General features: G+C 61.9%; 47 protein-coding genes. 21 read left to right on the top strand and 26 right to left on the bottom strand.

The features are described 5' to 3' along the window. The 3 genes from purL to xerD form a co-directional block, all read right to left on the bottom strand. A partial coding sequence (purL, locus tag QWB57_RS06620; RefSeq protein ID WP_288968870.1) for a phosphoribosylformylglycinamidine synthase occupies positions 1-2,690 on the bottom strand: 2,690 nt, incomplete at its 3' end. 68 nt (positions 2,691-2,758) lie between these two features. After that, positions 2,759-3,565: a DsbC family protein gene (locus QWB57_RS06615; RefSeq protein ID WP_223625694.1), complete on the bottom strand. Its 807-nt coding sequence runs from the start codon at positions 3,563-3,565 to the stop codon at positions 2,759-2,761. Positions 3,566-3,668: 103 nt separating this feature from the next. Then, positions 3,669-4,616: a site-specific tyrosine recombinase XerD gene (xerD, locus tag QWB57_RS06610; protein ID WP_223625691.1), complete on the bottom strand. Its 948-nt coding sequence runs from the start codon at positions 4,614-4,616 to the stop codon at positions 3,669-3,671. Between the two features lie 44 nt (positions 4,617-4,660). Here xerD and QWB57_RS06605 point away from each other — a divergent pair, with 44 nt between their 5' ends. Further along, entirely contained in the window at positions 4,661-5,092 is a 432-nt protein-coding gene (locus QWB57_RS06605; protein ID WP_223625688.1) for an RDD family protein, read from the top strand. Positions 5,093-5,095: 3 nt separating this feature from the next. On the opposite strand, the gene lptG is transcribed toward QWB57_RS06605, so the two are convergent. Both lptG and lptF read right to left on the bottom strand, forming a co-directional pair. Next, positions 5,096-6,193, bottom strand: a complete 1,098-nt coding sequence (lptG, locus tag QWB57_RS06600; RefSeq protein WP_223625684.1) for an LPS export ABC transporter permease LptG — start codon at positions 6,191-6,193, stop codon at positions 5,096-5,098. Continuing rightward, positions 6,190-7,269: an LPS export ABC transporter permease LptF gene (lptF, locus tag QWB57_RS06595; protein ID WP_223625680.1), complete on the bottom strand. Its 1,080-nt coding sequence runs from the start codon at positions 7,267-7,269 to the stop codon at positions 6,190-6,192. The genes lptG and lptF overlap by 4 nt, the downstream gene beginning before the upstream one ends. Positions 7,270-7,423: 154 nt before the next feature. Between lptF and QWB57_RS06590 the strand changes: the two genes are divergently transcribed. From QWB57_RS06590 to QWB57_RS06575, 4 genes are all read left to right on the top strand, one after another. Next, positions 7,424-8,908 (top strand): leucyl aminopeptidase, encoded by a 1,485-nt coding sequence (locus tag QWB57_RS06590; protein ID WP_223625676.1) that lies wholly within the window; start codon positions 7,424-7,426, stop codon positions 8,906-8,908. Further along, on the top strand, positions 8,908-9,333 hold the full coding sequence (locus tag QWB57_RS06585; protein ID WP_223625673.1) for a DNA polymerase III subunit chi: 426 nt from the start codon (positions 8,908-8,910) through the stop codon (positions 9,331-9,333). The genes QWB57_RS06590 and QWB57_RS06585 overlap by 1 nt, the downstream gene beginning before the upstream one ends. Positions 9,334-9,340: 7 nt before the next feature. Then, positions 9,341-12,169, top strand: coding sequence for a valine--tRNA ligase (locus QWB57_RS06580; RefSeq protein WP_288968866.1), 2,829 nt, complete (start codon positions 9,341-9,343; stop codon positions 12,167-12,169). A gap of 72 nt (positions 12,170-12,241) precedes the next feature. Next, the gene (locus QWB57_RS06575) at positions 12,242-13,576 is read left to right on the top strand and encodes a diguanylate cyclase (RefSeq protein ID WP_223625666.1); all 1,335 of its coding nucleotides are present in this window, start codon (positions 12,242-12,244) and stop codon (positions 13,574-13,576) included. Positions 13,577-13,610: 34 nt separating this feature from the next. Here the strand turns inward: QWB57_RS06575 and rimI are convergent, their stop codons facing one another. Genes rimI through pssA form a run of 3 tightly spaced genes read right to left on the bottom strand, consistent with a single transcriptional unit; the run spans position 13,611 to position 15,150 of the window. Further along, positions 13,611-14,096: a ribosomal protein S18-alanine N-acetyltransferase gene (gene rimI / locus QWB57_RS06570; RefSeq protein WP_223625662.1), complete on the bottom strand. Its 486-nt coding sequence runs from the start codon at positions 14,094-14,096 to the stop codon at positions 13,611-13,613. After that, positions 14,093-14,371 (bottom strand): hypothetical protein, encoded by a 279-nt coding sequence (locus QWB57_RS06565; RefSeq protein ID WP_223625658.1) that lies wholly within the window; start codon positions 14,369-14,371, stop codon positions 14,093-14,095. Before QWB57_RS06565 ends, rimI begins: the two co-directional genes overlap by 4 nt. After that, positions 14,368-15,150, bottom strand: coding sequence for a CDP-diacylglycerol--serine O-phosphatidyltransferase (gene pssA, locus QWB57_RS06560; protein ID WP_223625655.1), 783 nt, complete (start codon positions 15,148-15,150; stop codon positions 14,368-14,370). The genes QWB57_RS06565 and pssA overlap by 4 nt, the downstream gene beginning before the upstream one ends. A 73-nt stretch (positions 15,151-15,223) precedes the next feature. On the opposite strand from pssA, the gene QWB57_RS06555 reads away from it, so the two are divergent. The 4 genes from QWB57_RS06555 (at position 15,224) to QWB57_RS06540 (ending at position 18,164) form a co-directional block, all read left to right on the top strand. After that, positions 15,224-15,613, top strand: coding sequence for a DUF4124 domain-containing protein (locus QWB57_RS06555; RefSeq protein ID WP_223625652.1), 390 nt, complete (start codon positions 15,224-15,226; stop codon positions 15,611-15,613). After that, entirely contained in the window at positions 15,610-15,882 is a 273-nt protein-coding gene (locus QWB57_RS06550; RefSeq protein WP_223625649.1) for a DUF4124 domain-containing protein, read from the top strand. Before QWB57_RS06555 ends, QWB57_RS06550 begins: the two co-directional genes overlap by 4 nt. Positions 15,883-15,952: 70 nt before the next feature. After that, the gene (locus QWB57_RS06545) at positions 15,953-17,662 is read left to right on the top strand and encodes a proline--tRNA ligase (protein ID WP_288968865.1); all 1,710 of its coding nucleotides are present in this window, start codon (positions 15,953-15,955) and stop codon (positions 17,660-17,662) included. A 124-nt stretch (positions 17,663-17,786) separates the two neighbouring features. After that, positions 17,787-18,164, top strand: a complete 378-nt coding sequence (locus tag QWB57_RS06540) for an H-NS histone family protein (protein WP_223625639.1) — start codon at positions 17,787-17,789, stop codon at positions 18,162-18,164. A gap of 74 nt (positions 18,165-18,238) precedes the next feature. Here the strand turns inward: QWB57_RS06540 and QWB57_RS06535 are convergent, their stop codons facing one another. After that, positions 18,239-19,501, bottom strand: a complete 1,263-nt coding sequence (locus QWB57_RS06535) for a threonine/serine exporter family protein (RefSeq protein ID WP_223625635.1) — start codon at positions 19,499-19,501, stop codon at positions 18,239-18,241. Between the two features lie 69 nt (positions 19,502-19,570). Between QWB57_RS06535 and QWB57_RS06530 the strand changes: the two genes are divergently transcribed. The 7 genes from QWB57_RS06530 to QWB57_RS06500 all read left to right on the top strand — a co-directional run bounded on the left by QWB57_RS06530 (position 19,571) and on the right by QWB57_RS06500 (position 28,385). Then, a complete protein-coding gene (locus QWB57_RS06530; RefSeq protein WP_223625632.1) occupies positions 19,571-20,692 on the top strand; it encodes an ABC transporter permease in 1,122 nt (373 codons plus the stop codon). 2 nt (positions 20,693-20,694) lie between these two features. After that, positions 20,695-21,510: an ATP-binding cassette domain-containing protein gene (locus QWB57_RS06525; RefSeq protein ID WP_223625629.1), complete on the top strand. Its 816-nt coding sequence runs from the start codon at positions 20,695-20,697 to the stop codon at positions 21,508-21,510. Then, a complete protein-coding gene (locus QWB57_RS06520; RefSeq protein WP_223625625.1) occupies positions 21,510-22,436 on the top strand; it encodes an MlaD family protein in 927 nt (308 codons plus the stop codon). The genes QWB57_RS06525 and QWB57_RS06520 overlap by 1 nt, the downstream gene beginning before the upstream one ends. Next, positions 22,433-23,083, top strand: coding sequence for an ABC-type transport auxiliary lipoprotein family protein (locus tag QWB57_RS06515; protein WP_223625621.1), 651 nt, complete (start codon positions 22,433-22,435; stop codon positions 23,081-23,083). The genes QWB57_RS06520 and QWB57_RS06515 overlap by 4 nt, the downstream gene beginning before the upstream one ends. A 76-nt stretch (positions 23,084-23,159) precedes the next feature. Next, a complete protein-coding gene (locus QWB57_RS06510) occupies positions 23,160-24,782 on the top strand; it encodes an electron transfer flavoprotein-ubiquinone oxidoreductase (protein ID WP_288968861.1) in 1,623 nt (540 codons plus the stop codon). A 276-nt stretch (positions 24,783-25,058) separates the two neighbouring features. After that, complete coding sequence (locus tag QWB57_RS06505; RefSeq protein WP_288968860.1) at positions 25,059-27,134, top strand: lytic transglycosylase domain-containing protein; 2,076 nt, start codon at positions 25,059-25,061, stop codon at positions 27,132-27,134. 6 nt (positions 27,135-27,140) lie between these two features. After that, on the top strand, positions 27,141-28,385 hold the full coding sequence (locus QWB57_RS06500) for a multifunctional CCA addition/repair protein (RefSeq protein WP_288968859.1): 1,245 nt from the start codon (positions 27,141-27,143) through the stop codon (positions 28,383-28,385). Here the strand turns inward: QWB57_RS06500 and QWB57_RS06495 are convergent. The 7 genes from QWB57_RS06495 to tsaD all read right to left on the bottom strand — a co-directional run bounded on the left by QWB57_RS06495 (position 28,375) and on the right by tsaD (position 33,738). Beyond that, entirely contained in the window at positions 28,375-29,424 is a 1,050-nt protein-coding gene (locus QWB57_RS06495; RefSeq protein ID WP_288968857.1) for a heparan-alpha-glucosaminide N-acetyltransferase domain-containing protein, read from the bottom strand. The two genes, QWB57_RS06500 and QWB57_RS06495, sit on opposite strands and share 11 nt — an antisense overlap. A 15-nt stretch (positions 29,425-29,439) precedes the next feature. Further along, entirely contained in the window at positions 29,440-29,862 is a 423-nt protein-coding gene (locus tag QWB57_RS06490; RefSeq protein WP_288968855.1) for a VanZ family protein, read from the bottom strand. Beyond that, positions 29,859-31,043: an SAM-dependent methyltransferase gene (locus QWB57_RS06485; RefSeq protein ID WP_288968854.1), complete on the bottom strand. Its 1,185-nt coding sequence runs from the start codon at positions 31,041-31,043 to the stop codon at positions 29,859-29,861. The genes QWB57_RS06490 and QWB57_RS06485 overlap by 4 nt, the downstream gene beginning before the upstream one ends. Continuing rightward, positions 31,040-31,534, bottom strand: a complete 495-nt coding sequence (locus tag QWB57_RS06480) for a 6-carboxytetrahydropterin synthase (RefSeq protein ID WP_223625597.1) — start codon at positions 31,532-31,534, stop codon at positions 31,040-31,042. Before QWB57_RS06480 ends, QWB57_RS06485 begins: the two co-directional genes overlap by 4 nt. Then, positions 31,531-32,235, bottom strand: coding sequence for an SDR family oxidoreductase (locus QWB57_RS06475; protein ID WP_223625594.1), 705 nt, complete (start codon positions 32,233-32,235; stop codon positions 31,531-31,533). The genes QWB57_RS06480 and QWB57_RS06475 overlap by 4 nt, the downstream gene beginning before the upstream one ends. Further along, positions 32,232-32,591 carry a dihydroneopterin aldolase gene (folB, locus tag QWB57_RS06470; RefSeq protein WP_223625591.1) on the bottom strand — a complete coding sequence of 120 codons (360 nt, stop codon included), beginning with the start codon at positions 32,589-32,591 and terminating at the stop codon, positions 32,232-32,234. The genes QWB57_RS06475 and folB overlap by 4 nt, the downstream gene beginning before the upstream one ends. A 121-nt stretch (positions 32,592-32,712) precedes the next feature. Then, the gene (gene tsaD / locus QWB57_RS06465; protein ID WP_223625588.1) at positions 32,713-33,738 is read right to left on the bottom strand and encodes a tRNA (adenosine(37)-N6)-threonylcarbamoyltransferase complex transferase subunit TsaD; all 1,026 of its coding nucleotides are present in this window, start codon (positions 33,736-33,738) and stop codon (positions 32,713-32,715) included. Between the two features lie 89 nt (positions 33,739-33,827). Here tsaD and rpsU point away from each other — a divergent pair, with 89 nt between their 5' ends. The 4 genes from rpsU to dnaG all read left to right on the top strand — a co-directional run bounded on the left by rpsU (position 33,828) and on the right by dnaG (position 36,831). Continuing rightward, positions 33,828-34,043, top strand: coding sequence for a 30S ribosomal protein S21 (gene rpsU, locus QWB57_RS06460; protein ID WP_115647413.1), 216 nt, complete (start codon positions 33,828-33,830; stop codon positions 34,041-34,043). An 88-nt stretch (positions 34,044-34,131) separates the two neighbouring features. Next, positions 34,132-34,575 (top strand): GatB/YqeY domain-containing protein, encoded by a 444-nt coding sequence (locus QWB57_RS06455; RefSeq protein WP_288968849.1) that lies wholly within the window; start codon positions 34,132-34,134, stop codon positions 34,573-34,575. Between the two features lie 15 nt (positions 34,576-34,590). Further along, the gene (locus QWB57_RS06450; protein ID WP_288968848.1) at positions 34,591-35,088 is read left to right on the top strand and encodes a GNAT family N-acetyltransferase; all 498 of its coding nucleotides are present in this window, start codon (positions 34,591-34,593) and stop codon (positions 35,086-35,088) included. Between the two features lie 18 nt (positions 35,089-35,106). Further along, entirely contained in the window at positions 35,107-36,831 is a 1,725-nt protein-coding gene (dnaG, locus tag QWB57_RS06445) for a DNA primase (protein ID WP_288968847.1), read from the top strand. A gap of 3 nt (positions 36,832-36,834) precedes the next feature. Here the strand turns inward: dnaG and ada are convergent, their stop codons facing one another. From ada to QWB57_RS06415, 6 genes are read right to left on the bottom strand one after another with little or no spacing between them, the layout of a single operon-like run. Next, on the bottom strand, positions 36,835-37,698 hold the full coding sequence (gene ada / locus QWB57_RS06440) for a bifunctional DNA-binding transcriptional regulator/O6-methylguanine-DNA methyltransferase Ada (protein ID WP_288968845.1): 864 nt from the start codon (positions 37,696-37,698) through the stop codon (positions 36,835-36,837). 49 nt (positions 37,699-37,747) lie between these two features. Continuing rightward, positions 37,748-38,392, bottom strand: a complete 645-nt coding sequence (gene alkB / locus QWB57_RS06435) for a DNA oxidative demethylase AlkB (RefSeq protein WP_288968843.1) — start codon at positions 38,390-38,392, stop codon at positions 37,748-37,750. After that, positions 38,389-39,318: a heme o synthase gene (gene cyoE, locus QWB57_RS06430; RefSeq protein WP_223625565.1), complete on the bottom strand. Its 930-nt coding sequence runs from the start codon at positions 39,316-39,318 to the stop codon at positions 38,389-38,391. Before cyoE ends, alkB begins: the two co-directional genes overlap by 4 nt. Positions 39,319-39,320: 2 nt before the next feature. Further along, entirely contained in the window at positions 39,321-40,469 is a 1,149-nt protein-coding gene (locus QWB57_RS06425) for a COX15/CtaA family protein (RefSeq protein WP_223625561.1), read from the bottom strand. 31 nt (positions 40,470-40,500) lie between these two features. Beyond that, complete coding sequence (locus QWB57_RS06420; protein ID WP_288968840.1) at positions 40,501-41,088, bottom strand: hypothetical protein; 588 nt, start codon at positions 41,086-41,088, stop codon at positions 40,501-40,503. Continuing rightward, positions 41,085-41,840: an SURF1 family protein gene (locus QWB57_RS06415; RefSeq protein ID WP_288968838.1), complete on the bottom strand. Its 756-nt coding sequence runs from the start codon at positions 41,838-41,840 to the stop codon at positions 41,085-41,087. The genes QWB57_RS06420 and QWB57_RS06415 overlap by 4 nt, the downstream gene beginning before the upstream one ends. Before the next feature lie 63 nt (positions 41,841-41,903). On the opposite strand from QWB57_RS06415, the gene QWB57_RS06410 reads away from it, so the two are divergent. Further along, positions 41,904-42,131 carry a twin transmembrane helix small protein gene (locus QWB57_RS06410; protein WP_223625553.1) on the top strand — a complete coding sequence of 76 codons (228 nt, stop codon included), beginning with the start codon at positions 41,904-41,906 and terminating at the stop codon, positions 42,129-42,131. A gap of 86 nt (positions 42,132-42,217) precedes the next feature. Here QWB57_RS06410 and QWB57_RS06405 read toward each other — a convergent pair whose 3' ends face one another. From QWB57_RS06405 to QWB57_RS06390, 4 genes are all read right to left on the bottom strand, one after another. Continuing rightward, a complete protein-coding gene (locus tag QWB57_RS06405) occupies positions 42,218-43,108 on the bottom strand; it encodes a cytochrome c oxidase subunit 3 (protein WP_223625550.1) in 891 nt (296 codons plus the stop codon). Between the two features lie 27 nt (positions 43,109-43,135). Next, on the bottom strand, positions 43,136-43,711 hold the full coding sequence (locus QWB57_RS06400) for a cytochrome c oxidase assembly protein (RefSeq protein WP_223625547.1): 576 nt from the start codon (positions 43,709-43,711) through the stop codon (positions 43,136-43,138). Positions 43,712-43,713: 2 nt separating this feature from the next. Further along, complete coding sequence (locus QWB57_RS06395) at positions 43,714-43,878, bottom strand: hypothetical protein (protein ID WP_288968836.1); 165 nt, start codon at positions 43,876-43,878, stop codon at positions 43,714-43,716. Next, positions 43,865-44,515: cbb3-type cytochrome c oxidase subunit I (locus QWB57_RS06390; protein ID WP_288968834.1), on the bottom strand; the 651-nt coding region annotated here is incomplete at its 5' end. The genes QWB57_RS06395 and QWB57_RS06390, both read right to left, overlap by 14 nt.

Here is a 44,515-nt window from a genome sequence, read left to right as displayed (position 1 = left end):
GCCATTTCGCACAACGCGGCAAACACGCCGCCGTCGGAGCGGTCGTGATAGGCCAGCAACAGGCCCGCCTCACGCGCATCGCGCACCAACTCGAACAAGCCGCGCAGACGTTGCGGGTCATCCAGATCCGGCACATCGCCACCAAACGCGGGCAGCGCGCCGCCATCGACCTTCGGATACACCTGCGCCAGGATCGAACCGCCCATGCGCTGGCGGCCGCCGCCCAAGCCAATCAACCACAATTCGGAGTCCACCTCGCGCTGCAACAGCGGGGTGAGCTGGCCGCGCACATCCAGCACCGGCGCGAACGCCGACACCACCAGCGAGACCGGCGAGACCGATTTCTGGGTTGTGCCATCGGCCTGATACTGCGCCTGCATCGAGAGCGAATCCTTGCCGACCGGAATACTCAATTCCAGCTCCGGACATAGCTCCATGCCCACCGCTTTGACCGCATCGAACAGCCGCGCATCTTCCCCCGCATGGCCGGCGGCGGCCATCCAGTTGGCCGACAATTTGATGCGGCTGAAGGTCTCCACGGGTGCGGCCATCACATTGGTAATCGCCTCGCCTACCGCCATGCGTGCGGAGGCAGCGGCATCCAGCAACGCCAACGGCGTGCGCTCGCCCATCGCCATCGCTTCGCCGGTATAGCCTTCAAACCCCGACAAGGTGATGGCGCAATCGGCCACCGGCATTTGCCACGGCCCCACCATTTGGTCGCGGGCAGTCAAACCGCCGACCGTGCGGTCGCCGATGGTGATCAGGAAGGATTTGGAGGCCACCGCCGGGTGCGCCAACACGCGCAGCCCGGCCTCGTGTAGATCCAGAGTATCGGTGTCGGTTTCCGGCCATTTGGGCGGCGCCGGATGCGCGGTGTCGCGGTGCATTTTCGGCGCTTTGCCAAACAGCACATCCATCGGCAGGTCGATGGCCGGCGGCTGGCCGGCATACCCCACGCGCAGATGTTGTTCTGCCGTGGCCACACCCACCACCGAAAACGGGCAGCGTTCGCGCAGGCACAGGGCTTCGAACTCGGCCACCCGTGATGGTGCGATGCCCAGCACGTAGCGTTCCTGCGATTCGTTGCACCACAACTGCATCGGTGACAGCGACGGGTCGTCTTTCGGAATCTTGCCCAAGTCGATCACGCCGCCCACACCGGAGTCGTGCAGCAGTTCGGGAATGGCGTTGGATAGTCCACCCGCACCCACGTCGTGGGCACTCAGGATAGGGTTGTCTGCCCCCAGCGCCACGCAGCAGTCGATGACTTCCTGTGCGCGCCGTTCCATTTCCGGGTTGTCGCGCTGCACCGAGGCAAAATCGAGGTCTTCCGCCGAATCACCCGAGGCCACCGACGATGCCGCGCCGCCGCCCAGCCCGATCAACATCGCCGGCCCCCCCAGCACAATCACCGCATCGCCGGGGGAGAGCCGCAGCTTTTCCACCTGCGTGCGATCCATCGCGCCCAGACCACCGGCCAACATGATGGGTTTGTCATAGGCGCGGGTCAGGCCGTCGGCCTCGAACAGTTCAAAACTGCGGAAATAGCCGGTGAGATTGGGCCGGCCGAATTCGTTGTTGAACGCGGCGGCACCCAACGGCCCGTCGCGCATGATTTCAAACGCGCTGGCCATGCGCGGGTTGAGGCTGCGCTGGCCTTCCCACGGCTGTGGCAGCGTCGGAATGCGCAGATGCGACACCGAGAACCCGCACATCCCCGCCTTGGGCCGGCCACCGCGGCCGGTGGCCCCTTCGTCACGGATTTCGCCGCCGGCGCCCGTGGATGCGCCGGGGAACGGCGCAATCGCGGTGGGGTGGTTATGGGTTTCCACCTTGATACAAAACGCGGACTCGGTCACCGGCTCGCTGCGGTATTGGCGGGTGTGCGGGTCTGGCCGCCAGCGCGAGGCCAGATAGCCTTCCACCACCGCCGCGTTGTCGCTATATGCCGACAGCGTGTGCTGCGGCGTGCTGGCGTGGGTGTGCTTGATCATCTTGAACAGCGATAGCGGCTGCTCACGGCCATCAATTGTCCACGACGCATTGAAAATCTTATGCCGGCAGTGCTCGGAATTGGCCTGCGCGAACATCATCAATTCCACATCGTGCGGGTCGCGCCCCAGTGCGCCGTAGCGCGCACGCAGGTAGTCGATTTCATCCTCGGCCAGGGCCAGCCCCAGCCGCTTGTTGGCCGCCTCCAACTGCGCCAGCGGGATCACCTCCACGACGCCCGCCGGTTGCGCCGGGAACAGCGCTGCACCGGCCTCACGCGAGTCCAGCAGCGATTGCGTCATCGGGTCATGCAGCAGCTTGGCCAAGGCCGCCTGCGTGGCGGCATCGGCCGGCCAGCCGACCACGTCCAGGCGGGTGCCACGTTCTACCCGCCTGATCGGCAAGCCGGCACCCCGCAGCAGCTCGGTGGCCTTGCTGGCCCACGGCGACAACGTGCCCAGACGCGGCACCACAAAGCGGCTGACGCTACCGGCTTCGGCCGGTGCGTAGCCATTTTCAGCTTGCAGGATACGGCACAGCGCGGTGACATCGGGCTGGCTGCCGGGCTCGGGATCGATCCAGTAGCCATGCCATGCGCCGATCAGGCGCAGGCCGGGGGCGCAGGTTTGCAGACGGGTTTGCAAGCGGTCGCGACGAAACGGCGACAGGGCGGGTGCGCCCTCGAGGACGATCATGTCCGATACAACCGTAGGAACGGGCCGGCCATTGTAGCCGAGCCCGAGACCTCAAGCCGGAGCCGGCCTCAGCTGGCGTCCGGATTCTTGTCCAGTGCGTCCAATCGCTGCAACAGGGCATCGGGTGGGAGATAACCGCCCAGCAGCCTGCCATCATCGGTCAGGATCATGGGCGTGCCTTCCAGGCCCATCCGCTGACCGGCGCGGTATTCGCGATCCACCGGAGTACTGGCACACGGGCCTTGCGCGACCGGGCGATCGTTCTTGGCATCGGTCAGTGCTTTCTTGCGATCCGCTGCGCACCACACCGCCACCATCTTCTGGTAGTCCGGGCTGCCCAAACCGGCGCGCGGGAAGGCCAGGTATTCCACCCGGATCCCCAGCTTGTTGTATTGCGCGATATCGGTGTGGAACTTGCGGCAATAGCCACACTCCACATCGGTCAGCACCACCACGGTGTGCTTGGTCGTGCCGGTTGGGGCAAACACGATGCGGTCGGCTTGCGGCAAGGTCGCCAGCACCTGTTTGCGCACTTTGGCCATCGCCACCTCGCCCATGTCCTTGCGATTGACGATGTCCAGCAGACCGCCCTGGAACAGGTATTTGCCGTCATCGCTGACATACACCACCTGGCCGGTGGCGATGACCTCGCGGAAGCCGGGAATGGGGGCCGGGCTGATTGATTCCACCTGAATCTTGGGATTGATCCGAGTCAGTGCCTCGCGCACGCGAGCCTCTGGTGTGCCTGCGGCGAAGGAAGGCTCCTTCAGCGGTGCAGCCTCGGTACCGGGCGACACTTTTTGCGGGGCCTCCGCGGGTTGCGCGCAGGCAGACAAACTGAAACCGAACAAGGTGGCAAGCAACAGACGCTTCATCACAACTCCGAATAAGCCAACACCGCTTCGACCGTGGAAGCGGACACAAGTTCGCTAGTGTCGCATGGATGCAGCATCCGATCGGCAAGCGCCAGCAGCGCGTTCAGCCACGCGGGTGGTGGCGGGCATGCAAGCTCTGCAAACGCTCGCGCGCGACCAGGGTGTAGATCTGGGTGGTTGACAATGCGCTATGCCCCAACAGCATTTGCAAGGCGCGCAAGTCAGCGCCGTGGTTGAGCAAATGGGTGGCAAAACTGTGGCGCAAGCCGTGCGGGCTGACCTGCGCAGGGGCAACACCCGCCAGCACCGCATAGCGCTTGACCAAGACCCAGAACGCTTGCCGGCTCAACGCATCACCGCCGGGGGTGACAAACAACGCGGTGACCGCGCCGGGGTTGCGCGCCGCCGTCAACAACATTGGGCGCGCCGCTTTCAGATACTGGCTTAGCCAATGGCCGGATTCTTCGCCCAACGGCACCAGCCGCTCTTTGTTGCCCTTGCCGCGCACCCGTAACACACCCTGCCGCAGATTGACCGCCGTGCCGGGAAGCCCCACCAATTCGCTGACCCGCAAGCCGCAGGCGTACATCAGCTCCAACATGGCGCGGTCACGCAAGCCATTGGCCGTGCTGGTTTCTGGTGCTTCCAGTAGTGCCGCAATCTGGGTTTCAGACAGAGCCTTGGGCAGCAGTCGTGGCAGCGTGGGCGATTGCAGCAACGCGCTGGGATCTTCGCTGCGCAAGCCACCGCGCACGGCATGCGCATAGAACGCATGCAGGCACGACAACAAGCGGGCCGTGCTGCGTGGGCTGTAGCCTTGCTGCGTGCGTTGCGCCAGATGCGCAAACAGGGTTTCCCGCGACAGCAGCAGCACGCCCGGATGCTGCCGCGCCAACGCCTGCAAATCGCTGCGATAGGCCGCCAGCGTGGCCTGCGCCAAGCCATACTCGGCCCAGATCGCATCCAGGAAACGCTCAATCGCCACACCATCGGCATCTGCCAAGGGCGGCAGGTTGCGAATGAATTGACGACGGTCAGCGGGGGTTGGCATGGGGCCAAGGTTAGAGCAAGCGGGTGCGCCTGTATCCTGTGCGGATGACCTCACCGCAACGCTTCCCTACCCGCATCGGCTGGCGACTGCTCGCCCTGCTCTACGATTTTTTCCCGGTGCTGGCACTGTGGTTTATCGCGGCGGGCATCTTCACCTTGGCGCATGGCGATGCGGTGCGCGGCGGTTGGCTAGGTTGGCTGGAATTTGTGGTGCTGTGGCTGATTGCCGGTTTGTATGCGGTGCTCAGCTGGCGGCGCGGCGGGCAGACCATCGGGATGCGGGCATGGCGACTGCGCGTGAGCGATGTCGCCGGCCAGCCGGCACACACGCGAGCACTCTGGCTACGCTTTGCGATCGGTAGTGTGTCGTTGTTGGCGCTCGGATTGGGGGTCTGGTGGGCGTGGCTGGATCGCGAGGGTTTGACTCTGCACGATCGCTTCAGCAACACCCGCATGACCCGTTTGCCCAAAGCTTGAGCTTCAACTGCTGCGCCGGCGGAACATCAGATAGGAAATGCCCAGCATCAACAGCGGCGGCATGGCGTAGGCGATGCGGTAATCGAAATGGTAGATGCCGGCCAGCCTGGAAAAAATCATCTGGGCAACCCAGAACCCCAGCGCAAACACAATGCCGATAAACACGCGCTTGCCGTAACCACCACTGCGCAGCGAGCCAAATGCAAACGGCATTGCTGCCAGACACAGTGCCAGCACGTTGAACGGATAGAACCAGCGGCTCCAGTACACGTTCTCGAAATCACTCGAATCCAGACCGTTGCGCTTGCGATAGTCAATGCTGGTGCTCAGATCACTGCTGGCCATATTGCCAGGCTTGGTCACGCCGGATGCCAAGGCCGATTCATCCAATTTTGAGTTCCAATGTTCTTCAATCACCTTGCTGCGCTGCACAGTCTTGGCATCGAAGCGCGTGCGTTCAATGCCGCGCAACAACCACTGGCCGGCGCGATGTTCGGCAATTTCAACATTGGAAATCGAGCGCAGGCGGCCATCGGCGGCGAATTCGAACAGCCGCACACCGCGCAACTCCAGCCAGCGCTCGCTGCCACGTTGCTTCTGTTCGCCAGTGCGCGCATTGAGGAACATATCGCCTTCGCGCGCCCACAGCCCGCTGTATTTGGACACCACCATGTCACTGTGACGCACCGAGCGAATCATCTGCGCACGTTCGTCGCCCCACGGTGCCAAGGTTTCGCCATTGACCACCATGAGTGCCGTCAGCAGCAGCAGCGAAAACGCTACCGACACACTCAAGCGCTTGCGTGATAGGCCCAGCGCGCGCAGCACAGTGAGCTCGGAGGTGGCCGCCAATTGCCCCAGCCCCAGCAACACGCCAATCACGGCGGCGGTGGGAAACAAGGTGTAGGCGCGACTGGGGATGGTCAAGCCGGTGGCGGCAATCGCGTGATTGATGGTGTACGCACCTTTGCCGACATCGCTCATCTCACCAGCGAGTGCCTGTACTACATCCAAACCCAATACAACGCCCCACACCAGCAACACGCTGGTGACGACCGAGCGCGCGATATAGCTGTCATGCAGGCGTGGCCAATGTTTCATCGCCGCCACCATGCGCGCGCTACGCGACCATCCCGCATGTACAGCCACATCCCCAGACCCAGCATCGGCAGCAACAACCACCACAATCCTGCCGTCGTGGGCAGGCGGCCTTCCGCAATCCATTTGGTGCCCAGCATCATCAGGAAGATGCCGACCAGATAAGCCAGAAATGCCAACAACACCGAGCCATAACGTGCCTGCCGTGGCGAGCTGCGACCCAGCGGAATGGCCATCAGCGCAAATGCCAGTGCCAATAGTGGCGGCGCGATGCGCCAATGTAATTCGGCGCGTGCCGGGGCCGCCGGGTTACGCAGCAGCACGGGGGTAAGCTGGTATTCCGGGGTTTCCAAATTGCGCGGATCATCCGGTGCTGGAAGTTGCAGTTCGTTGCGTGCATAGCGCATCAAGCGATAGTCCAGATCGGCACCACTCGCTGGACCCTCCACCCGAAACCCATCCAGCAACGCCAGCACGCGCTCGCCGTGGTCGCGATACATCTCCCCGGTCTGCGCGGTGGCCACGTCCATGCGGTCGCCACGTTCGCGATAAATGAATACCCGCGCAATCTTGGTGCCATCGTTGGACATCGTGCCCACATAGGCCACCCCGCCATTGGCCATCGGGGTAAACCGACCCGGCTCCAGCCCGGCCACCAGCAAATTCTTGTTGGCTTCGATCACCATCCCGCGCGCCAGACGGTTGGCCCATGGGCCCAATTGCAATGAACACAGCCCCACCAACACCACCACCGGCAACGCCACCAATAGCAATGGCCGCAGTAGCCGACGCGGACCAATCCCGATGGCATGCAGCACATACATTTCCGAATCGCGGTACAGCCGCCCGGTAGCCAACAGCAAGCCCAATAACAACGCCAGCGGCAAAATCAGCGGCAAATAACTAAGCAAGCGCAGGCCCAATTGCGATAACAACAACGCCGGCGGCAGCTTGCCGCGTGCCATTTCACCGACCAGATCGGCAAACACGCCCCCCATGCTGACCATGCCCAGGATCACCAACGACGCCACGATGGCGCGGGTGAATTCAGCGGCGAGGTAGCGGTCCAGCTTCGGCATCGGGCCTGCTTGCTTTAGAATTAGGGGTTGATTGCGGTCACGGCCTGCGCCAAGCGCAGCCGCGTATTGTAAGCCACGTCCGCCTGCATGCCCGAAGGTCCCTGCCTGCAAGCGCCTGCAGATCCGCTGCACTTTTGCCTGGATACCTTGTTCGATGAGTCTCGAATTCCACCTGAACCAGACTTCCCCCACCACTGCCACCGTAGATTGCGTCGTGGTAGGCGTGTTCGCCGATGGCACCCTGGCGCCTGCCGCCAGCGTGCTGGACAGCGCCAGTGCCGGGCGCCTGCAAAGCCTGGTTGCACGCGGCGATGTGTCCGGCAAGACCGGCAAAACCACCCTGCTGCACGACCTGCCCGGCATCGCCGCACCGCGCGTGCTGGTCATTGGCTTGGGCGACGCCGGCAAGTTTGGCGTGCCGCAGTACCTGAAGGCCGTTGCCGATGCGGTGCGCACGCTGAAGACCGGCCCGGTCGGCTCCGTACTGTTCACTCTGAGCGACGTAGCCGTGCAGGATCGCGATGCGGCATGGAACATCCGCCAAGCCGTGATCGCCGCCGACCACACCGGCTACCGCTACACCGCCACGTTGGGTGCGAAAAACAGCAAGCGCGAAGAAAAGGGACTGGTGCGGTTCGAAATCAGCGGCAGCGACACCACTGCGCTGGCGCAAGGCATCGCGATTGCGCAAGGCGTCCAGTTCACCCGCGAAGTGGGCAACCTGCCGCCGAATATCTGCAACCCGGCGTATCTGGCCCAGCAGGCGCAAGACTTCGCCGCGCAGCACACGGGTGTCGACTGCGAGGTACTGGACGATGCCGCGATGGAAGCGCTGGGCATGGGCTCGCTGCTGGCGGTGGCACGCGGCAGCGCGCAGCGGCCGCGCCTGATCGTGCTGAAGTGGAGCCAGGGCGGCGATGCCAAACCCTATGTGCTGGTCGGCAAGGGCATCACCTTCGATACCGGTGGCGTCAACCTGAAAACGCAGGGCGGCATCGAGGAAATGAAGTACGACATGTGCGGTGCCGGCAGCGTGCTGGGCACCTTCGTGGCGGCGGTCAAGATGCAACTTCCGGTCAATCTGGTGTGCATTGCCGCTGCGGTGGAAAACGCCATCGACGGCGATGCCTATCGTCCGTCCGATGTGATCACGTCGATGTCCGGCAAGACCATCGAAGTGGGCAACACCGATGCCGAAGGCCGCCTGATTTTGTGCGACGCGCTGACCTATGCGCAGCGGTTTGAGCCGGCCGCGCTGGTGGATGTGGCCACCCTCACCGGTGCCTGCATGGTGGCGCTGGGCAAATACGCCACCGGCGTGATGACCAAGCGCAGCCACGACCTTGCGCGCGAATTGCTGGATGCCGGCGAAATGGTATTCGACCGCGGCTGGCAGTTGCCGCTGTGGGACGAATACCAACCGATGCTGGATTCCGCATTTGCCGATGTCTACAACATCGGCGGCCGCTGGGCTGGTGCAATTACCGCCGGCTGTTTCCTGTCGCGCTTCACCGACGGCCAGCGCTGGGTGCATCTGGATATCGCAGGTTCCGCCAGCGACGACGGCAAGCTGGGCATGGCCACCGGCCGCCCGGTGGGCATGTTGTCGCAGTGGTTACTGGATCGTTCGGCGGCGTAATGCCCAAAGCCCACTTCTACCTGATCGACAAGCCGCGCTTTCGCGAGCAGCCCTTGCTGCTGGTCTGCGAACTGGCGAAGAAAGCCTACGCCGCCAACGTACCCACGCTGATTCTGGCGCGCGATCCGGCGCAGGCCGAAGCACTCGACGACCTGTTGTGGGCGTTCGATCCCGACGAATACCTGCCGCACCAAATTGCCGGCATGGATGCCGATGAAGACGAAGCGCCGGTGTTGATTGCATCACCCGACACCGATGTGCCGCTGCGCCCATTGCTGATCAACTTGCGCGATGCCGCCCCGCAAGGTGCTTTCGAGCGCGTGCTGGAAGTGGTGCCAGCCGACCCCGCCGCCCGCGAGCCGCTGCGTGCGCGCTGGAAGCATTACCAAACGCTCGGTTTCGAGCTCAAAAAATTCGACATGTGATGCTGCCATGACCACCCTCGATTCCGGCTTCAACCCGCAATCCTTCGAAACCCGTCTGTACGCGCAATGGGAAAGCAGCGGCGCGTTTGCGCCCACCGGAAACGGTCCGGCCTACACCATTTTGCTGCCGCCGCCGAATGTCACCGGCACCTTACACATGGGGCACGCGTTCCAGCACACGCTGATGGATGCATTGGTGCGCTATCACCGCATGCGCGGCTATCGCACCTTGTGGCAGATGGGCACCGACCACGCCGGCATCGCCACCGAAATGGTGGTGGGCCGCAACCTCGCCATCGAGGGCAAGGGCGAGACCCGCGACTCGCTGGGCCGCGACAAGTTCATCGAAAAGGTCTGGGAGTGGAAGCAGCACAGCGGCGATACCATCGAGCGGCAGATGCGCCGGCTGGGCGCCAGCGGCGACTGGTCACGCAGTGTGTTCACGATGGACCCGATGCCATCGAAGGCCATCATCGAAGCCTTCGTGCGGCTGCATGAAGAAGGCCTGATCTATCGCGGCCAGCGCCTGGTCAATTGGGATCCGGTGCTGAAAACCGCGATTTCGGACCTCGAAGTGGTCAGCGAGGAGGAACACGGCGCGCTGTGGTCGCTGCGCTATCCACTGGCCGATGGCGCGTCTTACGAGCATGTGGAAGTCGATGCCGACGGCGTGGAAACCCTGCGCGAAACCCGCAACTATTTGGTGGTGGCCACCACCCGCCCGGAAACCATGCTCGGCGATACCGCCGCGATGGTGCACCCGGAAGACCCGCGCTACCTCGCGCTGCACGGCAAGTGTGTGGACTTGCCGCTGACCGGCCGGCGCATCCCGATCATCACCGACGACTATGTGGATCGCGCCTTTGGCACCGGCGTGGTGAAGGTGACCCCGGCACATGATTTCAATGACTACGCGGTGGGTCAGCGGCACAACCTGCCACTGATCAATATCTTCAGCAGTACCGCAAAGATCATTGAAGATCGCGATGACATCCCCGCACAGTACCGCGGCCTGGACCGCTTCGATGCACGCAAAGCCATCATCGCCGACCTCGACGCCGCCGGCCTGTTGGTGGAAATCAAACCGCACAAATTGATGGTGCCGCGCGGCGACCGCAGCGGGCAGGTGATCGAGCCTTACCTCACTGATCAGTGGTTCGTGAAAATGGACACGCTGGGCCAGCGCGGGCTGGAACTCGTCGAAAACGGCTCAGTCAAATTCGTGCCACCGAACTGGGTCAACACCTATCGGCACTGGATGGAAAACATCCAGGACTGGTGCATCAGCCGCCAGCTCTGGTGGGGCCACCGTATCCCGGCGTGGTTTGATGACGCCGGCAAAATCTACGTGGGCCGCGATGAAGCCGAGGTGCGCGCCAAGCACGGCCTGGGCGATGTGCCACTACGGCAGGATTCCGACGTGCTGGAAACCTGGTTCTCCTCGGCCATGTTCCCGTTTTCCACGCAGGGTTGGCCGGAGGAGGCCGCGATGGCCGAGCGCGGCTTTGCGCACACCATCCCGTCCAGCGTACTGGTGACGGGCTTTGACATCATCTTCTTCTGGGTGGCGCGGATGGTGATGATGACCGACCACTTCACCGGCATGGTGCCGTTCCACGACGTGTACATGACTGGTCTGGTGCGCGACAAGAACGGCCAGAAAATGTCGAAGTCGAAGGGCAACGTGCTCGATCCGTTGGACATCATCGACGGCATCAGCATCGATGATCTGGTTGCCAAACGCACCTACGGCCTGATGCAGCCGAAAATGGCGGAAAAGATCGAAAAAGAGACCCGCAAGGATTACCCGAACGGCATCAATGCCCACGGCGCCGACGCGCTGCGCTTCACCATGGCCGCACTGGCCGGCCCCGGCCGCGATATCAAGTTCGATCTGGCGCGCGCCGAGGGCTACAAGAATTTCTGCAACAAGTTGTGGAACGCGACCCGCTTCGCACTGATGAACGTCGGCGACGCCCGCTTCGAAGGCGCGCCGCAAGCGAAGACCGACGCCGAACAATGGATCCTCGCCCAGCTCGAGCGCACCAGCGCGGAAGCGGCCGAGCACTTCGCCAATTACCGCTTCGACCTGCTGGCGCAATGCCTGTACGAGTTCACCTGGAACCAGGTGTGCGACTGGTTCGTGGAATTGGCCAAACCGGCGCTGGGCGGTGACGATGCCGCCGCTGCCACTAGCACCCGCCACACCCTGCTGTACGTGCTGGACGCGCTGCTGCGTTTGCTGCATCCACTCATCCCGTTCATCACCGAAGAACTCTGGCAAGCGGTGGCACCCAAGCTGGGCAAGACCGGCAGCCTGATGTTGCAGCCTTACCCGCAGGCCAGCGCCATTGACACCACCGCATTTGCGCAGGCCGATATCGATATCGAATGGCTCAAAGCCATGATCAGTGCAGTACGCCGCATCCGCAGCGAGTTGGGCGTTTCACCCTCCAAACACATCTCGCTGCTGCTGCGCGGCGGCAATGCCGACGATGCCGCACGCATCGCCCGCTTCGACGCGCAGCTGCGCTTCCTGTGCAAGCTCGACCGCATCGAGACCTTGGCGGGCGAGCCGCCGGCCGCCGCGCCGGCAGTGGTGGGCGAGCTGCAGCTGTTCGTGCCGCTGGAAGGCCTGGTCGACCTCGACGCCGAGCGCGTGCGCCTGGACAAGGAAATCGCCAGGATCAGTGCCGAGAAAGAAAAAAGCGAAACCAAGCTGGCCAGGTTTGGCGCTGGCGTCCCCGCGGCAGTGGTGGAGCAGGAGCAAGCGCGTCTGACTGACTGGAGCGCCAAGCTCGCCGCCCTGACCACACAACGCAGCCGTTTGGCGTAAGCTGATCCACGGCCTGCGTTCTACGCGGGCTCGCCGTACCTGCCGCAAACTCCACAGGGGGAGTTTTCGCAAATGATTGATGTAGGCCTCGTTCCACAAGTGCCGCTGCCTGCTGTCGACCCCTATCGACTCCTGCTCGATGAGGTGGGTGCGTTTGTCTACACCACGGATAGCGAGGGTCGGTTTACCTACGCCAACCAGTTGGTGCTGGATCTGCTTGGCCCCAACCTGCGGCTGGAAGATGTATACGGCAAGTCGTTCACCGATTTTGTGGATATTGGCGGGGACGACAAACTGCGTGAAACCGATCGGCGCGTCCTGCGTGATGGCGAAACCATCGCCCGCGAGGAGGACAACCATATCCACGCCACCGGCGAAACCCGCACCTACTGGTCGGTCAAGAAACCGTTGCGTGACAACGACGGCAACATCGTTGGGCTGATCGGCATCTCCCATGACATCACCGAAAAAAAGCGACTGGAAGACAAGCTCCGCCAACAAAAGGAATTGCTGGATGTCGTGCTCGACAATGTGGATGCACTGGTGTACATGAAAGGGGCCAACCGCCGCTTCCTGTATGCCAACCGGCACCTGGCCGAAGTGTTCGGACAGCCGATCGAACACATCATTGGCAGGCTGGATAGCGAGTTGATGCCCAAGGATGTGGCCGATGCGTTCTGGGAAAAAGATCAACACATCCTGGCGACCGGCCAGCGCTACACCGGCGAAGAGTCATTGGTTGATAACCAGGGCCGCCAGCGTCACTACTGGAGCGTGGTGGTGCCGTGGGCCGGCGCTGGCGGGATGCCGGCCTTGATCGGGCTGGTGACCGACATCACCGAGCTGCATCAATTGCAGGAGGAACTGCAGCGGCAAATCCGCACCGATAGCCTGACCGGCATCGCCAATCGGCGCAGCTTCTTCGAGCATGCGGAAAGCGAATTCGCCCGCAGCCGCCGGCACCGCTTGCCGCTGAGCCTGATCGCCATCGACATCGATCATTTCAAGCGCATCAACGACCGCTACGGACATCCGATGGGCGATCGGGTCTTGCGCGATTTTGCCGGATGCGCTGCGCACGCCCTGCGCGAAGAAGATGTCTGCGCCAGAACCGGTGGTGAGGAGTTTTGCATTTTGTTGCCAGAGACCGATCTGAAGCACGCGGTAGCGATTGCCGAACGTATTCGCTTGGCCACTGCGGCCTGCCGCCCATGCCCGGAACACCCGGAGTTGGCCATCACCGCCAGTTTCGGGATTGCCGCACTGGAAGAGCGCACGCCCAGTTTCGACATCCTGTTCTCGCGTGCCGACCACGCCCTGTACACCGCCAAGCAACAAGGCCGCAACCGCTGCTGTCATCAGCATATGGATGGCTCGCCGGCCCCCGTGCGCATGGCCAACCCATAGATTTTCGGTTGCCATCGGTGTTCAGTTCAGGTGTTCAGTTCAGCAGTTCCATCGCCATCACGATGGCATCTTCGCGGCCATTGTTGGCGGCGGGGTAATAGCGGGGCCGCCGGCCAATTTCGTTGAAACCACTGCGCTCGTACAAGGCGATGGCACGGGTGTTGGACGGTCGTACTTCCAGGAATACCCGCTGCACAGCGTGGCCCCGCGCAATTTTCAACAATGCCTGCAACATCCGTTGGCCCAGCCCGCGCCCTTCACTTCCCGGCGTGGTGCATAGATTCAGCACATGCGCTTCGTCTGCGGCGATGCTGAGCACGCCATAGCCGAGAATTGCGCCATCGGCCCGTTCTTGCAGCCACAGTGCATAGTTCGAATGCAGACAGTCGCGAAAAATGCCGCGCGACCACGGAAACGGATATGCGCGCAGTTCGATGTCCATCACCGCATCCAAATCCGACTCCCGCATTGGCCGCAGGCAGATCGAGGTGACGTCATCGCAGGCGCGCACTTGACTCATCGTGCTGCGCACCGCAGCGTGCGCAAGCGTGGCCACAGTGCACGCTTGGCAGCCGCATTATCACGCAGCGTCGGCAGGACCGTGTGCAAATCAAGTTGTGCCAACAGCGCCTGTGGCTGCAGACCGGCGGCCTTCGCGATGCGTGCCAGCATATCGGTATCCCCTGCCATTGGCTGCGCAATCTCGACGGATGCCGCTGCCGATGTGCGCGGCAAGGCATACACATCCAGCCCCAACTCCCGCAGCACAACACGCTGGTAGGCATCCCAGCTCAAACGTGGGTGTCCTGGACTGGCGTGTGCCGACGCCGAAACCACAACAACGGCCCTGACAACGCATAGGCGGTGGTCGCCGTCAGCAGGGTCACCGCAGGCGCGATCCACAGTGCAATCAACACGGCCACCGCAATCACCAAGGTGAAAAACGGCACCCGATCTGCCTTCGGCCCATGCCCACTACCCTTGAAGCTGTTGTAACGAATCCGGCTGACCATCAACAACCCGGCAACCACAGTGAGCGCCAAGGCAGCGTAGCGCAGTTCTTCACCGGACCAACCAAACTCCTGGCAGACCCACACGAAACTGGCCATCAGACCTGCCGCTGCCGGGCTGGCCAAGCCAATGAACCAGCGCTTGTCCACTGTCCCGACCTGACTATTGAACCGCGCCAGGCGCAAAGCGGCACAAGCTGCGTATAAAAACGCACCTAACCACCCGATCTTGCCCAAGGTCAGGCTGTCTTGCTTCAGCTCCAGCAGCGCCCAGTGATACATCACCATCGCCGGGGCCATGCCGAAACTGATGAGGTCGGCCAGCGAGTCGTACTGCACGCCAAACTCGCTTTGCGTATTGGTCAGCCGCGCCACCCGACCATCCAACCCATCCAAGATCGCCGCCACGAAAATGGCGATGCATGCGGCCTCAAATCGGCCTTGCGAAGCCGCAATAATGGCGAAAAAACCGCCAAACAGCCCCCCGGTGGTGAACAGGTTGGGCAGCAAATAGATGCTGCGCGAGCGCGGGCGGGGGGGCGGAAGTTGTTCGTTCTGATCCATATGCGCAGTGTACGGGGTTGCAGCAAAGCCGTCGCAGTGCTGCAATCAACACTCTATCCCCCCGGAGCCGCCCATGCGCATCGTCAGTTCCCTTACCTGCACCCTGCTGCTGACCCTGCTCGCAGTCCCGGTGCTGGCTCAGCAGCAGCAACGCGTCTACCAATGGAAAGACAGCAGCGGGGTGACTCACTACACCGATACCGCACCCAAGGAAAGCCATAAAACCCGCGATATCGACGTGCGCACCGGCACCACTGCCGGGGCCACCGTAGCCAAAAGTGAAGAGAGCGAGCAATGCACCAATGCCCGCAACAACTTGGCTCGCCTGCAAAGCAGTAACGCCGTTGGCATTGACACCAATGGTGATGGCAAGCCCGACCGCAACCTGACCGATGCCGAGCGCAAATCGCAAGTGACGCTGAACGAAGCCGGTGTCAAAGCCTTCTGCACACCGGCCAAATGATGAAGCAGGTCGGCATGCTGTTGTTCGCCATTGCCGCCGCTGTGGCGGCATGGTGGTGGTTTACCGAGGAAATGCCGCGCCGCCAGCACGCGCGGCAGGTCGCCGCTGAAATGGCGGCCGTGCAGGCGCAGCGCGCCAATGCACTGTACCGCTGGCGCGATGACGCCGGCACTCTGCAAGTGACCCAAGACCCACCCAAAGGCCGCAAATTCGAACGTATCAGCCGTACCCCGAAAGAGGGCATGCAAGTGCATGGTGATCGCCCGTAATCCTGAAGCATCGCTGCAGGGGTGGCCGCCGGGCGTGGCAGAATGTGGGCTTTCCCCACGCCCAAACGCCATGCGCCTTTCGCAATTTCACCTTCGCACTGAAAAAGAAACCCCCGCCGATGCCGAAATCATCAGCCACAAGCTGATGCTCAAGGCCGGCATGGTTCGCAAATTGGCCGCAGGGTTATACACCTGGTCACCGCTGGGGCTGCGCGTGCTGCGCAAAATCGAAGCCGTGGTGCGCGAAGAAATGAACCGCGCCGGTGCGATCGAGATGGCAATGCCATCGATTCAGCCCAAGGAACTGTGGGAAGAAACCGGGCGTTGGGCCAAGTTCGGCCCGCAATTACTGAAAATCCGTGACCGCAAAGATCAGGACTACTGCTTTACTCCTACCGCCGAGGAAGCTGTCACCGATTTCTTCCGTCAGGAAGTGGCCAGCTACAAGCAGCTGCCGCTCAATTTCTATCAAATCACCAGCAAATTCCGTGATGAGATCCGCCCGCGCTTCGGGGTGATGCGGGCGCGTGAATTCATCATGAAGGACGCTTATTCCTTCCATGTCGATGAAGATTCGCTGCATGCCGAATATCGCAACATGTATCAGACCTACAGCCGCATCTTCACCCGCCTCGGACTGAAGTTCCGCGCCGTCGCTGCCGATACCGGTGCGATTGGCGGCAGCGCTTCGCATGAGTTCCATGTATTGGCCGATTCCGGCGAAGACGCGCTGGCCTATTGCGATACGTCCGATTTTGCTGCCAACGTGGAATTGGCCGAAGCGGTATCGCCCGGTTCACGCGCCGCCGCCAGTGAAGCCCTGCGTGAAGTGATCACACCCACCCAGAAAACCTGCGAGGCGGTGGCCGAACTGCTGGGCATTGGGTTGCAGCGCACCGCCAAATCGGTGGCCATCATGGGTGTGGATGCCGAGCATGCACCTCAATTTGTATTGGCGCTGGTGCGTGGCGACCATGTGGTCAATGAAATCAAATTATCAAAACTGCCGGGCTTGGCCGACTATCGTTTGGCTACTGAAGTGGAAATTGCCGAATACTTGGGCAGTGAACCCGGCTTCCTCGGCCCGCTCAATGCTGCCAAGCCCATCCGCATCATTGCCGACCGCAGCGTGGCGGCAATGAGCGATTTTGTGGTGGGCGCCAACAAGCCCGGCTTTCATATTGCCGGCGTGAACTGGGGGCGCGATCTGCCCGAACCAGAAATCGCCGATATCCGCAATGTATTGGAAGGCGACCTGGCACCGGATGGCCAAGGCCATTTGAAGATTGCACGCGGCATTGAAGTAGGCCACGTGTTTGCACTCGGCCGCAAATATTCTGAAGCCATGAAAACCAGCGTGCTGGATGCCGCCGGCAAAGCGGTAGCGCCGGCGATGGGTTGTTATGGCATTGGGGTATCGCGCATTGCCGCCGCGGCGATTGAACAAAACCATGACGACAACGGCATTTGCTGGCCGCCCGCAATGGCTCCGTGGCAAGTGGCGGTGTGCGTGATCAACCCCAAAAACGACCCTGCCGTGGTCACCGCCGCCGAAGCCTTGTATCTGGAATTGAATGCGGCTGGCCATGACTGCGTGCTGGATGACCGCGGCCTGCGCCCGGGCTCCATGTTTGCCGATATCGAATTGATCGGCATTCCACACCGGGTAGTGGTGTCGGCGCGTGGCCTGGAAGCCGGCACTTTCGAATATCGGGCACGGCGTGCAGCTGAATCGGAAAATCTGGATCATGGCGCACTGTTGCGACGGCTTTCGGATTGAATTCCCCTAACCATTCGCAGCTACCCCCATTGCCTTGCAAAAAGTGCGGGGCTATTATCCGGTAGTCCACGGATTGGATAATCATGATTTCAATCAATCCCCATTCTCAAGAAGAACAATACCCATGAGCATGAATATCGATAGCTTGAGCCCGCAAGAGCTGGCCGCCCTGATCGCTCGCGCCAACAAACGCAAGAAGGTGCTGGCCAAGCGCAAGCCAGCCGCACAAGCCAAGGCCGCCGTGGCCAAGGCGCTGAAAGCCACCGGCTGGACTTTCGACGAACTGTTTGGCAAACCCAATGCGGCAACTCCGGCTCCAGCCGGCAAGAAAACCCGCAAGGCGCGTGGCCCCAGCAAGAACAAGGGCGTCAAGGTTGCCCCGAAGTATTGCAACCCGGCCAATGAAAAAGAAACCTGGAGCGGTCGCGGGCGTGCTCCGCTGTGGATGTCCTCGGCCATCGCCGCAGGTCACAAGCAGGACGAGTTCCTGATCCGGAAGTAATCCAGGCGCATTGGGACAGCTTTGAAGACGCCGGCGATTGCCGGCGTCTTTATTGGGCTTGCCGTTGGCACGTTTCAAAGATTGCGGCGTGCACTGACCAGCAAGTTACCAAACAGCAAGCCAGCGAGCAGCGCCATCAAGGTATTCAGCGCAGCCATCGCCGCTTCTTGCCCGGCATTCAGGCTTTGCGCCTGCACCAATGAAATGACTCCACGCAGCGCCACGCTACCTGGCACCAGCATGATGATTCCCGGCAGGCGAATCAACGCCCCAGGCCGGTTAGCCCAGCGCGCATAGGCATTCCCAGCGGCTGTGGTAGCCAAAGCTGCCAGAAACACCCCTGCCTGTGCGTCCAACCATTCTCCACCATAGCGGGAAATCAAATAGCCACTGATCGCCGCCGCCATCACCAATCCATAATCACGGCGGTGCGCTTGGAACAGTACCGCAAATGCGTATGCCGCCACTGCCACCGCACCCCACACCACCCAATCCGGCTGTGGTCGCCAAGCGCGGACGTGGGGTTCGATCCCGAGTAATTGAGCGCAGGTTAGTGCAATCGCCGTACCAATCGTCAAATTGACTACGGTCATCAGCGCCCCGGCAAACCGCGCGGTGCCGGAGACCAGATGCCGACTGGCCAGCTCATTGGTGGCCAGCGCCAAGCTCATCCCCGGTAGCAACACAATCAACGAAGCGATCATCACCGTATTGAGATTCAATTGGCCAATGAAAATACTGACCAGGATCGCAACCGTACCCGCCAACAAGCCCGCCAGCGCCTCGAATCCCTCGCGCAGACGCGGGTGCCGTTGTGCACCCAATACCAATAACCCGATCAATCCACCAATCACGGTGGCGGTGCCAATATCCAACCACGGCAGTCGCAGCAGCCCGGCCACTGCGCCAGAGGCGAGTGCAAATCCGAGCGCCTGCATGACTCGTCCGCGCAGTCCCGATGGCTGGTCCAATGCACGCAGTGCAGCACGACCAACCGGCACATCCATGCGCCCATTGATCACGTCTTCGGCGATACGGTCGGCCTCGCATAATTTGTAAAGATTGGTCTCGCCCAGCCCCGGGCGCAGTAAACGCGTGGTATCCGATTCACCGGCCGGGCGGGTTGGGTCGCTAAACGCCAAAATAATCCCGGTAGGGTTGGACCAAGGCTCACACGCCAATCCCAGTCGCTTGGCCACCAGCTCAATGGCTGCCTCCAGGCGCTGCGAGGTGGTGCCATAGGCATGCAGGTGGTAGGCCAAATCCACCACAAACGCGATGCGTTCGGTATAGGTGGTGGCACCATTGGCGAAATTGACGGGAGCTATGGCTGACATCCGATCAGGATCGCATGCAGACACTCAATTCACACCTGCCCGTCTGCATTTTGTAAGCTTGGCCCGGATATGAGCCAAGTCCCCCGACATTCCCCTCCCGTTGCCAGGCTTGCAGATGATGATGCCGGCACCTTGCGGCTGGGTGGCCGTTGGACCTTGCGCTTTGCCAGTCAGGTCACCGAGGCCCTGGCATGCGTGCCTGACAATTTGCACACGATTGATGCGCGCGGCTGCGAGCGGCTGGACACATTGGGCGTGTTGCAACTGTTGCGCTTTGCTGAACATCGCAAGATGACGTTTGACACCCTGCAGTTTCGCGAAGACCAGCAGGCGCTGGTAGCGGCCATCGAAGATGTGCACGACGATCGCCCGCAACGCAAGAAAGAATATGGGGTGCAGGCGATGTTGGGCCGTGTCGGCCTGGGTTTGGTCAACAACACCCGTGAAATCGTTGCCCTGGTCAGCTTCATGGGCGAGGTGCAGGTCAAGCTTTTGCGTCTGATCAAGCAACCGTGGCGATTGCGGCTTACCTCCACCGTGCACCACATGGAACAGGTCGGCTTGGATGCCGTTCCGTTGGTAGCACTGCTGTCGTTCATGGTCGGTGCGGTGATTGCGTTCCTAGGTGCGATGGTACTGCAGGATTTTGGTGCCACCATCTACATCGTCGAGCTGGTCAATGCGGCGTTCCTGCGCGAGTTTGGTGTCCTGCTCACCGCCATTTTGCTGGCGGGGCGCACTGCAAGTGCGTTTACCGCGCAGATCGGCATGATGGTCAACCGCGAGGAAGTGGACGCGATTCGGGTGCTGGGCCTGGATCCGGTGGATCTGTTGGTCATTCCGCGCTTGCTGGCCTTGTTGGCGATGCTGCCGCTGTTGACATTTATCGCAATGGTTGCCGGCATCCTGGGCGGCATGGCGGTGGGTGCGTTCAACCTCGATATCCCTGCCACTGCGTACATCGCCCGCATGCACGAAACCCTGCACTTGCGGCATTTCGTGGTCGGCATGGTGAAAGCACCATTTTTCGCCATGATCATCGCTTTGATTGGCTGCCTGGAAGGCCTGCAAGTTGAAGGCACGGCACAGTCACTGGGGGAGCGCACTACTTCCAGCGTGGTGCAGGCGATTTCGATGGTGATCATCATCGATGCCTTCGCCGCGTTGTGGTTCATGCAGATGGATTACTGACGATGCCGCAATCGAACACCATTGACGGCGTGGTCTTGGGTGAGGCCCCACTGATTCGCGTGCGCGGGCTGGTCAATCGCTTTGGCGAACAGCTCGTGCACGATGGTGTGGATCTGGATGTACAGCGCGGCGAAATTCTTGGCGTGGTGGGCGGCTCGGGTTCAGGCAAATCGGTCCTGATGCGCTCGATTCTGGGTCTGCGCAAACCCAATGCTGCGCGCATCCAATTACTGGGTGTGGATGCCACCTCGGAAGACCCTGCGGTGCGTCATCACATCGAGCGCAATACGGGGGTACTGTTTCAGGATGGCGCGCTGTTTTCCTCACTGACCGTAGGTGAAAACGTGCAAGTGCCGCTGAAGGAGTACTACCCTGATCTGCCGCGCTCGCTGCGTTATGAATTGGCGCTGCTGAAAATCAAGCTGGCCGGGCTTCCCGCCAATGCCATCGACAAACTGCCGTCACAACTGTCTGGCGGTATGCGCAAGCGCGCCGGCCTGTCGCGCGCGCTGGCCTTGGACCCACCGCTGTTGTTCCTGGATGAACCTACCGCCGGGCTCGACCCCATTGGGGCTGCCGCATTCGACCAGTTGATCCTGACCCTGCGCAATGCGCTGGGCCTTACCGTGTTCTTGATCACCCACGACCTCGACACCCTGTACACGATCTGCGACCGTGTGGCGGTATTGGCTGACCGCAAGGTCATTGCCACTGCCCCGGTGGCCGCGCTGGAACAGCTCGACCATCCGTGGGTGCAAGACTATTTCAATGGGCCACGCGGGCGTGCTGCGCGGGTGGTAACAGAAGGAAACCCCTGATGGAAACCCGTGCCAATTACGTGCTGATCGGTGCCTTCAGCTTGGCCACCTTGGTGCTGGCGCTGCTATTTGCCTTGTGGGCCAGCAATTTCTCATCGTCGCGCAATTTTCGGCAATACCAAGTGGTGTTTAGCGAGCCGGTCACTGGCCTGACTGAAGGTGGCAGTGTGCAATACAACGGACTGGCGGTGGGTACCGTGGAAAACCTGGCGCTCAATGATACCGACGCTCGCCAAGTCATCGCCATTCTCAAACTGAAATCCAATACCCCGGTCAAGGTGGACACGCGAGCCAAGCTCTCGCAACAAGGCATCACCGGTGTACCGTTCATCCTGCTCAGCGGCGGCAGCCCCAACGCAGCCAGACTGGAGGCTGCGCCGGGACAAGACCTGCCCATCATTCGCACCGAACCATCGGCCCTGCAAAATATTTCCGATACCGCCAATCGTTTGGTGGCACGCCTCGATCAGTTGCTCAGCGATGACAACATCCGGCGCATCACGGCGACGCTGGATAACCTGGAAAAAACCACCAATACCCTGGCCAACCAACGTGAGGACATTGGCAAATTGATCGTCAATGCGCGCGATGCCGCCGCCAGCATGAAGACCACCTTGGATACTGCCAACGGCACCCTGCAAGGGCTCGATCAAAATCTGGTGCAACGCCTGCCGGCTTTGCTGGATAAGTTGGATGCGGCCGCCACCAAGCTGGAATCTACCGCCGGCAATGCCGATGCATTGCTTGCTGAAAATCGTCCGGCGATCAAAAACTTCACTCGCAACGGGTTACCGCAAGTGGAACCCACCCTGGTCGAATTGCGCGGCTTGATCCGCGACTTGCGTGCCCTCAGTGGCCGCCTGCAAGGCAACCCCGCACGCTACATTCTGGGCCGCGAGACGCCCAAGGAGTTTGATCCCAAATGAGCCGCCTGCCCCGCCTTGTCGCCGTCCTGCTGGCGATCAGTCTGCTCCCCGCTTGCAGCAGCCTGATCGGCGGCCCCAAGGAGACCCCCAAGCTCTATGCGCCGGTGCTGCATCCACAGGCCAATGCGGCATGGCCGCAAGTGGTGTGGTCATTGGCCACCTCGCGCAGTGCCAGCATGCCAATTCTGGAAGGCCCCGGCATCCTGGTCAGCCCCACGCCGGGTGAATTGCAGGTGTATCGAGGCGCACTGTGGGCGCGTAGCCCAAGTGAGTTGGTGGAAGACAGCGTGCTGCACACCTTGGAGGCTTCCGGCAAGATTGCCGCGGTGGCGCGCCAAAACAGCGGGATGGATGCCGACTACCGCTTGCTGCTGGAAGTCCGCGAGTTTCGCGCCGACTACACCGGCAATGCAGTGCCGGCAGCCCGTCTCGATATCAATGCCAAACTCCTGTATGCCAACGACCTGTCGATTGTCGGCAGCCGCAATTTTCAACTGACGCAACCTGCCAGCGATACCGAGGTTGCCAGCGTGGTCAGCGCGTTCGGGCAAGCATTGGATCGCTTGGCAGGGCAAATTGCCGGCTGGGCTTTGACCACTGGGCAGGCGCACGAGCAGGCGGCGCATCGCCCCGCAACGCGGCGCTGATGCGTGCAAATTGCGGTTCTGGATTGCCGGCTCGAATCAAAGCCCGGACAATTGCAGTGAGTCCAAGGAGATCCGCATGAACCAGCCTGCTACCGCGTCCATCGAACGCGACGTGATGGAATACGACGTCGTCACAGTTGGTGGCGGCCCTGCCGGGCTGTCGTTTGCCATTCGACTCAAGCAACTCAATCCCGAAATCACCGTGTGCGTGATCGAAAAGGCCAGCAACATCGGCGCGCACATCCTGTCCGGTGCAGTGATCGAAACCGGCCCGCTGGATGCGCTGCTGCCCAATTGGCGCAGCAATCCACCGCCGATTTGCATCGATGCCAAGCATGATGAGTTCTGGTTGCTCACCAAAACCGGCGGCCACAAATTGCCAACGCCGCCAGGTATGGCCAATCACGGCAATGTCATCATCAGCTTGGGTGCCATGTGTGCATGGCTGGCACCGCAGGCAGAAGCATTGGGCGTGGAAATCTACCCCGGCTTTGCGGCAGCCGAAACCCTGCATGACGCATCCGGCAAGGTCATCGGCGTGCGCATCGGCGATATGGGTGTGGCCAAGGACGGCGCGCACAAACCCGGCTTCACCGCCGGCATTGATATCCACGCCAAAGTCACCGTGCTGGCCGAAGGCGCACGTGGCCACTTGACCAAGCGTCTGATCAAACGCTTCCAACTGGATGCCGATTGCGACCCGCAAGGCTATTCGATTGGCATCAAAGAGCTATGGCAGGTCGCGGAAGAACGCGTGACACCCGGCAAAATCGTGCACAGTTTTGGCTGGCCGGCCGATAGCCACACCTATGGCGGCAGTTTCCTGTATCACCTCGACCAAGGCCGAATTGCGCTGGGCTATGTCAGCGGGCTGGATTACACCGACCCCAACTACAAGCCATGGGAAGCATTCCAGCAATGGAAAAATCACCCGATGGTCAAACCTTTGCTGGACGGCGGCAACATCCTGTCGGCCGGCGCGCGTGCGATTGTCACCGGCGGTTATCAATCCTTGCCCAGGTGCGACATGCCCGGCGCATTGCTCATTGGCGATACCGCAGGGTTGCTCAACGTGCCCAAGGTCAAAGGCACTCACCAGGCCATTCGCAGCGGCATGTTGGCCGCCGAACATTTGGTGAGCAGCGCATTACAAGCAGACGGCTTTGACGCCAAGTTGCGTGCCTCCGACGCCATGGCGGAATTGAAAACTGTCCGCAATATCAAACCCGCGTTCAAGAAAGGGTTGTGGTTTGGCATGCTCAACGCCGCTTGGGAAACCGTCACCAATGGTTATTCACCGTGGACCTTGAAGAACAAAGCGGACTGGTCATCACTGCACAAGCTCGGCCAGTTCGAAGCTCCAAAGCGCGACTATGTGGAGCGCACGCTGATTCCGCGTGATCGCCTGCAAAGCGTCTATTACGCCGCCACCTCGCACGACGAAGACCAGCCGGTGCACCTGCATGTGCTCAACACCGACGTCTGCGTCAGCCAATGCGCCAAAGAATATGCCAACCCATGCACCCGCTTCTGCCCTGCAGGTGTCTATGAAATGGTGGAAGATGCCGCCGGCAAACGCCTCCAGGTCAACGCCGCCAATTGCGTGCATTGCAAAACCTGCGACATCAAAGACCCCTACGAAAACATCAACTGGGTCACCCCGGAAGGCGGCAGCGGGCCGAATTATCAGAATCTTTGAGCCCCTGCATGACGTCACATCAGGCGCAAAACAGCCGATACCGTGAGCTTTTCTGAGTTGCCTATGCGCCAGTGGACACTCCATTTCCGCACCGGAACCGAGAGCTGACCCTCCAAGCTGCCGTCATGCAGGCAAGGGGAACCCCATTGATCCTGCCCCCATTCCACGAACGCCCGTCCAAACAGCCTGGCTTGGGGCAAGCTCAGCTCTGCGGTTTGCTGGATGGCACTAAATACCCACTGCCCCGCAACGCTGCGCTCCAGCTATAGTCACGTCATGCACAAGTTCACCTCGGCCATGGTGGCCATATTGGCAATGGCGCTGTGCGGTGTGACGGCTGCGGCACAAACCGCCAACCCGCGTCCCAGCCCGCTACTGCAGCGCTCACCCATCAGGATTGCCGCACCCGACCCGGCATTGAAAGCGGCGTTTGATGCCGCATCGCGTGGCGGTTTGAATGACCTGGCGTTGGCCGGTTTCAGCAGCCAGCCATTGGCGGCGTGGCTGGAGTACGCCTCGTTGCGCAAACAACTGGACAGCTTGCCGCTGGTGCGCGGCAATGCGTTCCTGGCGGCGCATAAAGGCGAGGCCGTGGGTGATGCCTTTCGCAACGAATGGCTGAACGCGATTGCCAAGCGCAATGAGTGGCCAACCTTTTTGAATTTGTGGGATGCCAGCATCGACGATGCCGGCCTGCGTTGCCAGCGCCTCACCGCCTTGGCTGCCAGCAACCGCATCGACAAGACGTGGACGAATGATGCGCAAGCACTGTGGCGCAGCAGCGGCAAATCCCTGCCCGGCAGTTGCGATGCCCCGTTTGCGCTGCTCGCAGCGCGTGGCGAATTGAGTGATGCGCTGCGCTGGCAGCGTTTTGATTTGGCGGTCAGCGACGCACAACCCGCCGTGATGCGCAGCATTGCACGCGGCCTGCCTGCCGCTGATGCCGCGCAGGCCAATGCGTATGCGGCGTTTTTCGATAAACCCGATGCCGCGCTGGACACTTGGCCAAAAACACCGCGCAGCCGCTTGGTGGCCTCCATGGCGTTGGCACGCCTTGCCAAAAGTGCGCCGGATCGCGCCGAAGCGTTGCTGCCATCGGCCGCAAAAACATTGGCGTTTGGCGAGCCGGATAATGGCCGCGTGCTGGCGCAGATCGCGCTATGGACAGTGGCCTCGTATCTGCCGGAGTCCGCACGTCGGTTGGCCGCGGTGCCCGAATCGGCCTTCGATGACAACCTGCGCGAATGGCGCGTGCGTGAGGCACTGACCCGCAGCGATTGGCCTGCCGCCCTGGCCGCCATCCGCAAGATGCCCGATGCCCAGCGCAACGATTCACGCTGGCTGTATTTTGCCGCCCGCACCAGCGAACTCGGTGGTGATAGCGCAAGCGCAAAGGCGTTGTATGTGCAGGCGGCACGCAAGACCGATTTTTACGGCTTTCTGGCCGCCGACCGTTTGAACCAGCCCTATGCCCTTTGCCCGTGGCAGCTGGATGCCAGCGCCGCCGCCAAAGCCATCGTGGCACGCAGTCCGGCCATGGTGCGCGCCTTGCAGTTGTACATGCTGGACCGTAAAGGCTGGGCAGTGCGCGAATGGAACGACGCGCTGTCCGGCTTTACCGATGAGCAGCGCCGGTTGGCAGTGGAAGTGGCGCAGGACAATGGCTGGTTCGACCGTGGCGTGTTCGCGCTGGTCAATGTGGGCGGTAAACGCTATCCGGACGAACAACGCCTGTATCAGCTGCGTTTTCCGCTGCATCACGAGGCCAGCATTCGCCGCGAAGCCACGCGCAACCATCTGGACCCGGCGTGGGTGGCCGCTGAAATCCGCGCCGAATCGGTATTCGACCCCAATGCACGCTCGGCCGCCGATGCGCGTGGCTTGATGCAAGTCCTGCCTGGCACCGGTGCCAGCGTAGCCGCCAAGCTTGGGCTGGCCTGGGGCGGCGGTGACAGTCTGTTTGATGCCGACACCAATATCACCTTGGGCAGCGCCTATCTGCGGCAATTGATGGACCGCTATGGCGGCAAGCCCTATCAAGTCATCGCCGGCTACAACGCCGGCCCGGCACCGCTGAACCGCTGGGTGAGTCAACGTCCGGATATCGATCCCGACCTCTGGATCGAAACCATCGGCTACAAGGAAACCCGCGAATACGTCGCCCGCGTGCTCAGCTTCAGCACCGTCTACGACTGGCGTCTCAACGGCGATGCCCTGCGCCTGTCCGACCGCCTTTTGGGCATCACCACCGGCCCGCGCAAGGGCTTTGAATGCCCAGTCCCTGACGCGGTAAAAACCGCAGCGCCGCCTACAGTAGCGCCACCTGCCAACAAACCGCAAAAACGCCGATAAACCCGCATGCCCACGCCACTTCCAGCCACCACCCAAACCTATCTCGTCGGCGGCGCCGTGCGCGATGCCTTGTTGGGGCTGACGCCTGGCGACCGCGACTATGTGGTGGTGGGCGCAACCGCGCAGCAGATGTTGGATGCCGGCTTCAAGCAGGTGGGCCGGGATTTCCCCGTGTTTTTGCACCCCGACACCGGCGAGGAACACGCGCTGGCGCGCACCGAGCGCAAATCCGGGCGCGGCTATACCGGGTTTGTGGTGCATGCCGACCCATCGGTGTGTTTGGATGACGATTTACGTCGCCGTGATTTCACCATCAACGCAATTGCGCGTGCCGATGATGGCCATTTGGTGGATCCATTTGGCGGTGTGGCCGACGTGCAGGCGCGGGTGTTGCGCCATGTCAGCGAAGCGTTCACCGAAGACCCATTGCGGATCCTGCGTGCGGCACGGTTGCTGGCACGGTTTGCGTCGCTGGGCTTCACCATCGCCCCCGAAACCTTGGCGCTGATGCAGCAAATGGCCGCGAGCGGCGAATTAGACGCACTGGTGCCGGAGCGCGTATGGCAAGAATTGGGCAAAGCCCTGCGCAGCACCAAGCCTTCGGCATTTTTGCACACGCTGCGGCAAGTCAATGCCCTGCATGCGGTGCTGCCTGAAGTGGACGCCCTCTACGGCGTACCGCAGCGCGTGGACTATCACCCGGAAGTGGATACCGGCACGCATCTGGAACTGGTTTGCGACATGGCTGCGCAGCTGGCTCCGGGCGAGGATGCCATTGGCTACGCCGCGCTCTGCCATGACTTGGGCAAAGCCCTGACACCGGCCGCAGAATGGCCACGCCATTTGCTGCACGAGCATCGCGGCGTCGCGCCCGCACAGGCCTTGAGTGAGCGCTTGAAAGTGCCCGCCGAATATCGCGAGCTGGCGATGCTGTGCTGCCGCGAGCACCTCAATGTGCATCGCATCGACGAACTCAAACCCAGCACCGTGCACGACTTGATCGCCCGTTGCGATGGCTTTCGCAAACCGGCTCGCATCGACCAGCTGGCCACGGTGTGCGAAGCCGATGCGCGTGGGCGGTTGGGTCATGCTGAAACCGCGTACCCGCAGGCCAACACCTTGCGTCGGTTGCATGCGGCGGCGCTGGCGGTACGCAGTGATGCCATCGCAGCACAAGGCATCCGCGGCCCCGCATTTGGCGAGGCGTTGCGCAAGGCGCGTAGCGCCGCGATTGCGGCGGCTAAATCGTGATCCGCCAACCTTGCTTTTCCATCGCCCACATCAACAGCCACCAAAACGCGACGAACACCACCGCCACGGTCAATGACGCGAGTTTGCCTGCATCCAGCAACGCCGCAGCCTGCGCATAGGCCGCTGCAAATACGCCCAGCTTTTCGAAGACACAGGCCATCAACCACGAACCGGCATACGCGGTGATGGCATTGATGCCCATACTGCGCCCCAAGGGGTACGCGCCGCGCAGATCAAACAACCAATGAAACAGTGCCAGCAGCAATAGCGACCAGCCGGCGGCGTACACCACATATGACGACGTCCAGAGATTCTTGTTGATCGGCATCAGCAGATGCCACAGCCAGCCGATGGCCAGCATCACCAGCCCCGCAAGCAACAAACGGCTGCCGCCATACTCACGCAACCAGCTACCTGCGCGCACGCCAAGCAGGGTGGTGGCAATCGCCGGCAAGGTACTCAGCAAGCCTTCCGGGTCATGCGCTTTGCCGATGGCGGCATCGAATTGATAGTTGTGCACGCCCGCCAACCAAGTGTCGATGCGGCTGGCCAGGTTGTCCCACGGCACATAGCCGCCATTGCATGCGAGCAGCACCCAATAGCCCAGCAAAATGCCGCCGATAACCGCCCATTGCATGCGTGGGTGCAGCGTCAACGCCAGCGTAGCGGCCACGCCGTAGCACAGGCCGATGCGCTGCAAGACACCCCAGACGCGGAAGTGCGCTTTGTCGTAGCCCCACATGGCCACCAGATACAGACCCATGCCCACTACCACCAACCGCAATGCGCGCAACCACAGCTTGGATAGCGATCCCCCCGGGCGCAGGCCCAGCGCAATCGAGACGCCCACCACAAACAGAAAATGGGGGAAGATCAAATCGGTGGGTGTGAAGCCATTCCATTCGGAATGCTCCAGCGGTGCAAAGACATGATCCCAACTTCCGGGATAGTTGACCAACAGCATCGCCACCACCGCCCAGCCGCGCAGCACATCCACCGAAACAAAACGCCGTGGCGCGGTGTTGGCCACTATCTGCATCGTGATGCTTTCCTTTCAGTTCCTAGATGACAAGCGTCGATCCACCCACAGCAACAGATCCCGCAGCGGCGTGAATGCGGTAGCAAGACCGATCAACACCCCGATGGTATTGGCCAGTGCGTCATAGCGATCCATGCTGCGGCCCAACCCCATGGCCCCCTGCAAAAACTCCAGCGCAATGCCCATCAACACGAGCAGCAAGCACACAAATGCCCACGACAAGCGCCGAGCAAATAACTGCACCGCAGTGGCCGACAGCAACGCATACGCAATGAAGTGCTCGCTTTTGTCGCTCATCGACAGCGACGGCAAATCCTTGCCCGGCAACAACTCACCGGCAACCACAATCGCGATGGCCAATATCCACAGCACCATCCATGCACGTGGGTAATGGAAAGGCTTGAGTGAGCGCCCAAAGTGGCGCGGCGGTGTTGTCATAAGTGGTGGCTCAAGTCACCCAGCAAGAACGCCGCATCCAGCTCCACACCGCGCTGGAAGCCAATCGCCTGGAAGCGCTCGCCCATTTCACTGGGCAAGGTCAGGTGTTTGACCTGCTGACGCAGATTGTGGCGCGCCACCTCATCGGCGGCCTGCGCTTCTGCCGCCTGCAGATGTCGCTCCAGGCCATTGCCCAGCAAGAAACTGGATTGCGAGCAATAGCCACTGAACTCGAAGCCCGCCCCCACGCAAGCTTCCGCCACCGCAGTGAAATCCACCGACGCGGTGATGTCCTGCAGGCCCGGCCATGCGAATACGTCGTTGGTCACATGCTGCTGGCGGAAGGCGCGCAAGGTGCCATCACTGCGTTCGGGCTGGTAGAACTCGCTGCGTGCATAACCGTAGTCGATCAACAGCAGCGCGCCGTTTTGCAGCCCCCCCACCACCGCCTGCATCCAGTACGGCAATTGCGCCAAGGCTTCGCTGCGATAGCCTTCTGGCAGAGGTTCTGGCAAGCGGCGTTCGATATTGCGCACCGCGCCAATCAACATTGCATCGGCGGGTTTTTCAGTACGCACAAAGCGCCCTTCGCCATCCAGCGCGACGTGTTCTTCCATGACCTCGCCCGCGCGAATCACAAAGCGCGGCACCGGCAGTGCGTCTATGACTTCATTGGCAAACAACACGCCATTCCAAATCTCTGCAATCGGCCCATCCAACCATTCCACACGCGCAAACAATTCAGCAGGAAGCTGCGCCTGCAAGCGCTCGCGCTGGCGCTGGCGCAGGTCGGCGCTGGGTTCCAACATCGCATAGCGCGCTGGCAGCACGCCGATGTCTTGCAAGGCCAGCAGGCAACTTTCGGCAAACGCACCGCTACCGCCGCCCAACTCCATGAACACCGCGCCTTTGCCTGCCTGCCGCAAGGCAGGGGCAATCGCGGTGGCCACGCCAGCCGAAAACAAAGGCGAGCGCTCCGGCGCGGTAATGAAGTCCCCGCCCTTGCCGAATTTATGTGCCCCGGCGCTGTAATAGCCCAAACCCGGCGTGTACAACGCCAGCTCCATGTACTTCCAGAATGGGATGCTGCCGCCGGCGGCGATGATCTGCTCCTGGATCACCTCGCGCAGATGCGCGCTATGTGCTTGCGCATCGGCAGAAGGCGCGCCCAGCGGACTCATGGGTCTACCCGCAGGCGACGGCCCGCGCTTTGCCCGGGGCCGGAAAACACCCGCACTTCAATCGCACGAATGCGGTGCTGGCGCAGCTCGTCGCGATCGGCCGTCAGCCGCGTCAAAAAATGTGCGGCAAATTCTTCCAACGTGACATTCTCGATCGGCAACAGCAGTACATCGGCGCGCAAAAACGGAATGCGCTGGCCATTGAACACCGCGATCACATGCTCGCCCTGCTCCTCAATCTGCAGGTATGGCGAGCGTGTGGGCAGGATCATCCATTCGTTCAATTCACGGCACAGCGCAATCACGGTGTCTTTGTAGATGCCATAATCAAAGCACATGCCATTGCCCAGCATGTGCGCTTCGATGTCCACTTCCACGCGGAAATTGTGGCCGTGCAGGCGCTCACGCTCGCTGGCAGAAAAAATGGTGAAGTGCGCGGCCGAAAATTTCATCGCCTGCTTGGCAAGGCGAATGGTCACCGTCTCGTTCATGCAAAATCCTTGTCGCTGATATCACCCAACTGCGGACGCATCACGATGTCCTCGATCACCGTGCGCGCGGACATCACCCACGCCATCCACGCCGCCTCAGCGACATCATCTGCCGGCATCAGACGCGCGTCCGGCAGTGGCACCCCCGCCCAGGAATCGGTCAAGGTGGCACCCGGCAACAGCGCCACCACGCGCACGCCATGCGGCTTCATTTCTTCACGCAGATTGCGCGAAAACCCATACAACGCGTGCTTGGCAATGCTGTAGGCACCTCCATTGGGATACGCCGCAATCGACGCGGTACTGCACACGTTCAACACCATTCCGCGGCGCCGTTCGATCATCGCCGGCAACAGTCGTTTGCTCAGCCGATACGCGCCAAACAGATTGGCTTGCAACATGTCCAGCAAGGCATCGTCGTCTTCATTGCTGATCTGCCCCGGCCGATATGCGCCGGCATTGTTGACCAGCAAATCCACCGCGCCATGCCGGGCCAACACGGCTTTCGCCAACGCATCGACCGATGCCGCATCGCGCATATCGCAGGCATGCGTTTCAATGCCGGCAACGTCCACGCGCAATGCCGCCAAGCCGGCTTCCCCGCGTGCGCAGGCAATCACCGTGCAGCCTTCGCGTGCGAAGCGCGCCACCATGGCGCGACCAATCCCGCGCGACGCGCCGGTGACCAGCACCACGCTCACGAAAAACTCCCGCGCTCGATCTGCACGCCCACCGCCGCCGCATTGGCCAGCGCATCGGGCTTGGCAAGTTTCAGGCGCACACCCTTGGCCCCGAACTCGGTCAGGATCAAATCGGCGCAGCATTCGGCCAGCGTTTCCACCAGCATGAAATCGGTCTGCGCGATGTAGCCAGCCAACCGCGCACTCACCGCTTCGTAATCCAACGCATCGGCCAGCGTGTCACTAGTGGCCGCGATGCGGTTGTCAAAGCGCATGTGGATGTCAAATAGCAGCGGCTGCGGCGTGTGGCGCTCGCGGGCATGCACCCCAATCAGGGCGTCGATGCGCAGGCCTTCGATAAAAACGATGTCGGTCATGGAAACAGGATACCGGCTGAACCCTGCCCGTGGCGGCGAGACCGTTCGGTGAATCGCGTAGCGGCATTTCAAGCCGCGCAGCGAATACCCGGCTATCTCGCGACGACTGCCACTGCCCGGCTCACACCAGCGGCAGTTCTGCCATATCCCAGCGCGGCACGGCGCGAATGGTGGCGTCCTCGTGCTGGCCGGCGACCAGCCGCAGCGCGCCGGCATACGCAATCATCGCGCCATTGTCGGTACACAACGCCGGGCGTGGGAAGCAGGCGCGGCCGCCGCGGCGTTCGCACATTTCGGTCAATTTGGCGCGCAGGCGCTTGTTCGCCCCCACCCCACCCGCCACGATCAGCGTGCCGCACCCGGCCGCATCCAGCGCGCGCGCGCACTTGATCGCCAGCGTATCGACCACCGCATCCTCAAACCCGCGCGCAATGTCCGCACGGGTTTGCGCGCTCTGGTCGCTGCCTTTCCATGCCAGCAAGACCTGCGTTTTCAAGCCGCTGAAGGAAAAATCCAAGCCGGGGCGGTCGGTCATCGGGCGCGAAAACTTGAACACTCCCGGCGTGCCGGATTCGGCCAATTTGGCCAGCTGCGGGCCGCCCGGGTACGGCAGGCCCATCATTTTTGCGGTTTTGTCGAAGGCCTCACCGGCGGCATCGTCCAGCGTTTCGCCCAGCAGCCGGTATTGACCGATGGCGTCCACCGCCACCAGCTGAGTGTGCCCGCCCGAGACCAGCAAGGCCACGAACGGCGGCTGCGGCGCGTCATCCTCGATCAGTGGCGCCAGCAAATGCCCTTCCATGTGATGCACGCCGATGGCGGGCACGTCCAGCGCCCACGCCAGCGAACGCGCCACCCCGGCGCCCACCAGCAAGGCGCCCACCAGCCCGGGGCCGGCGGTGTAGGCCACACCGTCGATATCGCCCATCCCCAAGCCCGCCTCGGCCAAGGTTTGCCGGATCAGCGGCAGCAATTTGCGCACATGGTCGCGGCTGGCCAGCTCCGGCACCACCCCGCCGTATTCGGCGTGCAGGGCGATCTGGCTGTACACCGCATGCGCGCGCAGGCCCGCCGCGCCGCCAATATGGGTGTCATACACGGCAACGCCGGTTTCGTCGCAGGAAGATTCGATGCCAAGGACTTTCATCCTCCTATCTTGCGCCGGAAATGATTTGACTGCTATCATGCACGGCTCGCCCACCAGACGGGCGGTTTCCCAGAATCGAGATTTCCCCGATGCCCAGCGTCAAAGTCCGCGAAAACGAACCCTTTGAATTTGCCCTGCGCCGCTTCAAGCGCACCTGCGAAAAGGCAGGCGTGCTGGCCGAAACCCGCAAGCGCGAGTTCTACGAAAAGCCGACCCAGGAACGCAAGCGTAAAGCCGCTGCCGCCGTGAAGCGTCAGGCGCGCCGCAGCTCACGCGACGTCACCAAGCGCCAGCGCATGTACTAAGCGCGGTTGGGGTCTGCGAAAGCCGGCACGTGCAAGCGTGGCCGGCTTTTCGCGTTTCTGCAATTTGATTATTGAACTGGAGGCCACCATGAGCCTGAAACAGCAACTGACCGACGATATGAAATCCGCGATGAAGGCTGGCGAGAAAGACCGCCTGGGCGTCATCCGCCTGATCAATGCCGCGATCAAGCAAAAAGAAGTCGACGAACGCATCGACATGACCGACCCGCTGGTGCTGGCCGTGCTGGAAAAAATGGTCAAGCAGCGCAAGGACTCGATCACCCAGTTCGAAGCCGCCGCACGCGAAGATTTGGCCGCGATCGAGCGCTATGAGCTGGGCGTGATCGAAGCCTATCTGCCGGCGAAGATGGACGAGGCCGCGATTGTGGCTGAAATCGACAAGGCCATTGCCGCCACCGGCGCAGCGTCTGCCGCCGACATGGGCAAGCTGATGGGCGTACTGAAGCCGGCGCTTGCCGGGCAAGCCGACATGGGCTTGGTCAGCAAGCTGGTGAAGCAGAAACTGTCCTGATCCGCGAATCCCGCCATGACTGATACCCTCATCGCCATCCGTCCCGCCACGCCGGACGACGTGCCGCTGATTCGGCAACTGATCGTGGAATTGGCCGAATACGAACGCATGCGCGATGCCGCCGTGGCCACCGATGCGGCGTTGCGTGAACAACTGTTCGGCGCGCAGCCGGCGGCAGAAGTCTTGCTTGGCGAAGTGGATGGGCAACCGGCCGGCTTTGCGCTGTTCTTCCACAACTTCAGCACATTTCTGGGCCAGCGCGGCTTGTATCTGGAAGACCTGTTCGTGCGCCCGCAATTTCGCGGTGCCGGCCTTGGCAAACACCTGATGGCCACCTTGGCGCGGCTGGCGGTGCAGCGTGGCTGCGGGCGTTTTGAATGGAGTGTGCTGGACTGGAACACGCCGTCGATTGGCTTTTACCGCAGCATCGGCGCGGTGGGTATGGACGAATGGACCGTGCAACGACTGCAGGGTGATGCGCTGCACGCACTGGCCGCACGCGACGAGTTGTAAGCCGCATAATCCCAACGCATGGCCCGCATTCCCGACGCATTCATCGATGAACTCTTGGCGCGCTCGGATATCGTCGAGATCGTCGGTGCGCGCGTCCCGCTGAAGCGGCAAGGCAAGGAATACGCAGCGCGCTGCCCCTTCCACGACGAGCGCAGTGCCAGCTTCACCGTCTCGCAAACCAAGCAGTTTTATCACTGCTTCGGCTGTGGCGCACACGGCACCGCACTGTCGTTTTTGATGCAGTACGACCGTCTTGAATTCCTGGACGCAGTGGAAGAACTGGCGCGCCGGGTGGGCATGGAGGTGCCGCGCGATACCGCCCAGCGCAATGCCAATCCGGAAACCCGTGACCTCTACGGCGCGATGGCAGACGCTGCCGATTTTTTCCGCCAGCAACTGGCGCGCAGCGACAAAGCGCGGACCTATGTTGCCCAGCGCGGTATCGCCGCCGACATCCTTGAACGCTACGCGATTGGCTATGCACCGGATGGCTTCAATGCGCTGCGCGATGCGCTTGGCAGCTCCCCGCAGCGCATGCAATTGCTGGAACGCGGCGGGCTGTTTTCGAAGAATGACAAAGGCCACGTGTACGACAAGTTCCGCGACCGCCTGATGTTCCCGATCCACGACCGCCGCGGCCGCGTGATCGCTTTCGGCGGCCGCGTGATCGACCCCGAGGATTCGCCCAAATACCTCAACTCGCCGGAAACCGCGCTGTTCCACAAAGGCCGCGAACTGTATGGCTTGTGGCAAGCCAGGCAAGCCAACCAGAAACTCGACCGCCTGATCGTGGTGGAAGGCTATATGGACGTGGTGGCGCTGGCGCAATACGGGGTCTCGCAGGCCGTGGCCACGTTGGGCACGGCCACCACACCCGACCACGCCGAGCTGCTGTTTCGCAACGCACCGGATGTGTTTTTCTGTTTCGATGGCGACCGCGCCGGCCGCGCCGCCGCGTGGAAGGCACTGGAGTCGGTGCTGCCGCGGATGAAAGACGGCCGGCAGGCGCTGTTCCTGTTTTTGCCCGATGGCGAAGATCCGGATTCACTGGTGCGCAAAGAAGGTGTGGCAGGGTTTGATGCGCGCCTGCGGCAGGCCACCCCGCTTTCCGAATTTTTCTATGCATCGCTATCCGTCGATGTGAATCTGGGCAGCCTGGACGGCAAGGCGCGCTTGGCCGAACGCTGCAAACCGCTGCTGGCACAGATTCCCGAGGGGGCCTTCGGTGATTTGATGCAACAACGGCTGACCACGCTGACCGGCATCGGCGTGCGCAGCGGCAGCACGCCACCGCCGCCGCGCATGCAGCGCCACGCACCTGCCAACCCATCGCAAAAACCCAGCCTCATCCGCAGTGCAATCACCCATTTGCTGCATCGCCCGGGCTTCGCGCTGGCGCTGACCCCGCCCTATCGCTTCGCCGCGCTGCGGCAGCCCGGCATCGAGTTGCTCTCGGAGCTGGTGCTGCTGGTGCACGCGCGCCCGGATATCACCACCGGCCTGCTGCTGGAGCACTTCGCCGAGCGTGAGGAAGCCGTCGCGCTGCAGAAGCTGGCCGTGCTGGAACTGCCGGGCGAGGACGATGTCCTTCGCCAAGTGTTTATCGACAACATTGAACGACTGGATGCTGAAGCCCTTGGACAGCGCCGTGAGGAACTGCAGCAGCTGCAGCGCGACGGTGCGCTTGGCGACGCAGGCAAGCAGGAGCTGCGTGCGCTGCTGCAGGCGATGCTGCAACGTTGATACTCAGCGCGCCTCGCCCTGTGGCTTGGCCTCACGTTGCAACAACGCACGCTTGCGCTCCACCCCCCATCGATAGCCAGATAGCGCACCATCGCTGCGCACCACGCGATGGCAGGGGATCGCCACCGCCAGCGTATTGGCGGCGCAAGCGCGTGCCACCGCGCGGCTGGCGGATGGCATTCCAATGTGTTGCGCCAGTTGCGCATAACTCACGGTTTGGCCCGCCGGAATTTTGCGCAATGCATCCCACACCCGTTGCTGGAATGCGGTGCCGCGGATATCCAACGGCAAATCCAGACCAAGATTGGGTGCTTCGATAAACCCCACCACCTGCGCTACCAGTTGCTCGAACGCGGCATCGCCGCCCACCAGTTCGGCGTGTGGAAAGCGATCCTGCAATTCATGCAGCAGCGGCTCCGGTGCATCGCCCAATGCAATGGCGCACACCCCGCGGCCACTGCGCGCCACCAGCAGCGCACCCAAGGCACATTGCGCCAAGGCGAACTCGATGCGTGCCGCACGGCCACCATCGCGGTATTGCGTCGGCTTCATGCCCAGCATGGCATCGGCCTGCGCATAGAAGCGGCTATTGGTATTGAAGCCGGCATCCAACATGGCATCGGTGATCCGCGTCTGCGTCGCGGAAAGCACCGTGCGCAGCGCAGCCGCACGCTGTGCAGAGGCATAGGCCTTGGGCGTCACCCCGGTGATCGCCTTGAACACCCGATGAAAATGATGGGGACTGAGGCCCGCTTGCGCTGCCAGCTCCGCCAGCGAAGGCGGCGTGCTGGCAGTCTCGATTTGACGACAGGCCGCCGCCACGCAGGCGGCATGGAGTGCAGCAGGTGAGGCAGCGGGACTTTGCATAGGCTTACTTTAGCGATGCACGCCGCGGCGCACACTCCGATTCTTGCGATCAGCGCACCTTACGAAAGGTCAGGTTGATGCGTTGCTCACCCAGCACCGCGTGCCGGCCTGGCTGGATCGGCAACACGCCATGAAAGCGCATGCGGTCTGCGCCGCCCCACACCACCACATCACCATGCAGCAGCGGCACCCGCACGGTTTTATCACCGCGCGCAAACCCACCGAATAGAAACGTGGCAGGCAGCCCCAGTGATACCGACACAATCGGCGCCACGCGGTCATCTTCGTCACGGTCCTGATGCAGGGACAGACGGGTGCCCGCCACATAGCGATTGATCAGGCAGGCATCGGGCCGGTAATCCGCAAAACCGGCCGCCGCCGCTGCTGCGTTCGCCAATTGCAGGAACGCCTCGGGCAACGCGGGCCACGGCAGACCTGTTTGCGGATCATGCCCCTCGTAGCGATAGCCGCGACGATCACTGACCCAGCCAAAATGCCCGCAATTGGTCATTGCCACTTGCATTACATGCCCGCCAGGCGTCACCAGATGCCGAAACGGCGCATTGCCGGTGATGGTCTCGATACCCGCCAGCAATGCGTCCTTGAACGCCAATGCAAACCCATGCAGCACGCAAGCTTGCGCGGCCAACTCGGTGCGCGTGCCGACGGTGTCTGCGGCGAATAAATCGCTCACGAGGCCGGTGCAAACTCCAGTGCGGCGGCCGGTTGCAACAACGGCAGCAGCCAGTGATCGGCCAGCAAGAATGCAAACAACGCCATCAGGTACACGATGGAATATTTGAAGGTACGCATCGCAAAAAACTCATCCGGTGGATCCAGCAATTTCCACGCATACCACAAGAACACCGCGCCCAGCACCAGCGCGCCACCCAGATAAAACAGGCCGCTCATGCGTGCCGCCCACGGCAGCACCGTCACCACCACCAACAGCACTGTGTACAGCAGGATCTGCCAGCGTGTGTAGGTGACGCCATGCGTGACCGGCAACATCGGCACCAGCGCACGCGCATAGTCGGCGCGGCGGAAAATGGCCAAGGCCCAGAAATGCGGCGGCGTCCACACGAAGATGATCAGCACCAATAGCAGCGCGTATTCCCAGTCGTGCGCTTGCTGCATGCCGGTGACAGCCGACCAGCCCAACAGCGGCGGTGCGGCGCCGGCCAAGCCACCAATCACGATGTTCTGCGGGGTGGCACGCTTGAGAAAACCGGTATAGACGATGGCGTAGCCAATCAGCGAGGCAAACGTCAGCGCCGCGCACACCACATCGACCCACAGCAGCAGGATGCTCATGGAGGCGACGCCCAGCACGATGGCGAACACCAGCACCTGCATGGGTGTCAGCGCGCCGGTGGCCAACGGGCGCTCGGCGGTACGCGCCATCACCTTGTCGATGCGTTGATCCAGCAGATGATTGATGGCCGCCGCACTGGCCGCCGCCAGCCAAATCCCGAACGTCCCGGCCAGCAGGCGCGGCCACGGCCACACATCGCCGGGCCCGATCGCCAGCAGCATGCCGATGATCGCGGTGAACACGATCAGCGCCACCACGCGCGGTTTGGTCAACGTCCAATATTGCGATGCCAGCGAACCACGCATGCTCAAGCCTCCGGTGGACGCAGGCGCGCCAGCAAGGTCACCAGCACGAACAGCAATGCGGTTGCGCCAGCGTTGTGCAATACCGCGATGTGCAATGGCAGCGACAACATCACATTGGCAATACCAAGCCCCACCTGCGTGCACAGCAGCAGCCCCAGCAACACGCCCCAGCCGCGCAAACCGGGACTGCGCAGCAGGCGCGCCGCGACGGCCAGCAAATGACCGAACACCAACACCGCCATCAGCCGATGCGCCAACTGGATCGCCACCCGCGCAGTGTTGTCCAGCACCCCGCCTTCATAATCCACGCCAATCCCGCGCCACAGCACAAAGCCTTCGGCGAAATCATGTTGCGGCCACCACGCGCCGGCACATTTGGGAAATTCAGCACCACAGGCCAATGCTGCGTAATTGGCCGATGTCCAGCCGCCCAGTGCGATTTGCACCATCAGCAATCCCAGCCCGATCAACAGCAAGCGCCGCAGCTTGCACGCGTCGCCGCTGATCAGCGGGATGTCGGTGGCGCGCCATGCCATCCAACTGAGCAGAGCAAAGGTGGTCAGGCCGCCCAATAGATGCCCCATCACCACAATGGGCTTGAGCAGCCAGGTGACCGTCCACATTCCCAGCAACGCCTGGAAGATGATGACGGCCAGCGTCAGTGTGGCCGAGCGCGCCAGATCCACATTCGACCAGCGCACCACGCCCAGCAACAGCAACGCTTCGCCCAACACCGCAAGGGCCGAGGCCGCGCCATGTTGCCCGCGCATATACAACGGAATCGCCAGCGCTACCGCCAACGCGGCACCGATCACGTGCTGCCAGCCCTGCGGGCGCTTGCGCGTGGCCAGCAACGCCAATACCAGCACCAGCACCCCCAGCGAGCCTGCAATCATGCGATGGAACTGCTCGCGCCACGCCTTGTGCGGCACCACCGGGCGGATCGCGGTGGCGGCGTGGTCGGTCACTTGCGCAGCATTGGTGGGCCATGCCACCTGGCCGTAGCAGGTCGGCCAATCGGGGCAGCTCAGGCCGGCATTGGACAGCCGCACAAACGCGCCAAACACGATGACACACGCCGCCAGTGCCACCGCCAGCCAGGCGATGCGGTGGAAATGGCGATACAGCACGGAACGCGGGGAGGAAGACATCAGCATCATCTTTTTGTTTTAGGCAAGCGCTTCAATTGATTTTAAGCAAGCGCGCCAGATCGGTGCGCAAATCCCCGGGGTCGAAGCCGGGTGCATAGCGCAGCACCACAAATCCGTTGGGATCTACCAGCCACACCGGGTCGCTATCGCCAGTGGCCACGTCTGCCTGCGTCAGGCCTGCGCGCAGGCCGGCATCGGCACGCAGCAGATACACCTCGCGCAGCCCATCCAGCGGCACTGGAGCCGCGCCGGCCCACAGCACATGCACGCGGTCAGCCTCGCGCCCCATCAACCGCCACACCTTGTCCAGATTTTCCAGCAGGTGTTGGCAGGCAGCGCGACGGGCACCCTCGCAATCACGCGGCATCGTCACCATGCGCCACGTGCGCGGGCTGTCTTGCCAGCGGTAGGACTTGCCATCGGCCAAGGTCGGCGAATAACTGCGCAGATCGCCATAGGGTTGCAGCATCTCGCCTTTGTTCTTCATTCCGTGCGGCCGCCAGCCGGCAAAGCGCAGTGCGCCGGCGGTCAACATGACGCCAAAAAACAGCAACAGCACAATCAGCAAGGTCTTGCGATTGTGGCGTAGTGCCGACGTTGCGGGAGTTGCGTCACTCATGATGTCTTCTTTCGTTTGAACGTCAGCACCAAGGCCACCACCAACACCGTGATCGCCAGCCCGAACCATTGCACTGCATAGCCTAAATGACGCTCGGGGGTCAGGGTGTTGGGCAGGATGTCCAGATCACGCTCGCCCGGTGCCAACATCACGCCGGCATCGCCGTGTGCATGTGCAGGATCCAGTCGCAGGACGCGGGGTGCAATGCCGGTGGGCAGGTGCAATGCCCTGGCCAGCGCAGGCACATCCATGCGCGCCGCCAACCAGCGATGTTCACCCAAGCTGGCCAGCGCTTGACCATACTGCAAGCCTTCGGCCGGCGGCGCGGCCAATAGACCACGCACCGCTTGCTCCGCGTGGGCCGGGCAGCCAAACACAGGCAGCGTGCGTGTGCCATTCAGTGGCCACCAACCGGCATCCAGCAACACCGCTTGACTGCCGATATCGGGCAGCAATACGCAATACATGCGCACACCTGCGCGCCCTGCGTGCTGCTGGTTGTCCAGCCACACGGTGACGTTGGCAATCCGCCCCTGCCCGCTTGACCAGTCGTAATTGGAGGCGCGTTTGGAATCCGATGCCAGCAGCAGCGGCTGCGGATGGCTGTGATCCAAGGCTTGTTGCGCCTGCGCCAGCATTGTCTGTTTTTCGTGCATGCGCGCCAGTTGCCAGCGCCCCAACCACGCAAACCCGGCCGCCAGCAGCAGTGCCAGCCACCACCACACCAACAATCGCCGCGTGATTGCGCTCATTGCACCGTATCATCCACCGCATCAATGCGGCTTGCCCGCGGCTGCCCGGCTTTGGAGAGAGATGTGAACGAGTCGCTGAAAATTCTGCTCATCGTGGGTTTCTTGATCCTCATCCTGTGGAACTTGGGTGCTGGCCTGTATTACATGCTGGTGGATAAAGGCCAGACCAAGCGCACGGTCAATTCGCTGACCAAACGGATTGCCCTGAGTATCGGTTTGATCCTGTTTGTGGTGTTGGCCATCAAACTGGGCTGGATCACCCCACATGGCGTGGGCCGTGCGCCGGGCTGAACCCTGATACCACTTGACGCACAAAGGCCGGCATCGCCGGCCTCTTTTTGTGCCGCCCTCTCCCCGCGTCGCGGAGAGCAGGAAGATCACAGCACGTAAACGAACAGGAACAGGCCCAGCCAGACCACGTCGACGAAGTGCCAATACCAGGCCACCGCTTCAAACGCAAAGTGGTTGTCCTTGCTGAAATGACCCTTGGCACAGCGCAGCCACATCACTGCCAACATGATCGTGCCCAAGGTCACGTGCGCGCCGTGGAAACCGGTGAGCATGAAGAACGTGGATCCGTAGATCCCCGAGCCCAAGGTCAAGTTCAGGGTGTGATAGGCGTGGATGTATTCGGTGGCCTGGAAGTACAGGAACAGGCAACCCAGCAGCACGGTCAGCCCTAGGAACAACATCAATGCGCCGCGCTTGGCTTCTTTCAGTGCATGGTGGGCAATCGTCACCGTCACGCCGGATGTCAGCAGGATCAGCGTGTTCAGCAGCGGCAAGCCCCACGCCGGCACGGTCTGGTAAGCCCCGCCGATATCGGCCGGGCCGTTGCTGGGCCAACCGGCGGAAAAGCCCGGCCACAGCAGTTCATGGGTGACAACCCCGTGACCTTCGCCATTGAGCCACGGCATCGCAAACTGACGTGCGTAGAACAACGCGCCGAAGAAGGCTGCAAAGAACATCACTTCCGAAAAGATGAACCACACCATCCCCATCCGGAATGAGACATCCACCTGCTTGTTGTAATGCCCGGCCAGTGATTCACGAATCACGTCGCCAAACCACTTGAACAAAATCGCCAACAGACTGGCAATGCCGATGAAGAACACCGTGCGGCCCCAGCTGACTTCGTTCAACCAGCACGCAAAACCGACCATGGTGGTGAACAACGCCACCGAGGCAAACACCGGCCATTTGCTGCCGTGCGGAACGAAGTAGATGTCCTGGTCGTGGCTGCCGTGCGCGGCGTGTGCATTGGCCATGGTGGTTTTCCGAAAGTTCAAAAAGGGTCAGGGCGCGGCGCGAACCGCTCCGGTTTGGCTATGTGCCGATGCAAGTGCAGCGGTCATCGCCTCGTTTTTATAGAAGGTGTACGACAAGGTGATGGTTTTCACGCCAGCCGGCAACGATGGATCCACGATAAAGCGTACTGGCATGTCGCGCGATTCACCGGCCGCCAAGGTCTGCGCGGTAAAGCAGAAACACTCGGTCTTGTTGAAATAACCCGATGCCCGCGCCGGCGCCACGGATGGCACCGCGCTGCCAACAATGGCGCGATCGGCTGCGTTCCTAGCAAAGTACAGAGCTTGGTACTGCCGCCCCACTTGCACCTGCATCGAACGCTGCTCGGGAGCAAATTTCCACGGCAGCTTGGAGTTCACGCCGCCATCGAACTGCACCGTCACCCACCGTGCATGGGGGTCGGCCTGATCACGGGTGGCGGCCACCGGCCCTTGCTCCAGCCGGATGCCAAACACTTTTTCGCAGGCGATGCGGTACAGCGGCACCAGCGAGAAGGTGAAGCCGAAGGCGAGCAGCACGACGCCGATCATCTTCCACACCCCCAACTCGCGGATGCCCGCCATGCTCAGCGCCCCATCCCGGTCAGCACGATGAAGCCGACATACACCAGCAGTGCAATCCCGCCCAGCAGCAACGCGGTGCGCTTGGCGCGCTTGCGGCGCGCCTCGATGACGGGGTCGGCTGCGGCAGAGTCGCGTGACATCAGACTGGCCGTCTCAGTGGTGGACATCGCCATGCGCCAGATCGCCGTCGCGGATCACCGGCGGCTTTTCAAAGGTGTGATGCGGGGCCGGCGACGGCACCGTCCATTCCAGGCCCTTGGCACCTTCCCACGCACGCGCTTCAGCCTTGGCACCATGCTTCTTCGAATGCAGCAGCAGGAAGGCCATGAAGAACGGGGTGACGAACATGCCAAACGCACCGATCGAGCTGACCAGGTTCCAATCCGCAAACACCACGTTGTAATCCGGGATGCGGCGCGGCATGCCGGCCAGGCCCAGGAAGTGCTGCGGGAAGAACAGCACATTGACGAACACCATGGTCCACCAGAAATGGATCTTGCCAAGCGTTTCGCTGTACATGCGGCCAGTCCACTTCGGCCACCAGTAATAGATCGCGGCGATGATCGCAAACAGCGCGCCGGTGACGAGCACGTAGTGGAAATGCGCCACCACGAAATAGGTGTCGTGGTACTGGAAGTCGGCCGGCACGATGGCCAGCATCAAGCCGGAAAAACCACCAATCGTGAATAGCACCACGAAGGAAATCGCCCACAACATCGGGGTTTCGAAGGTGAGTGAACCGCGCCACATGGTGGTGACCCAGTTGAATACCTTCACCCCGGTGGGGATCGAGATCAGCATGGT

This window comes from uncultured Thermomonas sp., from assembly GCF_937872235.1.
Classification (GTDB): domain Bacteria; phylum Pseudomonadota; class Gammaproteobacteria; order Xanthomonadales; family Xanthomonadaceae; genus Thermomonas; species Thermomonas beijingensis.
Note: the sequence above shows the minus strand (reverse complement) of the source record. Positions and strands in the feature narration are given on the sequence as shown.

Bases quoted from the DNA above. Each gene is read 5' to 3' on its own strand.
- QWB57_RS06450 (WP_288968848.1), top strand. From the start codon at position 34,591: ATGACTGATACCCTCATCGCCATCCGTCCCGCCACGCCGGACGACGTG.
- QWB57_RS06485 (WP_288968854.1), bottom strand. From the start codon at position 31,043: ATGAGTCCGCTGGGCGCGCCTTCTGCCGATGCGCAAGCACATAGCGCG.
- cyoE (WP_223625565.1), bottom strand. From the start codon at position 39,318: ATGCGTGGTTCGCTGGCATCGCAATATTGGACGTTGACCAAACCGCGC.
- rpsU (WP_115647413.1), top strand. From the start codon at position 33,828: ATGCCCAGCGTCAAAGTCCGCGAAAACGAACCCTTTGAATTTGCCCTG.
- QWB57_RS06540 (WP_223625639.1), top strand. From the start codon at position 17,787: ATGAGCATGAATATCGATAGCTTGAGCCCGCAAGAGCTGGCCGCCCTG.
- QWB57_RS06405 (WP_223625550.1), bottom strand. From the start codon at position 43,108: ATGGCCAATGCACACGCCGCGCACGGCAGCCACGACCAGGACATCTAC.
- QWB57_RS06530 (WP_223625632.1), top strand. From the start codon at position 19,571: ATGAGCCAAGTCCCCCGACATTCCCCTCCCGTTGCCAGGCTTGCAGAT.
- QWB57_RS06500 (WP_288968859.1), top strand. From the start codon at position 27,141: ATGCCCACGCCACTTCCAGCCACCACCCAAACCTATCTCGTCGGCGGC.
- QWB57_RS06520 (WP_223625625.1), top strand. From the start codon at position 21,510: ATGGAAACCCGTGCCAATTACGTGCTGATCGGTGCCTTCAGCTTGGCC.
- QWB57_RS06490 (WP_288968855.1), bottom strand. From the start codon at position 29,862: ATGACAACACCGCCGCGCCACTTTGGGCGCTCACTCAAGCCTTTCCAT.
- QWB57_RS06580 (WP_288968866.1), top strand. From the start codon at position 9,341: ATGACCACCCTCGATTCCGGCTTCAACCCGCAATCCTTCGAAACCCGT.
- xerD (WP_223625691.1), bottom strand. From the start codon at position 4,616: ATGCCAACCCCCGCTGACCGTCGTCAATTCATTCGCAACCTGCCGCCC.
- QWB57_RS06510 (WP_288968861.1), top strand. From the start codon at position 23,160: ATGAACCAGCCTGCTACCGCGTCCATCGAACGCGACGTGATGGAATAC.
- ada (WP_288968845.1), bottom strand. From the start codon at position 37,698: ATGCAAAGTCCCGCTGCCTCACCTGCTGCACTCCATGCCGCCTGCGTG.
- QWB57_RS06605 (WP_223625688.1), top strand. From the start codon at position 4,661: ATGACCTCACCGCAACGCTTCCCTACCCGCATCGGCTGGCGACTGCTC.
- folB (WP_223625591.1), bottom strand. From the start codon at position 32,591: ATGACCGACATCGTTTTTATCGAAGGCCTGCGCATCGACGCCCTGATT.
- QWB57_RS06555 (WP_223625652.1), top strand. From the start codon at position 15,224: ATGCGCATCGTCAGTTCCCTTACCTGCACCCTGCTGCTGACCCTGCTC.
- QWB57_RS06505 (WP_288968860.1), top strand. From the start codon at position 25,059: ATGCACAAGTTCACCTCGGCCATGGTGGCCATATTGGCAATGGCGCTG.
- QWB57_RS06455 (WP_288968849.1), top strand. From the start codon at position 34,132: ATGAGCCTGAAACAGCAACTGACCGACGATATGAAATCCGCGATGAAG.
- lptF (WP_223625680.1), bottom strand. From the start codon at position 7,269: ATGCCGAAGCTGGACCGCTACCTCGCCGCTGAATTCACCCGCGCCATC.
- QWB57_RS06420 (WP_288968840.1), bottom strand. From the start codon at position 41,088: ATGAGTGACGCAACTCCCGCAACGTCGGCACTACGCCACAATCGCAAG.
- QWB57_RS06415 (WP_288968838.1), bottom strand. From the start codon at position 41,840: ATGAGCGCAATCACGCGGCGATTGTTGGTGTGGTGGTGGCTGGCACTG.
- QWB57_RS06535 (WP_223625635.1), bottom strand. From the start codon at position 19,501: ATGTCAGCCATAGCTCCCGTCAATTTCGCCAATGGTGCCACCACCTAT.
- QWB57_RS06575 (WP_223625666.1), top strand. From the start codon at position 12,242: ATGATTGATGTAGGCCTCGTTCCACAAGTGCCGCTGCCTGCTGTCGAC.
- QWB57_RS06480 (WP_223625597.1), bottom strand. From the start codon at position 31,534: ATGAACGAGACGGTGACCATTCGCCTTGCCAAGCAGGCGATGAAATTT.
- tsaD (WP_223625588.1), bottom strand. From the start codon at position 33,738: ATGAAAGTCCTTGGCATCGAATCTTCCTGCGACGAAACCGGCGTTGCC.
- dnaG (WP_288968847.1), top strand. From the start codon at position 35,107: ATGGCCCGCATTCCCGACGCATTCATCGATGAACTCTTGGCGCGCTCG.
- QWB57_RS06400 (WP_223625547.1), bottom strand. From the start codon at position 43,711: ATGGCGGGCATCCGCGAGTTGGGGGTGTGGAAGATGATCGGCGTCGTG.
- QWB57_RS06525 (WP_223625629.1), top strand. From the start codon at position 20,695: ATGCCGCAATCGAACACCATTGACGGCGTGGTCTTGGGTGAGGCCCCA.
- QWB57_RS06515 (WP_223625621.1), top strand. From the start codon at position 22,433: ATGAGCCGCCTGCCCCGCCTTGTCGCCGTCCTGCTGGCGATCAGTCTG.
- QWB57_RS06615 (WP_223625694.1), bottom strand. From the start codon at position 3,565: ATGAAGCGTCTGTTGCTTGCCACCTTGTTCGGTTTCAGTTTGTCTGCC.
- QWB57_RS06585 (WP_223625673.1), top strand. From the start codon at position 8,908: ATGCCCAAAGCCCACTTCTACCTGATCGACAAGCCGCGCTTTCGCGAG.
- pssA (WP_223625655.1), bottom strand. From the start codon at position 15,150: ATGGATCAGAACGAACAACTTCCGCCCCCCCGCCCGCGCTCGCGCAGC.
- rimI (WP_223625662.1), bottom strand. From the start codon at position 14,096: ATGAGTCAAGTGCGCGCCTGCGATGACGTCACCTCGATCTGCCTGCGG.
- lptG (WP_223625684.1), bottom strand. From the start codon at position 6,193: ATGAAACATTGGCCACGCCTGCATGACAGCTATATCGCGCGCTCGGTC.
- QWB57_RS06395 (WP_288968836.1), bottom strand. From the start codon at position 43,878: ATGTCCACCACTGAGACGGCCAGTCTGATGTCACGCGACTCTGCCGCA.
- QWB57_RS06425 (WP_223625561.1), bottom strand. From the start codon at position 40,469: ATGTCTTCCTCCCCGCGTTCCGTGCTGTATCGCCATTTCCACCGCATC.
- QWB57_RS06545 (WP_288968865.1), top strand. From the start codon at position 15,953: ATGCGCCTTTCGCAATTTCACCTTCGCACTGAAAAAGAAACCCCCGCC.
- QWB57_RS06550 (WP_223625649.1), top strand. From the start codon at position 15,610: ATGATGAAGCAGGTCGGCATGCTGTTGTTCGCCATTGCCGCCGCTGTG.
- QWB57_RS06495 (WP_288968857.1), bottom strand. From the start codon at position 29,424: ATGCAGATAGTGGCCAACACCGCGCCACGGCGTTTTGTTTCGGTGGAT.
- QWB57_RS06590 (WP_223625676.1), top strand. From the start codon at position 7,424: ATGAGTCTCGAATTCCACCTGAACCAGACTTCCCCCACCACTGCCACC.